At 62.7% G+C, this 54,977-nt stretch carries 57 protein-coding genes and 1 tRNA gene (1 of these 58 only partly in view); 36 read left to right on the top strand and 22 right to left on the bottom strand.

The genetic code is table 11. The features are described from left to right. Positions 1-39: 39 nt before the first annotated feature. Positions 40-753 (bottom strand): helix-turn-helix transcriptional regulator, encoded by a 714-nt coding sequence (locus MKZ91_RS07540; protein ID WP_336169632.1) that lies wholly within the window; start codon positions 751-753, stop codon positions 40-42. A 660-nt stretch (positions 754-1,413) separates the two neighbouring features. Here MKZ91_RS07540 and MKZ91_RS07535 point away from each other — a divergent pair. The 8 genes from MKZ91_RS07535 (at position 1,414) to MKZ91_RS07500 (ending at position 8,977) form a co-directional block, all read left to right on the top strand. Next, a complete protein-coding gene (locus MKZ91_RS07535; protein WP_336169630.1) occupies positions 1,414-3,009 on the top strand; it encodes an ABC transporter substrate-binding protein in 1,596 nt (531 codons plus the stop codon). Between the two features lie 201 nt (positions 3,010-3,210). Beyond that, positions 3,211-4,215, top strand: a complete 1,005-nt coding sequence (locus MKZ91_RS07530) for an ABC transporter permease subunit (protein WP_336169627.1) — start codon at positions 3,211-3,213, stop codon at positions 4,213-4,215. Positions 4,216-4,225: 10 nt separating this feature from the next. Continuing rightward, entirely contained in the window at positions 4,226-5,134 is a 909-nt protein-coding gene (locus MKZ91_RS07525; protein ID WP_336169625.1) for an ABC transporter permease subunit, read from the top strand. 2 nt (positions 5,135-5,136) lie between these two features. Then, positions 5,137-5,979, top strand: a complete 843-nt coding sequence (locus MKZ91_RS07520; RefSeq protein ID WP_336169624.1) for an ABC transporter ATP-binding protein — start codon at positions 5,137-5,139, stop codon at positions 5,977-5,979. Further along, positions 5,976-6,803 carry an ABC transporter ATP-binding protein gene (locus tag MKZ91_RS07515; protein WP_336169622.1) on the top strand — a complete coding sequence of 276 codons (828 nt, stop codon included), beginning with the start codon at positions 5,976-5,978 and terminating at the stop codon, positions 6,801-6,803. Before MKZ91_RS07520 ends, MKZ91_RS07515 begins: the two co-directional genes overlap by 4 nt. 175 nt (positions 6,804-6,978) lie before the next feature. Continuing rightward, positions 6,979-7,326 carry a RidA family protein gene (locus MKZ91_RS07510; RefSeq protein ID WP_060516475.1) on the top strand — a complete coding sequence of 116 codons (348 nt, stop codon included), beginning with the start codon at positions 6,979-6,981 and terminating at the stop codon, positions 7,324-7,326. 209 nt (positions 7,327-7,535) lie between these two features. Further along, on the top strand, positions 7,536-7,700 hold the full coding sequence (locus MKZ91_RS07505; RefSeq protein WP_336169618.1) for a hypothetical protein: 165 nt from the start codon (positions 7,536-7,538) through the stop codon (positions 7,698-7,700). A gap of 146 nt (positions 7,701-7,846) precedes the next feature. Next, positions 7,847-8,977 carry an AI-2E family transporter gene (locus MKZ91_RS07500; RefSeq protein WP_442892218.1) on the top strand — a complete coding sequence of 377 codons (1,131 nt, stop codon included), beginning with the start codon at positions 7,847-7,849 and terminating at the stop codon, positions 8,975-8,977. A 20-nt stretch (positions 8,978-8,997) separates the two neighbouring features. Here MKZ91_RS07500 and MKZ91_RS07495 read toward each other — a convergent pair whose 3' ends face one another. Continuing rightward, positions 8,998-9,795 (bottom strand): response regulator, encoded by a 798-nt coding sequence (locus MKZ91_RS07495; RefSeq protein WP_336169613.1) that lies wholly within the window; start codon positions 9,793-9,795, stop codon positions 8,998-9,000. On the opposite strand from MKZ91_RS07495, the gene MKZ91_RS07490 reads away from it, so the two are divergent. Beyond that, on the top strand, positions 9,768-10,160 hold the full coding sequence (locus MKZ91_RS07490) for a NepR family anti-sigma factor (RefSeq protein WP_336169611.1): 393 nt from the start codon (positions 9,768-9,770) through the stop codon (positions 10,158-10,160). The two genes, MKZ91_RS07495 and MKZ91_RS07490, sit on opposite strands and share 28 nt — an antisense overlap. A 55-nt stretch (positions 10,161-10,215) precedes the next feature. On the opposite strand, the gene MKZ91_RS07485 is transcribed toward MKZ91_RS07490, so the two are convergent. Continuing rightward, the gene (locus MKZ91_RS07485) at positions 10,216-10,464 is read right to left on the bottom strand and encodes a glycine zipper domain-containing protein (RefSeq protein WP_336169610.1); all 249 of its coding nucleotides are present in this window, start codon (positions 10,462-10,464) and stop codon (positions 10,216-10,218) included. Positions 10,465-10,998: 534 nt separating this feature from the next. On the opposite strand from MKZ91_RS07485, the gene MKZ91_RS07480 reads away from it, so the two are divergent. Both MKZ91_RS07480 and MKZ91_RS07475 read left to right on the top strand, forming a co-directional pair. Beyond that, positions 10,999-11,322 (top strand): hypothetical protein, encoded by a 324-nt coding sequence (locus tag MKZ91_RS07480; RefSeq protein WP_336169607.1) that lies wholly within the window; start codon positions 10,999-11,001, stop codon positions 11,320-11,322. Between the two features lie 78 nt (positions 11,323-11,400). Further along, complete coding sequence (locus tag MKZ91_RS07475; RefSeq protein ID WP_336169605.1) at positions 11,401-11,598, top strand: CsbD family protein; 198 nt, start codon at positions 11,401-11,403, stop codon at positions 11,596-11,598. Positions 11,599-11,703: 105 nt separating this feature from the next. On the opposite strand, the gene MKZ91_RS07470 is transcribed toward MKZ91_RS07475, so the two are convergent. Beyond that, positions 11,704-11,892, bottom strand: a complete 189-nt coding sequence (locus MKZ91_RS07470; protein WP_336169603.1) for a hypothetical protein — start codon at positions 11,890-11,892, stop codon at positions 11,704-11,706. A 232-nt stretch (positions 11,893-12,124) separates the two neighbouring features. Here MKZ91_RS07470 and MKZ91_RS07465 point away from each other — a divergent pair, with 232 nt between their 5' ends. The 3 genes from MKZ91_RS07465 (at position 12,125) to MKZ91_RS07455 (ending at position 14,274) form a co-directional block, all read left to right on the top strand. Continuing rightward, positions 12,125-12,289, top strand: a complete 165-nt coding sequence (locus tag MKZ91_RS07465) for a DUF1328 domain-containing protein (RefSeq protein ID WP_034800864.1) — start codon at positions 12,125-12,127, stop codon at positions 12,287-12,289. 170 nt (positions 12,290-12,459) lie between these two features. Then, positions 12,460-12,963, top strand: a complete 504-nt coding sequence (locus MKZ91_RS07460; protein ID WP_336169599.1) for a TIGR00645 family protein — start codon at positions 12,460-12,462, stop codon at positions 12,961-12,963. Positions 12,964-13,020: 57 nt separating this feature from the next. Then, positions 13,021-14,274 carry an NAD(P)/FAD-dependent oxidoreductase gene (locus MKZ91_RS07455; RefSeq protein ID WP_336169597.1) on the top strand — a complete coding sequence of 418 codons (1,254 nt, stop codon included), beginning with the start codon at positions 13,021-13,023 and terminating at the stop codon, positions 14,272-14,274. Between the two features lie 79 nt (positions 14,275-14,353). Here the strand turns inward: MKZ91_RS07455 and MKZ91_RS07450 are convergent, their stop codons facing one another. After that, the gene (locus MKZ91_RS07450) at positions 14,354-14,962 is read right to left on the bottom strand and encodes an SDR family NAD(P)-dependent oxidoreductase (RefSeq protein WP_336169595.1); all 609 of its coding nucleotides are present in this window, start codon (positions 14,960-14,962) and stop codon (positions 14,354-14,356) included. On the opposite strand from MKZ91_RS07450, the gene MKZ91_RS07445 reads away from it, so the two are divergent. Beyond that, positions 14,929-15,204, top strand: coding sequence for a hypothetical protein (locus MKZ91_RS07445; protein WP_336169593.1), 276 nt, complete (start codon positions 14,929-14,931; stop codon positions 15,202-15,204). The two genes, MKZ91_RS07450 and MKZ91_RS07445, sit on opposite strands and share 34 nt — an antisense overlap. Before the next feature lie 140 nt (positions 15,205-15,344). On the opposite strand, the gene MKZ91_RS07440 is transcribed toward MKZ91_RS07445, so the two are convergent. Further along, positions 15,345-15,818: a hypothetical protein gene (locus MKZ91_RS07440; protein ID WP_336169591.1), complete on the bottom strand. Its 474-nt coding sequence runs from the start codon at positions 15,816-15,818 to the stop codon at positions 15,345-15,347. Between the two features lie 256 nt (positions 15,819-16,074). Here MKZ91_RS07440 and MKZ91_RS07435 point away from each other — a divergent pair, with 256 nt between their 5' ends. Then, entirely contained in the window at positions 16,075-17,214 is a 1,140-nt protein-coding gene (locus MKZ91_RS07435; protein WP_336169590.1) for a fumarylacetoacetate hydrolase family protein, read from the top strand. 47 nt (positions 17,215-17,261) lie between these two features. Here MKZ91_RS07435 and MKZ91_RS07430 read toward each other — a convergent pair whose 3' ends face one another. Further along, positions 17,262-17,510 (bottom strand): hypothetical protein, encoded by a 249-nt coding sequence (locus MKZ91_RS07430; RefSeq protein ID WP_336169589.1) that lies wholly within the window; start codon positions 17,508-17,510, stop codon positions 17,262-17,264. A 200-nt stretch (positions 17,511-17,710) separates the two neighbouring features. Here MKZ91_RS07430 and ggt point away from each other — a divergent pair, with 200 nt between their 5' ends. After that, positions 17,711-19,315 carry a gamma-glutamyltransferase gene (ggt, locus tag MKZ91_RS07425; protein WP_336169587.1) on the top strand — a complete coding sequence of 535 codons (1,605 nt, stop codon included), beginning with the start codon at positions 17,711-17,713 and terminating at the stop codon, positions 19,313-19,315. A 77-nt stretch (positions 19,316-19,392) separates the two neighbouring features. Here ggt and MKZ91_RS07420 read toward each other — a convergent pair. Next, positions 19,393-19,466 (bottom strand) — tRNA-Gln (locus MKZ91_RS07420). A 385-nt stretch (positions 19,467-19,851) separates the two neighbouring features. On the opposite strand from MKZ91_RS07420, the gene MKZ91_RS07415 reads away from it, so the two are divergent. From MKZ91_RS07415 to MKZ91_RS07400, 4 genes are all read left to right on the top strand, one after another. Then, positions 19,852-21,438 carry a Ppx/GppA phosphatase family protein gene (locus MKZ91_RS07415; RefSeq protein ID WP_336169585.1) on the top strand — a complete coding sequence of 529 codons (1,587 nt, stop codon included), beginning with the start codon at positions 19,852-19,854 and terminating at the stop codon, positions 21,436-21,438. Continuing rightward, the gene (locus MKZ91_RS07410) at positions 21,435-22,172 is read left to right on the top strand and encodes an RlmE family RNA methyltransferase (RefSeq protein ID WP_336169583.1); all 738 of its coding nucleotides are present in this window, start codon (positions 21,435-21,437) and stop codon (positions 22,170-22,172) included. Before MKZ91_RS07415 ends, MKZ91_RS07410 begins: the two co-directional genes overlap by 4 nt. Before the next feature lies 1 nt (position 22,173). Continuing rightward, the gene (locus tag MKZ91_RS07405; RefSeq protein ID WP_336169581.1) at positions 22,174-22,554 is read left to right on the top strand and encodes a VOC family protein; all 381 of its coding nucleotides are present in this window, start codon (positions 22,174-22,176) and stop codon (positions 22,552-22,554) included. 286 nt (positions 22,555-22,840) lie between these two features. Then, on the top strand, positions 22,841-24,607 hold the full coding sequence (locus MKZ91_RS07400; RefSeq protein WP_336169578.1) for a peptidoglycan D,D-transpeptidase FtsI family protein: 1,767 nt from the start codon (positions 22,841-22,843) through the stop codon (positions 24,605-24,607). A gap of 25 nt (positions 24,608-24,632) precedes the next feature. Here MKZ91_RS07400 and MKZ91_RS07395 read toward each other — a convergent pair whose 3' ends face one another. Continuing rightward, on the bottom strand, positions 24,633-26,042 hold the full coding sequence (locus tag MKZ91_RS07395) for a DHA2 family efflux MFS transporter permease subunit (protein WP_336169576.1): 1,410 nt from the start codon (positions 26,040-26,042) through the stop codon (positions 24,633-24,635). Positions 26,043-26,230: 188 nt separating this feature from the next. On the opposite strand from MKZ91_RS07395, the gene MKZ91_RS07390 reads away from it, so the two are divergent. The 5 genes from MKZ91_RS07390 to MKZ91_RS07370 all read left to right on the top strand — a co-directional run bounded on the left by MKZ91_RS07390 (position 26,231) and on the right by MKZ91_RS07370 (position 31,681). Then, positions 26,231-27,220, top strand: a complete 990-nt coding sequence (locus MKZ91_RS07390; RefSeq protein ID WP_336169574.1) for an MBL fold metallo-hydrolase — start codon at positions 26,231-26,233, stop codon at positions 27,218-27,220. 201 nt (positions 27,221-27,421) lie between these two features. Beyond that, positions 27,422-28,924: an IMP dehydrogenase gene (gene guaB / locus MKZ91_RS07385; RefSeq protein WP_336169572.1), complete on the top strand. Its 1,503-nt coding sequence runs from the start codon at positions 27,422-27,424 to the stop codon at positions 28,922-28,924. Between the two features lie 96 nt (positions 28,925-29,020). Next, positions 29,021-29,437 carry an MAPEG family protein gene (locus tag MKZ91_RS07380; RefSeq protein ID WP_336169570.1) on the top strand — a complete coding sequence of 139 codons (417 nt, stop codon included), beginning with the start codon at positions 29,021-29,023 and terminating at the stop codon, positions 29,435-29,437. Between the two features lie 188 nt (positions 29,438-29,625). Beyond that, positions 29,626-30,654: an alcohol dehydrogenase AdhP gene (adhP, locus tag MKZ91_RS07375; RefSeq protein ID WP_336169568.1), complete on the top strand. Its 1,029-nt coding sequence runs from the start codon at positions 29,626-29,628 to the stop codon at positions 30,652-30,654. Positions 30,655-30,805: 151 nt separating this feature from the next. Continuing rightward, the gene (locus tag MKZ91_RS07370) at positions 30,806-31,681 is read left to right on the top strand and encodes a dienelactone hydrolase family protein (RefSeq protein WP_336169567.1); all 876 of its coding nucleotides are present in this window, start codon (positions 30,806-30,808) and stop codon (positions 31,679-31,681) included. Positions 31,682-31,690: 9 nt separating this feature from the next. Here the strand turns inward: MKZ91_RS07370 and MKZ91_RS07365 are convergent, their stop codons facing one another. Continuing rightward, positions 31,691-32,605 (bottom strand): hydrogen peroxide-inducible genes activator, encoded by a 915-nt coding sequence (locus MKZ91_RS07365; RefSeq protein WP_336169566.1) that lies wholly within the window; start codon positions 32,603-32,605, stop codon positions 31,691-31,693. A 187-nt stretch (positions 32,606-32,792) separates the two neighbouring features. Here MKZ91_RS07365 and katA point away from each other — a divergent pair, with 187 nt between their 5' ends. Then, positions 32,793-34,277, top strand: coding sequence for a catalase KatA (gene katA / locus MKZ91_RS07360; protein WP_336169564.1), 1,485 nt, complete (start codon positions 32,793-32,795; stop codon positions 34,275-34,277). Positions 34,278-34,368: 91 nt separating this feature from the next. On the opposite strand, the gene MKZ91_RS07355 is transcribed toward katA, so the two are convergent. Continuing rightward, on the bottom strand, positions 34,369-35,319 hold the full coding sequence (locus MKZ91_RS07355; RefSeq protein WP_336169562.1) for a LysR substrate-binding domain-containing protein: 951 nt from the start codon (positions 35,317-35,319) through the stop codon (positions 34,369-34,371). A 209-nt stretch (positions 35,320-35,528) separates the two neighbouring features. Here MKZ91_RS07355 and MKZ91_RS07350 point away from each other — a divergent pair, with 209 nt between their 5' ends. Beyond that, positions 35,529-35,825 carry a DUF1127 domain-containing protein gene (locus MKZ91_RS07350; protein WP_336169560.1) on the top strand — a complete coding sequence of 99 codons (297 nt, stop codon included), beginning with the start codon at positions 35,529-35,531 and terminating at the stop codon, positions 35,823-35,825. Positions 35,826-36,112: 287 nt separating this feature from the next. On the opposite strand, the gene MKZ91_RS07345 is transcribed toward MKZ91_RS07350, so the two are convergent. From MKZ91_RS07345 to MKZ91_RS07320, 6 genes are all read right to left on the bottom strand, one after another. Further along, positions 36,113-36,940: a DUF937 domain-containing protein gene (locus tag MKZ91_RS07345; protein ID WP_336169559.1), complete on the bottom strand. Its 828-nt coding sequence runs from the start codon at positions 36,938-36,940 to the stop codon at positions 36,113-36,115. A gap of 125 nt (positions 36,941-37,065) precedes the next feature. Then, the gene (locus tag MKZ91_RS07340) at positions 37,066-38,439 is read right to left on the bottom strand and encodes a glutamate--cysteine ligase (protein ID WP_336169557.1); all 1,374 of its coding nucleotides are present in this window, start codon (positions 38,437-38,439) and stop codon (positions 37,066-37,068) included. Between the two features lie 244 nt (positions 38,440-38,683). Further along, positions 38,684-39,421 carry a 16S rRNA (uracil(1498)-N(3))-methyltransferase gene (locus tag MKZ91_RS07335; RefSeq protein WP_336169555.1) on the bottom strand — a complete coding sequence of 246 codons (738 nt, stop codon included), beginning with the start codon at positions 39,419-39,421 and terminating at the stop codon, positions 38,684-38,686. An 11-nt stretch (positions 39,422-39,432) separates the two neighbouring features. Continuing rightward, positions 39,433-40,938, bottom strand: a complete 1,506-nt coding sequence (locus MKZ91_RS07330; protein WP_336169553.1) for an inorganic phosphate transporter — start codon at positions 40,936-40,938, stop codon at positions 39,433-39,435. A 138-nt stretch (positions 40,939-41,076) separates the two neighbouring features. Beyond that, positions 41,077-41,574, bottom strand: a complete 498-nt coding sequence (locus tag MKZ91_RS07325) for an NUDIX hydrolase (protein ID WP_336169552.1) — start codon at positions 41,572-41,574, stop codon at positions 41,077-41,079. Positions 41,575-41,780: 206 nt separating this feature from the next. Further along, complete coding sequence (locus MKZ91_RS07320; RefSeq protein WP_336169550.1) at positions 41,781-42,569, bottom strand: FadR/GntR family transcriptional regulator; 789 nt, start codon at positions 42,567-42,569, stop codon at positions 41,781-41,783. 276 nt (positions 42,570-42,845) lie between these two features. Between MKZ91_RS07320 and MKZ91_RS07315 the strand changes: the two genes are divergently transcribed. After that, positions 42,846-44,120, top strand: coding sequence for a DUF3422 family protein (locus MKZ91_RS07315; protein WP_336169548.1), 1,275 nt, complete (start codon positions 42,846-42,848; stop codon positions 44,118-44,120). A gap of 40 nt (positions 44,121-44,160) precedes the next feature. On the opposite strand, the gene MKZ91_RS07310 is transcribed toward MKZ91_RS07315, so the two are convergent. After that, positions 44,161-45,057: a LysR family transcriptional regulator gene (locus MKZ91_RS07310; protein ID WP_336169546.1), complete on the bottom strand. Its 897-nt coding sequence runs from the start codon at positions 45,055-45,057 to the stop codon at positions 44,161-44,163. Between the two features lie 106 nt (positions 45,058-45,163). Here MKZ91_RS07310 and MKZ91_RS07305 point away from each other — a divergent pair, with 106 nt between their 5' ends. From MKZ91_RS07305 to glcF, 4 genes are all read left to right on the top strand, one after another. Next, on the top strand, positions 45,164-46,603 hold the full coding sequence (locus MKZ91_RS07305) for an FAD-binding oxidoreductase (protein ID WP_336169544.1): 1,440 nt from the start codon (positions 45,164-45,166) through the stop codon (positions 46,601-46,603). Further along, positions 46,600-47,811: a glycolate oxidase subunit GlcE gene (gene glcE, locus MKZ91_RS07300; RefSeq protein WP_336169542.1), complete on the top strand. Its 1,212-nt coding sequence runs from the start codon at positions 46,600-46,602 to the stop codon at positions 47,809-47,811. The genes MKZ91_RS07305 and glcE overlap by 4 nt, the downstream gene beginning before the upstream one ends. 32 nt (positions 47,812-47,843) lie before the next feature. Next, positions 47,844-48,224, top strand: a complete 381-nt coding sequence (locus tag MKZ91_RS07295) for a DUF4870 family protein (protein ID WP_336169540.1) — start codon at positions 47,844-47,846, stop codon at positions 48,222-48,224. Between the two features lie 119 nt (positions 48,225-48,343). After that, complete coding sequence (gene glcF, locus MKZ91_RS07290; protein ID WP_336169538.1) at positions 48,344-49,639, top strand: glycolate oxidase subunit GlcF; 1,296 nt, start codon at positions 48,344-48,346, stop codon at positions 49,637-49,639. Positions 49,640-49,708: 69 nt separating this feature from the next. On the opposite strand, the gene MKZ91_RS07285 is transcribed toward glcF, so the two are convergent. Both MKZ91_RS07285 and MKZ91_RS07280 read right to left on the bottom strand, forming a co-directional pair. After that, on the bottom strand, positions 49,709-50,404 hold the full coding sequence (locus tag MKZ91_RS07285) for a L,D-transpeptidase (RefSeq protein ID WP_336169536.1): 696 nt from the start codon (positions 50,402-50,404) through the stop codon (positions 49,709-49,711). Between the two features lie 181 nt (positions 50,405-50,585). Then, entirely contained in the window at positions 50,586-51,359 is a 774-nt protein-coding gene (locus tag MKZ91_RS07280; RefSeq protein WP_336169534.1) for a L,D-transpeptidase, read from the bottom strand. Positions 51,360-51,612: 253 nt separating this feature from the next. Here MKZ91_RS07280 and MKZ91_RS07275 point away from each other — a divergent pair, with 253 nt between their 5' ends. Continuing rightward, positions 51,613-52,257: a DNA-3-methyladenine glycosylase I gene (locus MKZ91_RS07275; protein WP_336169532.1), complete on the top strand. Its 645-nt coding sequence runs from the start codon at positions 51,613-51,615 to the stop codon at positions 52,255-52,257. Between the two features lie 52 nt (positions 52,258-52,309). On the opposite strand, the gene copM is transcribed toward MKZ91_RS07275, so the two are convergent. Further along, positions 52,310-52,696, bottom strand: coding sequence for a CopM family metallochaperone (gene copM / locus MKZ91_RS07270; protein ID WP_336169530.1), 387 nt, complete (start codon positions 52,694-52,696; stop codon positions 52,310-52,312). A gap of 99 nt (positions 52,697-52,795) precedes the next feature. After that, positions 52,796-53,224 (bottom strand): hypothetical protein, encoded by a 429-nt coding sequence (locus MKZ91_RS07265; RefSeq protein ID WP_336169528.1) that lies wholly within the window; start codon positions 53,222-53,224, stop codon positions 52,796-52,798. 258 nt (positions 53,225-53,482) lie between these two features. Between MKZ91_RS07265 and MKZ91_RS07260 the strand changes: the two genes are divergently transcribed. Further along, positions 53,483-54,115, top strand: coding sequence for a helix-turn-helix transcriptional regulator (locus MKZ91_RS07260; RefSeq protein ID WP_336169527.1), 633 nt, complete (start codon positions 53,483-53,485; stop codon positions 54,113-54,115). Positions 54,116-54,204: 89 nt separating this feature from the next. Beyond that, positions 54,205-54,977, top strand: partial view of a histidine--tRNA ligase gene (gene hisS / locus MKZ91_RS07255; protein WP_336169524.1) — the 5' portion only. The gene runs 739 nt beyond the window's last position; the window shows 773 of its 1,512 coding nt (coding positions 1-773); it begins with the start codon at positions 54,205-54,207; its stop codon lies beyond the right edge, outside the window.

The raw sequence follows: 54,977 nt of genomic DNA, 5'->3' as shown, positions 1-54,977 counted from the left end.
TGGGCGTGGCGATGGTAAAACGCCGCCACGCATCGGCTGTCACTGGATGATCTGTTCGCGGATCGCCTTCGCCACCATCTGGGTGCGATTGACGACGTCGAGCTTCTTCAAAATCGTTGCCGTGTGCGAATTGACGGTATGCTCCGACACCGAAACGATAAGGGCGATTTCGCTCGCGGTCTTGCCGTGCGAGATCCATTTGAGGATTTCCGTCTCGCGTGGCGTCAGCCCCATTCCGGCCTTGTTGGCAAGAGCGACGCGATAGAAGTAGTCGAAGGCCGAGACCGCGTCATAGGCGAGTTCAAAGTGCTCGGCGCGGCCGATATCATCGCCGTCGCCGAGGAAGAGCACAGCGTAGCGTGCACCGGTCGATGCTGCGTGTACCGGCACGCTGACGAGCAATTCGAAGCCGAGCTGAACGAGCAAGTTCTTGCCGGCATCGCATCCGGTGTCATCGTCTCGCCAGACCGAGGAAATCGCCGAGCGGTGCAGCGTTTTGTAAAACAGGGAGTCGCCGAAGCGATGCCGCTTGTCATACTCCTCGGCAAGACCCGACGGCAGATCATGCAGCACTAGTCGAGTGGACAGCATGCAGGCGTCGTTTTCGTTGCCGAGCTGCAGGATGCCGAAATGGCTGAAGCCGAACCTGAGGGCCATGGTGTGAAAAATGCGGAAGAAATCGACGCGGTTCAGCGCTTTCTCAAGTTCGACACTTAGGTCGTACCGCCTGTGATTTTCAAGCAAAGCCGCCACGAGTTGGCTATCCCCTTGTCGTCGCGCGGCAGTCTATCTGCACTGCTCTGGCGATCAACCGGCAAGGGCCGAAACCGGAATTGCAAACTGCGGACGTCATGACCGTTCCCCGGCGGGTCGGCCGAAAAGCGATGCGTAGCAAGAGGCGGCTGTCTGTCCCTCCCAAGGACGGTCTGGCACGTCGAATGTCTCCCCCGAGATTTGTATACAGTTTATTGCATAATCCCGGTGGTGATTTCTACCGTACTATCTTTGGGATTGACGGAAATCAGGAATGCGCGAATCGCGTCCCCGTGCGGTGGATGATCGCGCGGTGTTGGAAGCTGCGTCACTATTCCATCGGCCGGCCCGTGGCGTTACAATGCAGGCCGTCGCCCGTGGGCTGTGCTATCGTCGAAAAACAGGTCCGCGACAGACCTTCAGAGCAGCCGGGAGCTTGGGTTCGAAGGCGCCGTGCGGGGCTGATTCCTCAGCCGATTCTAAAACAGTGGACAGATTTCCCGGCTCTACCTGCGGACGAATTTTTCGCATAGACAAATTTCTGCGGCGACTTATTGCATTGCGACGCCAAATGTCGTTCCATCCGGCCTTGACCGGGGGGCAACGGCATTCCGCGTCAGGAAAACACGAGAACAAAAACAAATCTGGGAAGCAAAGCTCATGAAAAAGCTCACTACTCTCTTTGCAGCGACGGCGCTTGCCACGCTGATGGCCGGCTCTGCCTGGTCGAAGACGTTCGTCTATTGCTCGGAAGGTTCGCCAGAGGGTTTTGACCCGGGCCTGTACACCGCCGGCACGACCTTCGACGCGGCTGCGCACACGGTCTACAACCGCCTGCTCGAGTTCAAGAAGGGCACGACCGAAGTCGAGCCGGGCCTTGCTGAGAGCTGGACGATTTCCGACGACGGCCTCGTCTACACCTTCAAGCTGCGTCCGGGCGTCAAGTTCCAGACGACCGAGTTCTTCACGCCGACCCGCGAGCTCACCGCAGACGACGTGGTGTTCTCCTACGAGCGCCAGCTGAAGGCTGACAACCCCTGGAACAAGTACATCGCCGGCACGTCGTGGGAATATGCAGCCGGCATGGGCTTCCCGGAAGTCATCAAGTCGGTCGAAAAGGTTGACGACCTGACGGTCAAGTTCACCCTGACGCGCAAGGAAGCTCCGTTCCTCGCCAACATCGCGATGCCGTTCGCTTCGATCCTGTCGAAGGAATACGCCGACAAGCTGCAGGCCGATGGCAAGATGGAACAGATGAACCAGATGCCGCTCGGCACCGGTCCGTTCGCTTTCGTCGCCTACCAGCAGGACGCTGTCATCCGCTACAAGGCAAACCCGGACTATTGGGGTGGCAAGCAGAAGATCGACGACCTCGTATTCGCGATCACTTCCGACGCTTCGGTCCGTTATCAGAAGCTGCAGGCCGGCGAATGCCACCTGATGCCGTTCCCGAACGCTGCCGACGTTGCAAAGATGAAGGCTGATCCGAACCTCAAGGTCATGGAACAGGCCGGCCTCAACGTCTCCTACCTCGCCTACAACACGACCCAGGCTCCGTTCGACAAGCCGGAAGTCCGTAAGGCGCTGAACAAGGCGATCAACAAGCAGGCAATCGTCGACGCCGTCTTCCAGGGCGCTGCCCAGCCGGCTGTCAACCCGATCCCGCCGACGATGTGGTCCTACAACGACAAGCTCGAAGACGACACCTACGAGCCGGAAGTCGCCAAGAAGATGCTTGAAGACGCAGGCGTCAAGGACCTGTCGATGAAGCTCTGGGCGATGCCGGTATCGCGTCCGTACATGCTGAACGCCCGCCGTGCAGCTGAACTGATGCAGTCGGACTTCGCCAAGATCGGCGTCAAGGTCGAGATCGTCTCCTACGAGTGGGCCGAATACCTCGACAAGTCCAAGGCCAAGGACCGTGACGGTGCCGTCATCCTCGGCTGGACCGGCGACAACGGCGACCCGGACAACTTCCTCGACACGCTGCTCGGCTGCAACGCTGTTGGCGGTAACAACCGTGCACAGTGGTGCAACCAGGAATTCGACGCCCTCGTGAAGAAGGCGAAGGAGACCTCTGACGTGGCCGAGCGCACCAAGCTCTACGAAGAAGCCCAGGCTGTCTTCAAGCGCGAAGCGCCGTGGGCCACCATCGACCACTCGCTCTCGGTCGTGCCGATGCGCAAGAATGTCGAAGGCTTCGTTCAGAGCCCGCTCGGTGATTTTGCCTTCGACGGCGTGGACATTACCGAGTAATTTAGTTAACAGAACCTTGAGGGGGCGTTTGCCAAGGGCAAGCGCCCCTCTTTGCATCCACTATAGCGACGCGCGCCTCAACCGGCGCAAAAGGTCGCTGTGGCATTTCGACTTGCTGCATGCTTCTCCGAAAAGTGTGAAGGCATGCAGTGGTGCCAGCGGCGGGATACAATGCCGCGGCAACATGGCGCGGGGTTTAACATGTTCCGATTTCTCTTGGGGCGATTGGCTGTCCTGATTCCGACATTCATCGGGGTCTCCATCATCGCCTTCTCCTTCATTCGCCTGCTTCCGGGCGATCCGGTTGCGCTGCTTTCGGGCGAGCGCGTGATGTCGCCGGAGCGACACGCCGAAATTTCACATGCGCTCGGTTTCGACCGGCCGATCGTGGTCCAGTACCTCGATTATCTCTGGGGCGTGCTCCACGGCGACTTCGGCACCTCGATCGTGACCAAAAAGCCGGTCATCGACCAGTTCTTCGAACTGTTCCCGGCGACCGTGGAGCTTTCGCTCTGCGCGATCCTGTTTGCCGTCATCCTCGGCATTCCGGCTGGCGTGATCGCTGCGATCAAGCGCGGCTCGGCCGTCGACCAGGCGATGATGGGAACCGCCCTTGTCGGCTTCTCCATGCCGATCTTCTGGTGGGGCCTGCTGCTGATCATGCTTGTGTCCGGCATGCTGCAGTGGACGCCAGTTTCTGGCCGCATCTCGCTGATGTACTTCTTCCCGCCGGTCACCGGTTTCATGCTTGTTGACTCGCTGCTGTCGGGTCAGGCCGGTGCGTTCAAGTCGGCGGTCAGCCACCTGATCCTGCCGACGATCGTGCTTGGGACCATTCCGCTTGCGGTCATCGCGCGCCAGACGCGCTCGGCGATGCTCGAGGTTCTCTCCGAAGACTACGTGCGCACGGCGCGCGCCAAGGGCCTTTCGACCTTCCGTGTCGTCGGCGTCCATGCGCTGCGCAATGCGATGATCCCGGTGGTCACGACGATCGGCCTGCAGGTGGGCGTGATGCTCGCCGGCGCGATCCTCACCGAAACGATCTTCTCCTGGCCGGGCATCGGCAAGTGGATGGTGGATTCGGTATCGCGTCGCGACTACGCCGTCATCCAGGGAGGCCTACTCGTCATCGCTGCGGTGATCATGCTGGTCAACCTGATCGTCGACCTGCTCTACGGTCTCATCAATCCGCGCATCCGGCACTAAGGAGGGCGTCATGTCTCAAGCTGCTGCAACAAGCGCCGTTTCGACCGATCCGTCCCGCCGGGCGCGTCTGGCCGAGTTCTGGTATTATTTCTCCGAGAACCGCGGCGCCGTCATCGGCCTCGTGTTCTTCCTGTTCCTCGTTCTGCTCGCGGTCTTCGCGCCGTGGATCGCCCCGCACGACCCGGTGGCGCAGTACCGTGACGCGGTTCTGGTTCCGCCGGTCTGGCAGGAGGGTGGCCGCGCCGGCTTCCTGCTCGGTACCGACGCCGTCGGACGCGACATGCTGTCCCGCCTGATCTACGGCACCCGCTTCTCGCTGTTCGTCGGCGTCATCGTGACGACCCTGTCGCTCGTCGGTGGCATCGCGCTCGGCGTCATCGCCGGCTACTTCCGTGGCTGGGTCGACACCGTCATCATGCGCGTGATGGACATCATCCTTGCCTTCCCGTCGCTGCTGCTCGCCCTCGTGCTGGTCGCGGTTCTCGGCCCGGGCCTGGTCAACGCCATGATCGCGATCGCGCTCGTCTTCCAGCCGCACTTCGTGCGCCTGACGCGCGCTGCCGTCATGAGCGAAAAGACCCGTGACTATGTCGTCGCCGCCAAGGTTGCCGGTGCCGGCCACGGTCGCCTGATGTTCAAGACGATCCTGCCGAACTGCATGGCGCCGCTGATCGTCCAGGCAACGCTGTCCTTCTCGAGTGCGATCCTTGACGCTGCGGCCCTCGGCTTCCTCGGCATGGGCGCCCAGCCGCCGACACCGGAATGGGGCACGATGCTCGCCGAAGCGCGCGAGTTCATCAGCAGCCACTGGTGGGTGGTGACGCTGCCGGGCATCGCGATCCTGATCACGGTGCTGGCGATCAACCTGATGGGTGACGGCCTGCGCGATGCGCTCGACCCCAAGCTGAAGAGGTCCTGATCATGGCGCTTCTCGAAATCGAAAACCTGGTCGTCGAGTTCCAGACGGCCTCCGGCCCCTTCCGCGCCGTCAACGGCGTATCGATGAAGGTACACGAAGGCGAAGTTCTCGCGATCGTCGGCGAAAGCGGCTCGGGCAAGTCCGTGTCGATGCTGGCGGCCATGGGGCTTTTGCCCTGGACCGCGAAGGTCACGGCTGACAAGCTCTCCTACAATGGTCGCGACCTGCTCGGCATGTCGGCGAGCGAACGGCGCAAGATCGTCGGCAAGGACATTGCCATGATCTTCCAGGAGCCGATCGCCAGCCTCAATCCGTGCTTCACCGTCGGCTTCCAGATCGAGGAAGTGCTGCGCGTCCACCTGGGCCTCGACAAGGCCGCGCGCCGCAAGCGCGCGATCGAACTGTTCACCGCGGTTGGTATCCCCGATCCGGCCGAGCGGCTCAATCACTTCCCGCACCAGATGTCGGGCGGCCAGTGCCAGCGCGTGATGATCGCGATCGCGATCGCCTGCAATCCGAAGCTGCTGATCGCCGACGAGCCGACCACCGCGCTCGACGTGACGATCCAGAAGCAGATCCTCGATCTGTTGATGAAGCTTCAGGCCGAGCACAAGATGGGCCTGATCATGATCACCCACAACATGGGCGTGGTTGCCGAAACTGCGGACCGGGTGGTCGTGCAGTACAAGGGCCGCAAGATGGAAGAGGCCGACGTGCTGACGCTCTTTGAAAACCCGAAGAGCAACTACACGCGTGCGCTTCTGGCGGCGCTTCCCGACAACGCAACCGGCGATCGTCTGCCGACGATCTCCGAACTCTTCGTCGATGAAGGAGCGGCCCAATGAGCGTGATCCTCGAAGCGCGCAATCTGGTGCGCGACTACCATATCCCGGGCGGCCTTCTGAAGAAGGCAAAGACGGTTCATGCTCTCAAGGGCGTGAGCTTTTCCGTCGAGCAGGGCAAGACGCTGGCGATTGTCGGTGAAAGCGGCTGCGGCAAGTCGACACTTGGCCGTATTCTCACCCTGATCGACCCGGCGACCTCGGGCGAGCTTCTGATCGAAGGCAAGAAGATCGACATCGCCAAGGGCGACATGACGCCCGAGATGCGCCGCAAGGTCCAGATCGTCTTCCAGAACCCCTATGGTTCGCTCAACCCGCGCCAGAAGATCGGCGATATCCTGATGGAGCCGCTGGTCATCAACACCGACACGCCGGCTGACGAACGTCGCGACCGGGCGATGACGATGCTGAAGAAGGTCGGTCTGACCGAGCTGCACTTCAACCGCTATCCGCACATGTTCTCGGGCGGCCAGCGCCAGCGTATCGCGATTGCGCGCGCGCTGATGCTCAACCCGAAGCTTCTGGTGCTGGACGAGCCGGTCTCGGCGCTCGACCTTTCGGTCCAGGCACAGGTCTTGAACCTGCTTGCCGACCTGCAGGACGAGCTGAAGCTCACCTACGTCTTCATCAGCCACGACCTTTCGGTCGTGCGCTACATCGCTGACGACGTCATGGTGATGTACTTCGGTGAAGCCGTCGAATATGGCAGCCGCGACGAGGTCTTCGCCGATCCGAAGCACAGCTATACCAAGACGCTGTTTGCCGCGACGCCACGGGCTGACGTCGCCAGCATCAAGGCGCGGCTTGCCAAGAAGCAGGCGGCCTGATCCGTCACTGGTCGATCGCGCATGAAACAGGAAGCCGGGACATTGTTCCCGGCTTCTTTGACTTGAGGGCATGATGGTGTAGAGGTGTCGCGCCGCCTTCAACTCTCGCCTTTCGGCGGCGGGCAGCCGCTTTTCGGCCGGACCCACCGTTCGGCCCAACCTCAGGAACACGTCCATGGAAATCAAGCGTTTCGAAACCGGCCCCCGTATGAGCCAGGCCGTCGTCTACAACAACACCGTTTACCTCGCCGGCCAGGTCGGCAACGCCGGTGACGATGTCGTAACGCAGACGAAGCAGGCGCTTGCCGAAGTCGACCGTCTTCTGGCGCTCGCCGGCACCGACAAGACCCGCATCCTCTCGGCCACCATCTGGCTTGCCGACATGGCCGACTTCCCGAAGATGAACTCGGTCTGGGACGCCTGGGCTCCTCAGGGCCATACCCCGGCCCGCGCCACCGGCGAAGCCAAGCTCGCAACGCCGGAATACCTCGTTGAAGTGATCGTCGTCGCCGCCGCCGCTTAAGGCTGCGCCGCCGCGTCGCATCCCTTGGGATGGACGCCGTCTCAGCGGGATTTCCGCTTCTTCTTTCACGCCGCCGGGCCTCGTGTCCGGCGGCGTTTTTTGTTGTGCTCTTGGGGGTGGTGGCAGGGAACCAACCGACCGGCTTGGGCGTTATTAAATCGGTCCAAGAAACAGGCCCGAACGGGCCAAGACGATCGGGAGGACTGTCGATGCTTTACTGGCTGCCACGGGTCTGCGCGCTGCTTGTCGCCGCTATCCTGATCGGTTTTGGCCCGCATACCGCGGCGGGCGTCGCCCACACCTTGCTTGTCATCATTCTGGGGCTCGGGCTGCTGTCCCTGACGCTCCACGTCTTTCCGCCTGAACGACATTGATCGTGCGGGATCCAGGTTCTGATCCACGTGACGTGCCGCAATCCGAAGCGCGGCAGGCGTCGGCAAATACCGATGTTCTGCACGCAAGGCAGGATACTGTTCGTGCGCCTGTGGCTGAGAGAAGGCGCGGCATGATCGTGGAAAAGCTGCGCCGGGTCGGTGCCGCCCGCGAACGCGAGCGCGCAAGGCGCGTTGTCGAAGAGGAGGCGGCCGTCGCCACGGCAGCGCCATCGTCCGCCGCGCGGCGTGACGGCATCGACCTGATGGTTGCCTGGAGCATCATTGGCCTCTTCGTCATTGCCGGCTGCGCAGCGATCTACGCCATGGAGACGATTCTTCTGCCCATTACGCTCGCGATCGTGGTCGGGATCGTCCTCGGGCGCACGGCCGACGCGCTTGCGCGTTTCGGCTTGCCGCCGATCCTTGGAGGGCTGCTCCTGGCGATGATCTTCGTGATCGGCCTGTCCTGGCTGGTCAACGCGCTGCTCGGGCCCTTGACCGTGATTGTTTCCGAAGCGCCAAAGCTTGCCGAAGGTGTGGTGGCGCGTGTCATGCCCTTTATCGAACGGTTCGAGTGGTTGCGGCTGGCTGTCGCCCGCGGCGTGGGCAACGACGCGATCGCCGACACCGTGATGAAGAACGCGGGCCCCATGCTCGCCGCCACGGCGGCCGGACTGACGCCGGCACTGGTGCAGACCTTGGTTTTTCTGGCGGCACTTGGTCTGTTTCTGCTCGGGCGGCTGCAACTGCGCAAGGCCGTCATTCTGGCCTTCGCCAGCCGGGAGCGTCGCCTCAGCGCCATCCGCATCATGAACGGCATCGAAGATGCGCTCGCGCGCTACTTCTCGATCGCCAGCCTGATCTATCTGGCGCTTGGAACCCTGACGATGACGATCGCCTTTGTCGGAGGGCTGGCGATGGCCCCGCTATGGGGCCTGTTCGCGTTCGTCTCAAGCTTCATTCCCTATCTCGGCGTGACGGTCATGACGCTGAGCCTGCTGGCGGCTGGCCTGATGACGCATGAGGTCCTGTGGCTGGCATTGATGCCGGCTACCGCTTTCTTCGTCGTCCATCTCGTCATGGAAAACCTCGTCATTCCGGCGATCCTTGGCAGCGAGCTCGAGGTGAACCCGTTCCTGGTCTTCATCGCGATCGTCTTTTGGACCTGGATGTGGGGAGCGGTCGGCGCAATGCTTGCGCTGCCGCTGTCCCTCATCGTTCTGGCGATTGTCGAAGAGATCCGCGAGCAGCCGCCGGAGCGCCAGTTGCCCGGTTGAACGATACCATCAGAAAAGGCTTAGCGTCGTGCCGAGCGGGCGTGCTCGTCAAAGAACAGCGCCTGGCTGATCAGCGCCTTGACCATGTCCGGATTGAACGGCTTGGTCACCAGGAAGGCCGGCTCCGGGCGCTTGCCGGTCAACAGCCGCTCCGGAAAGGCGGTAATGAAGATCACCGGCACAGTTGCCTGGGTCAGGATCTCGTTGACGGCGTCGATGCCGGAACTGCCGTCGGCAAGCTGGATGTCGGCGAGCACCATCTTCGGGGACGTCTTCTGGTAGAGCTCCAGCGCCTCCTTGTGGGTGCGGGCGATGCCGGTAACCCTATGGCCAAGGCTTGTCACCATGTCCTCGATATCGAGCGCGATCAGCGGCTCGTCTTCAATGATCAGGACGTCGGTTGCGACCTGGCGCGAAATATCCTCCGAGGCCACCGTGAGCAGCTTCGAAAACTCGCCTTGGCTGAAGCCCATGATCTCGGCTGCGTCGGCAATCGAGAACCCTTCGACCGAGACAAGCAGGAAGGCCTGGCGCGCCGCAGGTGCAATCAGCGAAAGATTGGCGGCTGCCTGTTGCTCCCAGGCAAACGGCGATGCGCTTTCCGTCCGGTCGATGGCAATCTTCTCAAACAGCGAGCAGAACAGCTTGTAGATGCTGATTCGGTCGTTCGAAGCGTCCGGGAATAGGCTGATATCCTCGATCAGCGCTTCAAGAACGGCGGCCACGTAACCGTCGCCTGCGGCCTGCGAACCGGTAACGGCGCGGGCATAGCGGCGCAGGAAGGGAAGGTGTGGCGCAATCCGGGTCGAAAGTGACATCAACGACTTTCCTTAAGGGCTATGCGATTCGCGAATTTTCTGAGGATAGGGAACATCCGGCGGAAGAGGTGAATGTTTTGAACACGTTTTTCCGCCTATGGGAAGCTGTGAACAACAGGCGGCGGTGGTTGCAAGGGATGGGCGTTCCGGTTGGAGACGACAAGGCGGCGGCAGCCGCATCGGAAGAGGTTGCCGGCGTATCGGGCCGCAACGAATTGGTCGGCGCCAGGCTGAAGGCGCTCTATCAGGCCGTGGAGAACGAGCCCGTTCCTGCTCTCTTCATCGAACTGTTGGGAAAACTGGAGGCGGCCGAAGCGCTTATCTCAGGCTCCGGCAAGGATACCGCTTCATCTCGCCGTCGCTAGCTCATGCGAGCAGGAGAAACGGGCCGCAGCCCGTTTCTCCGATCGATTTGCCTGATCAGCAGGCCGCTTCGTACCGGCGACCATAGCGGTCGCGATAGATGCAGCGACCAGGCTCGTTGGCATTGCCGATCAACGCGCCGGCCACGCCGCCGATGGCAGCACCAACCGCAGCACCTCGAACGTCGTTCGTCGCCGCGCCGCCGATGATGGCGCCACCGGTTGCGCCGATGGCCGCACCCTTCTCAGTTTGCGTGCAGGCAGCGAGGGGCAAGATCAGGCTTGCAGCGATAAGTATCTTCTTCATGACGCGTTCCTATTCGAGGGTTGCTCTGTTGAAACTAGAATCGAGTTTCTGAAATCGATTTGCCGGGACTGATGACGAACAGATTGACGACAATGAGGCATCTGTCTCACCCGGTGCCGCGTCATTGGTGCCAGCCTTCTTTCATCTTGGCCGGCTCTGACGTGCTCGCAATGGGCGTATCCCCTGTGATGTATGTTTGCCTCCCCAGCATCTCCTCCGTCTCTCAGCCGCAGTCGCAGCACTTGTTATCGTTGCGAAAACGACCATTGCGGCGGTTTTGTTCCATTTGAGCGGTCTGGCCGCCTCTCCGAAACGAAAGGCCGGTGTGCAGGCGACGGGTCGTCAGCCCGCTTCGAGCTTGGCAGTTCAGGTTCGGTGGGTGAGCGATGGGCACCGCCTGGATAGGCACCTAGCGGACCGCGCCACAAACGCGCAGCGCGGGCAAAGGTTCCTGGAATTATTTGTAGCCGGCGGAGGGAACAGGAGGGCGTGCATCGCCGTTTGTCATCGAGTTCTGACGCGAGGAGCATGCGAATGGAACATATCGCTGCCATCATGGTCCTGGTCGGCTGCATGCAGACCACCGATGCGTGCCGCGAAGTGCCGGCACCAACCGTCGCATTTGAAACGGTGGAAGAATGCCGCGAGCTGCTTTCGCCGGCGATCGATGCCACCTCGAAGGTCTTCAAGCGGGCCTATGGCACGTGCGCTGAAGTCGACCCGGCCCTCTTTGTTGAGGACGCAACCGTCGAGTGGCGGGTGACGCCGGCCGGCCGGCTTAAGGTCAGGCTGCAGATCGATGACGGTAGTTACGCCATCGCAGCGCGCGACGTCAGCGCGACCAAGATCCGCAATTGAGCTTACCGGCGTCGCCGCACGGCGACGCCACAACCAGCAGGCCAGCCGACAGGCAGGAGCAAGTGAAAGGCAAGAGGAATGAACTGGGATATCGTTGAAGGCACATGGCATGAACTGAAGGGCAAGGTGCAGGCACAATGGGGCAAACTCACCAATGACGACCTCGACATCATCAATGGTCGCAAGGAAGAGTTGTCCGGGCGCATCCAGGCCCGCTATGGCATCGCCCAGGACGAAGCGGAACGGCAGATCGACGACTGGATGTCCCGGCGCTGACGGCGCCACCAGCGACACGTCGACCAAGCCGCCCGGCCAGAAGCCGCGGCGGCTTTCATATGCGTTCCCGTAAATGGCTCTGCTAAAGCCATGCAGTTCAGGGAATTACTTCTTGGACGGCGTCTCGCGCTTGCGCAATTCTTCGAGAAGATCATCGATCTTCTCGTTCTGCCCTTCTTTACTGGCGAAGTAGAGATCCCGCATCGTCTTGCCGATATGAAGATTGCGGTGGGAAAGTCCGGCTTTTCCGCGAGCCGCCTCAAGCGCTGTTTTCCAGATGTGAGCTGTCGGCATCGTCATTTCTACCCTGCGTATTCCATGGGTGAACAACGTCAGAGTATCAGTAAGGTTCCGGGCGAAACTGGTACAACGCGTCTTGAATCGGGACTCTTTTGTCTATGTTGGTTAACAAGAGTATAATTCAATTCAGATTTCAGCTTTGTTGAAGCTGTAATTTGTTGGCGCATCGGAACAAAAGGATAGTTTCGGCGTTTTTCGGTCAGTGATGCAGGTTAGGAGAACTGCTATGTTATATTATGCGCTTGTCTTTCTTGTCGTGGCGATCATTGCCGGTGTACTTGGTTTCGGTGGCATCGCCGGCACGTCCGCGGGTATCGCGCAGATCCTTTTCTTCCTGTTCCTCGTCTTCCTGGTGATTTCTCTCGTCGCCGGACTGGTGCGGAGAGGCTAGCTGGATCTTCGGCGAACGTGCGTGACTGGCAACGTGCGTGACTGGCCAAGGGCGACGGGATGACCGTCGCCCTTCCTGTATATGTCTGCCGGATGCTGTTGCTTGCCCTTGCCGGCGCGCTTGGCTATTGATGCCGAAACTGCAGATTTGGCCCCGGGGATTGTAACATCATGAAATCGCTGGAACTCATCGTCGAGCGGATCATCCTGTCCAGCCGCTGGCTCCTGGTCATCTTTTATCTTGGCCTTGTCGCGGCGCTGGCGCTCTACGGCGTCTCCTTCATCTACAAGTTCCTGAAGATCGCCAGCATGGTGTTCGTCTATGATGATGCCCAGATGATCCTGTCGATGCTCGGTCTGATCGACGCGGCGCTGGTTGCGAGCCTCATCGTCATGGTGATGATTTCCGGTTACGAGAATTTCGTCAGCCGCTTCGACGAGGCCGACGCCGAGGTATCGTTCCTCGGCAAGCTCGATGCCGGCAGCCTCAAGATCAAGGTCGCCTCTTCGATCGTGGCGATCTCGTCGATCCACCTGCTGCAGATCTTCCTGAACACGCAGCAATACACGAGCGAGCAGTTGATGTGGGCGACGATCATGCATCTTGCCTTCGTCGTCTCGGCCGTGCTGCTCGGCTACCTCGAGCAGATCATGAATGCGCTGAAGAAGAAATGATGTTAGCGCCGCGGCTCGAACTGGCCGCGGCTCGTTTTGGCTGGGGATCTTCCGCAAATGAAGACTGACGTAGTCGTTCTCGGCGCCGGCATTGTCGGCATCTCAACCGCCATTCATCTGGCCCGGCGCGGCAAGGCGGTGCTTCTGCTCGACCGCCGCGGGCCCGGCGAGGAAACCTCCTACGGCAATGCCGGCCTGATCCAGCGCGAGGGCGTCTTTCCCTATGGCTTCCCGCACGACTTCGGTGCGCTCTTCCGTTACGCGCTGAACAACACCATCGACGCCCATTACCACATCCGCGCCTTGCCGGGCCTGGTGCCGTTCCTGGCGCGTTACTGGTGGCATTCCGGGTTTACCCAGCACCAGCGCATCGCCCATCTTTACGCGCCGCTGATCGAGCATTCGATCAGCGAGCATCAGGATCTGATCGCGGCATCCGGTGCCGGCGATCTCATCCGCAAGGACGGCTGGATGAAGGTGTTTCGCACCGAGAAGGAGCGAGATGCCGCCTACAAGGAGGCCGAAAAACTCTCGGCCGGCTTCGGCGTCAACCATCAGAAGCTGTCGACGAGCGACTTGAAGACGATGGAGCCTTCGATCAAGGCAGATCTCGTCGGCGGCCTGCGCTGGAGTGATCCCTGGTCGATCCGCGATCCGCACAGTCTCAACAAGGCTTATCTTTCCTATTTCCAGTCGCTCGGCGGACGGCTCGTCTCCGGCGATGCGGCGACGACCGAGCATGTGCTCGAAGGTCCCGGCTGGCGCGTCGCCACCCCGGAAGGGCCACTTGAGACCCGCGAGGTCGTGGTGGCGCTCGGCCCCTGGGCCGATACGGTCACGCGCAAGCTCGGCTATCACTTTCCCCTGGCGGTCAAGCGCGGCTACCACATGCACTATGGCGTGCAGGACGGCGCTCAGCTCAACAACTGGGTGCTCGATGCCGAGAAGGGCTATTTCCTCGCACCGATGCTGCGTGGCATCCGGCTGACGACCGGCGCCGAATTCGCCTGGCGCGATGCGCCGAAGACCCCGGTGCAGCTTACCCGCGCCGAGCGGGTGGCGCGGGAATTCTTCCCGCTCGCCGAACGCCGCGACGAGGAGCCGTGGATGGGCGCTCGCCCCTGCACCCCGGACATGATGCCGCTGATCGGCAAGGCGCCGCGCCACGAGGGCCTGTGGTTTGCCTTCGGGCATGCCCATCACGGCATGACGCTCGGACCCGTGACTGGCCGGGCGCTTGCCGAGGCCATGACCGGTGAAAAGACGGTCATCGACCTCGCGCCCTATCGCCCGGCGCGGTTCCTCGCCTAAGGCGGCCCTGTCAAACTGAAATGACACTGAAAGAACCGGCAGCCTTGCTCCCGGTTCCCTTGGTTTGGCCGAGCAGAACTCAGGCGTTGGTGCCGCCATCGATGGTGAACTCGGCGCCGGTGACGCTGCGGCTGTCGGGGCCGGCAAGCCAGGCGACGAGACCCGCCACGTCGCTCGTCTCGTTGAAACGGGGGATGGCCATCAGGCCGCGCTGTGGGCCGGCATGGTCGCCGTCGGCCGGGTTCATGTCGGTATCGGTCGAGCCGGGGTGAACGATGTTGACGGTGATGCCTTTCGGACCCAGGTCGCGCGCCACCGCCTTGGTAAAGCCGATAAGCGCACTCTTGCTCAGCACATAGAGGCTCATGCCGGGCGAGGGCACGCGGCCGGCGAGATTGCTGCCGATCGAAATGACGCGACCGCCCTCCGGCATGTGAGCCGCTGCAACACGCGTCGCGAAAAACACTGCCTTCACATTGACGTCGATCGTCCGGTCGAAATCATCGCTCGATACCTCCGTCACCGTACCGGCGTCGAAAACGCCGGCATTGTTGACGAGGATGTCGATGCGGCCGTGGGTCTCGGCAACCGTCTTGACCGCCGCTTCGACCGCGCTGGGGTCGCGGCTGCATGGTCGTGCTCTCGGCGCCGCAGATGGCAGGCGGGGATGCGGAGGTCTGCGATGCACTCAAGATCCGTCGCCTCGACAAGCAGGCGGCGCTGGAGCGACGCCTGGAACGCGCCGTGCGGGAGGGCGACTTGCCGGCCGGCACGGATTGCGCAGCAGTTGCCGCCTACGTCGCCTCGCTTCAGCACGGAATGTCGATCGAGGCACGCGACGGTGCCACGCGGGAGACCTTGCTGGCGATCGCACAGTGTGCCGTTGCCGGTTGGGACGCGATGATTGCCGCCAGCGTCAAGCCGGGCTGACGACGCGCTTCAATCGGTATTGAGCGTAAAGGGATGGGAGCGGGCTGCTCCCTCGAAACCGAAGCGATGGTGCCTGCGCGATGACGCCTGTCCGGCCGGAGAAGAGATCTCCGGCCGTGATCGTTCCAGTCTTGCCACCTTTACTGTGCAGGCTGCGTCATGCTGGGCGTCGTGCCCGGAGTAGACCCTTGCGTGGAACCAGTAGACCCTTGCGTGGAACCCTGTGTTTCAGGCGTTGCCGTACCCTGCTGCGGTGTTGCCTCGGGTGCCGGCTGGGTGGTCGTGCCGCCGGAAGGTGCCGTGCTCGTATCGGCTGGCGGGGTTGCCTGACCCGTCGTGCCCTGGTCGGTCGTAGATTGCCCGGTTGCCGGTTGATCGGTGGTCGCCGGTGGGGTGGTGGTTTCAGCCGCGTCGCGGCTGAGTTCCGCTGGCAGCCAGGCGATCAGCGCCAGCACCAGGCCAGCGAGCAGGATGATGATGATGGGCCAGTTGCTGCGCCCAGAACGGGCTGGCGGCGTATCACTTGCATGCGGCGTGAGCGGCTGACTGGGGAGCGGCTGCCCGGTGACCGGATCGATCACCGGCTTTTCCTTGAACTCTTCGTGCTGGTTCATAACACATCCTTTCTACGCATCTTGCGAGCCTCGGCCAGCCGCATCCATTCCTTCCCGAGCGGCCGCAGGCGCCGGATTTCGCGCATCGCATATTCAGCGGCGCGAGCGCCCCTTGAAGGCACATGGCCGAGGTTAAACGCGTGAAAATTTGCAATGTTCCGTCCGCTACAACCCATGGGACGTTCGCGCGCCGCTGTCGGCTTTACAGCCCCCGCTTCCGCTGCAAGAAATAGACCGGAGCAGGAGGAGGGGCGGTATGACGGATCCAGCGTTTCGCAATGGCACCTTTGTCGGTCGCGCCTGGCGGCCCGATGTCGGCGGGCCGTCGCTTGTCGCGCTGCGCGACGGCGCGACCTACGACATCACCTCGAAGGTGGCACCGACCATGCGCGACCTTCTGGAACTCGCCGATCCGGTTGCCTACGTGCGGTCCGCATCCGGACACCGTCTCGGGTCGCTTGAGGACTGTCTCGGGGCTGCGAACGATCCCTCTGGTCTCCACCTCCTGGCGCCTGCCGATCTGCAGGCGATCAAGGCCTGTGGTGTCACCTTCGCGCGCTCGATGATCGAGCGGGTCATCGAGGAGCGGGCGGCCGGCGATGCGTCGCGCGCCGAGGCGATACGCCGTCGCGTCACCGCCGTCATCGGCGACAGCCTCAGAAACCTGAAGCCCGGATCGCCGGAGGCGGCCCGCGTCAAGGCGGCGCTCATCGAGGAGGGTATATGGTCGCAGTATCTGGAGGTTGGTATCGGCCCGGATGCTGAGGTCTTTACCAAGGCGTCGGTGCTCTCGTCGGTCGGTCCAGGTGCCGACGTCGGGTTGCATCCGGCCTCGCACTGGAACAATCCGGAACCCGAGATCGTGCTCGCGGTCTCATCTTCAGGACAGGTGCGGGGGGCGACGCTCGGCAACGACGTCAATCTGCGCGATATCGAGGGGCGCTCGGCGCTGCTGCTCGGCAAGGCCAAGGATAACAACGCCTCCTGCGCCATCGGTCCCTTCATCCGCCTCTTCGACGAGACCTATACGATCGACGATGTTCGCAGGGCAGAGCTCACGCTGCTTGTCGAGGGCACTGATGGCTACCGGCTCACCGGCCGAAGCTCGATGGCGGAGATCAGCCGCGATCCGCTTGACCTTGTGGCCCAGACGATCGGCCCGCACCACCAATACCCTGACGGGCTGATGCTGTTCATGGGCACGCTCTTTGCCCCGGTGGAGGACCGTGACCAGCCTGGCCAGGGCTTCACCCACAAGCTCGGGGATGTGGTGACGATCGCCAATGCCGAACTGGGCCGGCTGACCAACACCGTGCGGCTCTCGACGGAATGCGCCCCTTGGAGCTTCGGCGCCGCTGCGTTGATGCGCAATCTCGCCGGGCGTGGGCTGCTTTAGACTAGCCTCTCTTCGCTGCCGGTGCCCGGCGTTTTCGCCGCTGCCACCTATGTCATCTTCCGCATCACCCACAGGGCCCGGCCGGCATGGGCAATGTCAGGCACGGACTGGAGGCGGGCGTCCTCCTTCAACCGTTCTGCCTCGCGCACATCCAGAAGCAGGATCTCGTGATCGGTTTCGTTGGCGTTCGGCGTAATCCACCAGCGCTGATCCTCGCAGCAAAGGCCGGCATCCGGATTTTCCTGGATATATTCGATGGCATATTCCGCGTCCGTCATTGTGCCGGGAACCAACATGGGCCGTCCTCCACCTGATCGCTTGGAAACCGGAGGGGAGTATGCGCCTCTTGCTGCGTTTTGGGGACCCCGTGAAATGCCACCCGTCTTGCTAGACCTGCCGCCGGTTCTCGGCGCTGCAGACGAGCCTTTCCAATCGGTTGGCGGGCGCATAGGCTTCCGGGTCTGATGTCGTCCCTGTTCCGCGGAGTTCCTGACCCATGCGTGACCTGCATTTGCCCGGCCGTTCCGTCGTCATGGGCCGACATGGCGCGGCCGCCACCTCGCATGGCCTTGCCAGTCTTGCCGCCATCGAGATCCTGCGCCGCGGCGGCAACGCCGCCGATGCCGCAATCGCCGCCTGCGCCGTGCAATGCGTCGTCGAGCCGGGCTCGACCGGCATCGGCGGCGACAACTTCGTTCTCTTTGCTCCGGCCGGGACCAACATTGCCAGGGGCGCTAAGGTCTATGGCCTGAACGGCTCGGGCCGCGCGCCCGCGGAACTTACGGTCGAACATCTGAAAAAGCAGGGGCTGGCGGAGATTCCGCTGACATCGGTCCATGCCGTCACCGTTCCCGGCGCCGTCGACGCTTGGAACAAGCTGAATGCGCGCTTCGGCTCCATGCCTCTCGGCGACTTGTTGCAACCGGCCATCCGCCATGCAGAGGAGGGGTTTGCGGTGACCGAACGCGTTGCGACCGACTGGGCGCGCAACGAAGACAAGCTCAGGGCGGACGCCAACTCTGCGCGCCTGTGGCTGAGGGATGGCCGCGCCCCGAGGGCCGGCGAGGTCTTTCGCCAGCCTGAACATGCGAAAGTATTGCGCGAGATCGCTGCCAGGGGCCGTGATGGCTTCTATTCGGGCTGGGTTGCCGAGGACATGGTCGGTTATTTGCGCAGTCTCGGCGGCGTGCACACGCTCGAGGATTTCGCCACGCAGGAGGCCTTTTGGGTCGAACCGATTTCGACGAGATATCGTGGCATTGAGCTTCTGGAAATCCCGCCAAGCGGTGTCGGCATCACCACCTTGCTGATGCTCAATATCCTGAGCGGCTTCGACTTGAGCCGGTACGATCCGGTTGGTGTCGAGCGTTTCCACATAGAAGCGGAGGCCACGCGGCTGGCCTTTCAGGTGCGCGATCAGTATGTCGCCGATCCCGAATTTGCCGCCGTGCCGGTGGAAAAGCTGCTTTCGGCCGCCTTTGCCGACGAGCTGCGCGACCGAATCGACCTGAAGAAGGCCATGCCGGTGCTCGGCCCCGCCGGCGCCACCACCTATCGCGACACGGTCTACATCAGCGTCGTCGACGAGAAGGGCAATGCCTGCTCCTTCATCAACTCGCTGTTCTGGTCCTATGGCACCGGCCTCAGCAGCCCGAAGACCGGCGTCCTGCTGCAGAACCGCGGCGTCGGCTTCCGCCTCGATCCGGCACACCCAAACTGCGTCGGCCCGCGGAAACGGCCGCTGCACACGATCATCCCGGCGATGGCGATGAAGGACGGCATGCCCTGGCTATCCTTCGGCGTGATGGGCGGCGGCTTCCAGCCGGTCGGCCAGAGCCACGTGCTGACCAACATCGTCGACTTCGGCATGAATGTGCAGGAGGCGATCGACTGTGCCCGCGGCTTCCACCAGATGGGCTGCTTCGAGGCCGAGCGCGGCATTTGCGAGAACGTGCTGAAGGGCCTGTCGTCGCTCGGCCACGAGATCAAGATGGCCGAGATGCCGCATGGCGGCGGCCAGGCGATCCTGATCGACGCGGAAAACGGCGTGCTGCAAGCGGGCTCGGACCCGCGCAAGGACGGTTGCGCGCTGGCTTTCTAGCGTTTGCGGAAGCGCTCACGCGACGCGGACCGGTGTCGCCTGCGACGATGAAGTACGTTTATTATCTGCGAGAAGATTGGCTGGGGAACCTGGATTCGAACCAGGACTAACGGAGTCAGAGTCCGCTGGTCTACCGTTAACCTATTCCCCAAGGTCGCTTTCGGGCGCTGCCCGTTGCGTCGGTGTGGCGGGCTTATAAACAAATCAGCGGCCGATGCAAATACCTTTTGGCAAAAAAATGTAGATCGCGATCGCACGGGCTCGGTTTGGTGCCGGTTCATGCTGTGGACAGTCCTGCAGTCGCAGGGCTTGCATAGGCGAATGCCGGCCTTGCGATGCCGACGTGGTTGGGGGAGGGCTTCTGTCGAGGCCTCCTTGATCGGCGCTGCGTGCGCAATCGTCGGTCTCAGCCCATTGCGCTGCGGTCAAAAACAGTTTGGCGAATGGGGCTTGCGCTGGTACAGTCGCGCCAACGAAAAATCGAGAGAGCGTCTTGAGCGGCCTTCAGGGCTTGCGCGGCGCCATGGTTGAGACAAGTGAAAGACCCCGATCACGGCGAAAAGCCGTCTGAATCCGGGGCGTCGGCAGCAGGCCGCAGCGATGGATCGAGGACCGGTCCGCGCAACGGGAAGGGTAAGCGCAAGCGACGCAAGTCGTCTGCCTCGCCGTCTGCAATTGCCAGCCAGTCCGGTGCACCGGGCACGGCAGGGCGTCCCGCAGGAGAGAACGATGCGGATCCGGCGCGCAAGCGCAAACGGCGTCGTCGTTCGAAATCCGCGAAACAACAGGCTGCGGCCGCATCCGCGCAACAAGGCGGCGGCGTACAACTCGTCGAGCCTTCGCTCGGCGACCGAAAGGGCCACAAGCGCAGCAAGAAGGCGCGGCATCGCCGGGGGCTTCAGGGCCGTCCGCTGACAACAAGCGAACGTCAGCCCTTGCAGCAGAAGGCGGCTGACGGCGGCAATCCGCGATCGGCATCGCCTGCTTCCAACGGCCAATCGGCCGGGCATCAGCGACAGGGCCAGCGCGCCGAGCAGCCGCGCGCGCCTTTCGTTGCAACCGGTGAGCCGCCTGCGCCGCTTTATGCGGCTCTCGACCTCGGCACCAACAATTGCCGGCTGTTGATTGCGCAGCCGACACGTCCCGGTCAGTTCCGGGTGGTCGATGCCTTCTCGCGCATCGTCCGTCTCGGCGAGGGGCTCGGCGCCAGCGGTCGGCTTTCGGATGAAGCGATGGAGCGCGCCGTCGAAGCGCTGAAAATCTGCGCTTCGAAGCTCGGCGCCCGTTCTATCCGTCGTAGTCGGCTGATTGCGACGGAAGCGGCGCGCGCCGCCGAAAACGGCGAGAGTTTTCTCGAACGGGTGGCCAGCGAAACCGGGCTCGAACTGGAGATCATCAACCGCGAGACCGAGGCACGGCTTGCCGTCTCCGGCTGCTCGTCGCTTGTCGATCGCGAGACGCGCTCGGTGGTGCTCTTCGACATCGGTGGCGGCTCCTCCGAGATCGCGGTCATCCGCATTGGCGACAACCGTTCCAACCGGCTCGCCAACCACATCACCCATTGGACGTCGCTGCCCGTCGGTGTCGTGACCCTTTCGGAGCGCCACGGCGGCCAGCATGTGACGCCCGTGAGTTTCGAAGCGATGGTCAACGAGGTCGAGGGCATGCTTGCCCGCTTCGACAGCCCGCCGGTCGAAGCACTGGCGACCGGCGCGACCGGTAGCGGTTTTCATCTGATCGGGACCTCGGGCACTGTCACCACCCTTGCCGGCGTGCATCTGGACCTGCCGCGCTACGACCGCCGTCGCGTCGACGGCCTCTGGCTCTCCGACGACGAGGTTTCGGCCATGCAGGCGCGGCTGCTCTCCTGGGATTTCGACGCACGGGCCGCCAATCCCTGCATCGGGCCGGATCGTGCTGACCTGGTGCTTGCCGGCTGCGCGATCCTCGAGGCAATCCGCCGCCGCTGGCCCTCGACGCGCATGCGGGTTGCAGACCGCGGCCTGCGCGAAGGCTTGCTGACCGATATGATGGCGGACGACGGCGCCTGGCGCCGCTCGCGGCCGCGCCGTCACCAGCGCGGCTCCAATGCCTCCGGCAGCCAGGAAGGAAACAAGGCATGACGAAACCCCCTGTTGGCGGCAACCGCAGTGGCCGCAAGCTTGGCCAGAAGGTCAAGAAGGGCAAGCTCAAGGCATCCTCCCGCCGCTGGCTGGAGCGCCACATCAACGATCCCTATGTGCAGCGCGCCCAGCTCGAGGGGTATCGCGCCCGCGCGGCCTTCAAGCTCCTGGAGATCGACGAGAAGCACAAGATCCTGAACGGCGCCCGCCGCATCATCGACTTGGGTGCCGCTCCGGGAAGCTGGTCGCAGATTGCCGCCAAGGTCACCAACTCCACCGATACCGACCCGCGCGTCGCGGCAATCGATTTCCTCGAGATGGATCCGATCCCGGGTGTGCGTATCCTGCAGATGGACTTCCTCGATCCGGAAGCGCCGCAGAAGCTGAAGGACGCGATCGGCGGGACGCCGGATCTCGTTATCTCCGACATGGCCGCGCCGACGACCGGCCATCGCCAGACCGATCATCTGCGCACCATGCACCTGTGCGAAGTTGCCGCCTATTTTGCCGTCGACGTTTTGGCCGAAGGCGGGCATTTCCTCGCCAAGACCTTCCAGGGCGGCACCGAGCGCGAGCTGCTCAACATGCTGAAACAGAACTTCCGCCAGGTCATCCATGTGAAGCCGGCCTCGTCGCGCGCCGAATCGGTCGAGATGTTCCTGCTCGCCAAGGGCTTCAAGGGGCGCCAGAAGGGCGAAACGGCGAACGAAGCCGAGGAAGAGGCGGCCGAATAGCATGCTGCTCTACGTGACCGTTGGCACCAATGATCTCGAGCGTGCCGGCCAGTTCTACGACGCGGTGCTTCCGACGCTCGGTTATCACCGGCAGCGGGAGGATGAGACCGAGATCGGCTATGGCACCGAGGGCGACCGCATCCGCTTCTGGGTGGTCACGCCCTTCAACCGTGAAGCGGCGACCTTCGGCAACGGCGTGAGTATCGCGCTTACGGCGCCGACGCGCGCTGCCGTCGATGCGTTTCATGCCGCGGCACTCGCCAATGGCGGCACCGACGAAGGCGCGCCCGGACTGCGTCCTTTCCACGCAAACTTCTACGGCACCTGGGTCCGCGATCTCGACGGCAACAAGCTTGCAGCCGTCTGCGAACGACCGGAGTAACGCCGGCTCGCGGTGCCGGTTTCCGTTTTTTCCATGATCTAGTCGACATGCCCCGCGCTGCTTTCGCATTGTCTGTCGGCATTCCAAACCCCATGCGGACGGCCGCCCACCCGCAAGGCGGTACTTGATGGTTAATCCGTCGTTAAGCAATTGAGTGCAACTCTAGCTGTACTCTGAGGTCCATTAGGACCCTCTAAGGTTTATACCCCGCCGAATGCTGGCTGCCGGTTCACGACTGGCGGACGGATAGTTTGCGCTCGGCTGGCTTGCATGTGGAATGTTCCGGATGACGATGACCTCGCTTGCCGTTCGGCTTAGGAGCCGCGCGCATTTTTCCTTCAAGAGGAATGCCGGCGGCAAGACTGGCACCATCATGGGCACGAGTGCGGGCCGCAGGAGCCAGGCTCGGCAGCGGGTTGGCATCCTGATCGCCGGATTTGCCGTCGTGTTCCTGGTCGTTGGCGGACGTCTCGTCCAATACGGTATGACATCACCGGCCGACACGGCCTCGATTGGCGGCGGCGCCCACGTCATTGCTTCCCGCCCCGATATCATCGACCGCAACGGCCATCTGCTGGCGACCGATCTCAACACGATGTCGCTCTATGCCGAGCCGCGAAAGATCGTCGATGCCGACGAAGTGATCGAGAAGCTCGCGACCGTCATGCCGAACCTCGACTGGCGCGACACCCACAGAAAACTCAAGTCCGGCTCCGCCTTCCAGTGGCTCAGGCGTCAGCTCACGCCACGGCAGCAGGCAGACATTCTGGCGCTCGGCATTCCCGGCATCGGCTTCAGGCCCGAGAAGCGTCGCTTCTACCCCGGCGGGGTCACGGCCGCGCATATCCTTGGTCACGTCAATGTCGATAACCAGGGCCTGGCGGGCATAGAACGCTACCTGGACCAGCAGGGCTTTGCCGATCTTCGCGCCGTGGGCCTGACCAGCAATGCGTCGCTCGAACCTGTGCGGCTTTCGATCGATCTGCGCGTGCAGAACATCGTGCGCGAAGTCGTGGCAAACGCGATGACGACCTATGAGGCCGAGGCGGCTGGCGCGGTCGTACTCGACGCCGAAACCGGCGAAGTCCTCGCCATGGCATCGGTGCCTGACTACGACCCGAACGAGCCCTCCCGGACGTTGGCTGATGGCAGCATCGACAAGGAGTACGAAAAGGGCTGGTTCAACCGGATGAGCAACGCCACCTTCGAGATGGGCTCGACGTTCAAGAGCTTCACTTTGGCGATGGGGCTGGACGAGGGCAAGGTCAACCTGAACTCCGTCGTCGATGCCTCTCGCCCGATCCGCATGGGCGGCTTCACCATCAAGGATTTCAAGGGCAAGAACCGCCCGCTGTCGATCCCGGAAGTGTTCCAGTATTCGTCGAATATCGGCACTGCGGCGGTCGCGGATATGGTGGGTATCGAAGGCCACCAGCAGTTCCTGACGAGGCTCGGACTTCTGTCCAGGATGGAAACCGAGATGCCTGGCGTGGCAACGCCGACCCAGCCGCGCACCTGGAAGAAGATCAATTCGGTGACGATTTCCTTCGGCCACGGCGTTGCGACCACCCCGCTGCAGACCGCCGTTGCCGCCGCAGCGCTCATGAACGGCGGCCATCTCATTCCCCCGACATTCCTGCCGCGCTCGCTTGAGGATTCGAAACTGGTTTCGCAGCGGGTGATCAAGGAAACGACCAGCGCCGATATGCGCTACCTCTACAATTGGAACGGAGTGAAGGGTTCCGGCCGGCGGGCGCAGGTGGAAGGGTTCCACGTTGGCGGCAAGACCGGGACTGCCGACAAGGTCATCAACGGCCGCTATGCCAAGGACATCAACTTCAATGCCTTCCTGGCAGCCTTCCCGATGGACAAGCCGAAATACATCGTGCTTTCGATCATCGACGCGCCGCGAACCGGTGAAAATGGCGGCCGGACCGCAGCCTCGAATGCCGCCCCGATCGTCAAGGCGATCATCGGTCGCTCCGCGCCGTTGCTTGGGGTGAAGCCGCGTTTCGGCGACGTGGGCGCCGAACACATCCTGGCGGACTACTAAGGCTGCGCCCGCGCCCCGGGGCGCTTTACTTCCCAGCCGCCGTCTCGATCTCGCGCGCCGGCAGCCTGTGCCCCGACACCGATGCGCCGGCGTTCTTGGCCATGGTGAGGAACGGGATCGCCGCGATCAGGTTGGCCGCAGCGATGATCATGAACGCCGTGTGGAAATCGTCGAGCTGGAGCGGACCGCCGCTGAGCTTGGTTTCGATCTCGAGGATCGCACCGGCGACGGCAACGCCGAGCGCCAGGCTGATCTGCTGCAGCACCGCGCTCATCGACGTCGCCTTGCTGGCATCCGCGTCATCGATATCGGCGAAGGAAAGCGCGTTGACGCTGGTGAAGAAGAACGAGCGGGCAAAACCGGCGATCAGCAGAATGGTGATCAGGACCAGATAGGGTGTCTCCGGCGTGAAGAAGCCGTTGGCAAAGGTGGTAATGGCGGCAATGATCGCCGCGATGATCAGCGTGGTGCGGAAGCCGGCAAAGGCAAGCACGCGTCGCGCGTAGAACTTGGTGGTGATCGCGCCGACGGCACCGATGAAGGTGATGAGGCCGGACTGGAACGGGTTGAGCCCGAAGCCGACCTGCAGCATCAGCGGCATCAGGAAGGGCACGGCACCGACCGAGATGCGAAAGATCGTGCCGCCAATCGAGGCGGCGCGAAAGGCGCTGTCCTTGAAAAGGTTGAGATCGAGAACCGGCGCCGGATGACGTCGGGCGTGACGGATGTAGAGCAGGGCGGCAACGAGGCCCACGACGACGGAAGCGATACCGACCACGGGCGGCAGAGCGGGCAGGCTGATCACCGACAGGCCGAAGACGATGCCCGAGGCGGCAATACCGCCGAGCACGAACCCCAGCACATCGACCGGCGGCGGGTCGAGCGGTTCCATGTGTGGCAGATAGATGCCCGACAGGATATAGCCGGCAATGCCGACCGGCACGTTGATCAGGAAGATCCAGTGCCAGGAGAAGTAGGTGGTGATGAAACCGCCCAGTGGTGGGCCGGCCAGCGGTCCGACGAGGGCCGGGATCGTCAGAAGCGCCATCGCCGAGACGAGTTCACTGCGCGGCGTACCGCGCACCAGCACAAGGCGGGCAACTGGCGTCATCATCGCCCCGCCCATGCCCTGCAGGAAGCGCGAGAACACGAAGGCGACAAGGCTGTTGGACATGGCGCAGAGCACGGAGCCGGCGATAAACACCAGGATCGCTGCCCGAAAGATCTTCTTGGCGCCGAAGCGATCGGCCATCCAGCCGCTCAAGGGGATGAAGATCGCCAGCGCCACCATATAGGCCGTCAGCGCCAGCTTCAGCGTGATCGGTCCGACACCGATATCGCGGGCGATGGCTGGCAAGGACGTGGAAATGACGGTTGAGTCCATCTGCTCCATGAAGAGAGCGACGGCGAGGATCATCGGGACGATACGGTTCATGGAGCGGGTGCTTCGGACAGGTCTGCGATAAAACGACGCTAATGCTGGTAATGGATTTTGTCGGGGCGAAACCGGCGATTGCGGATCAAAAGCCTGTGATCCCGGCTGGCCTTTGCTGTCAAGACGCTAGTTCTGGCCCAGTTGCCTGTCGGCAACGCGAGCGAACCGGAAACGAGGCGGAACGGACCATGAGTGAAATATCGATGAGGCGCAGGACCTTGATGGGGGCTGGAACACTTGGTGTTCTCGCAGTGCCCTCGCTGATGACGGGCATTGCGGTGGCCGAGGAAAAGTCGGAAAAGGCTGAAGTGATTACAACCCACCCTCCCATACGATCGCTCAAGCTCGGTGGCTTCAAGGTCGTCGTCGTCAATGACGGCACGCGCGTCTCGGACAAGCCGCATGAGACCTATGGCACTAACCAGCCGCAAGAGGCGGTTGCCGACCTGCTGCAGCAGAACTTCTTGCCGACCGACGCCCTGCTCAACAGCTACTCGCCGGCGCTTGTCGATACCGGGTCGGATGTCGTGCTCTTCGACACTGGCATGGGCGAGGGCGGCCGCGAAGCCGGCGCCGGCCGTCTTCTCGATGGTATCCGCGCCGCCGGCTATCAGCCGGAACAGGTCTCCGTCGTCGTCTTGACGCACATGCATGGCGACCATATCGGCGGGCTGATGGAGGGCGGCAAACCTGCTTTCGCCAACGCCCGCTATGTCATGGGCGAAACCGAATATGCCTTCTGGAAGGATCCGGCACGCGTCGGCACGCCGGCGGAGAACGGCCATAAGGGCGTGCTGGGGAAGGTGGTGCCGCTTGCCGAGAAGACGACGTTCATTGGAGATGGCGCCGAGGTCGTGCCGGGGATTTCGGCGATTGCAGCCTTCGGTCACTCGCCGGGACATATGGTGTTTCGCGTCGATTCCGAAGGCAAGGGGCTGATACTGACCGCCGACACCGCCAACCACTATGTGCTGTCGCTTCAGCGACCCGATTGGGAGGTGCGCTTCGACATGAACAAGGCGAAGGCGGCGGAGACGCGCCGAAGGGTCTTCGACATGATCGCCAGCGAACGGTTGCCTTTCATCGGTTACCACATGCCATTTCCGGCCGTCGGCTTCGTCGAGAAACAGGGCGAGGGCTATCGTTTCGTCCCCGCCAGCTACCAGCTCGATATCTGATCGCCGCTGGACCGCGGCTGAAAATTGCTGCTCTGCAACAAATATCGGCCAAAGCCGGGACATTTCCCGGCTTTGGCTATTTTCATCCTGACATATCCGTGTTACGAGCCCTCGCCAACTTCCAAGACACGCTTTGAAGTCGCCCGGTGGACCAATCGCAGCCCGTCCCCGGGGGTTTTCGTTTATTGAAGGGAATTGGCCATGGCGCGCATCATCGAAACGGCAACTGGTCTGGAGGCTTTGACCTTCGACGACGTTCTGCTCCTGCCCGGACATTCCGAAGTCATGCCGGGTCAGACCAACATCGCCACCACCATTGCGCAGGACATCGACCTCAACCTGCCGATCCTGTCTTCGGCGATGGACACGGTCACCGAAGGGCGCCTCGCAATCGCCATGGCCCAGGCCGGCGGCATCGGCGTCATCCACCGCAACCTGACGCCGGCCGAGCAGGCCGAAGAGGTTCGCCAGGTCAAGAAGTTCGAAAGCGGCATGGTCGTCAATCCGGTGACGATCGGCCCGGACGCCAAGCTCGCCGACGCGCTGGGCCTGATGAAGCAGCACGGCATCTCCGGCATTCCGGTCGTTGAAAACGGCGGCGCCGGTGGCCAGAAGCAGGGTCGTCTCGTCGGCATCCTCACCAACCGCGATGTTCGCTTCGCTTCGGATCCGAACCAGAAGATCCATGAGCTGATGACCCACGAGAACCTCGTCACGGTCAAGGAAAGCGTCGACCAGCAGGAAGCCAAGCGCCTCCTGCACGCGCACCGCATCGAAAAGCTGCTCGTCGTCGATGGCGACGGCCGTTGTGTCGGTCTCATCACCGTGAAGGACATCGAAAAGGCCCAGCTCAACCCGAACGCCTCCAAGGATGCGCAAGGCCGCCTTCGCGCCGCTGCCGCCATCTCGGTTGGCGATGACGGCTTCGAGCGCGCCGAGCGCTTGATCGACGCCGGCGTCGACCTGATCGTCGTCGATACCGCGCATGGCCATTCGCAGCGCGTGCTCGATGCAGTGGCGCGCGTGAAGAAGCTGTCGAACTCCGTTCGCATCATGGCCGGCAACGTCGCCACGGCCGCCGGTACGAAGGCGCTGATCGATGCAGGTGCCGATGCGGTCAAGGTCGGCATCGGCCCGGGCTCGATCTGCACCACGCGCATCGTCGCCGGTGTCGGTGTGCCACAGCTGGCCGCGATCATGAGCGCCGTTGAGGCAGCCCAGGCTGCCGGCATTCCTGTTATCGCCGACGGCGGCATCAAGTTCTCCGGCGACCTCGCCAAGGCGATCGCTGCCGGCGCTTCCGCCGTCATGATCGGCTCGCTGCTTGCCGGCACCGACGAAAGCCCGGGCGAAGTGTTCCTCTACCAGGGCCGCTCCTTCAAGGCCTATCGCGGCATGGGCTCCGTCGGCGCCATGGCCCGCGGCTCGGCAGACCGCTACTTCCAGGCGGAAGTGCGCGACACGCTGAAACTGGTTCCGGAAGGCATCGAAGGCCAGGTTCCCTACAAGGGCCCGGTTGCAGGCGTGCTGCACCAGCTCGCCGGCGGTCTCAAGGCTTCCATGGGCTATGTCGGCGGCCCGACCATCAAGGAATACCAGGAGCGCGCCCAGTTCGTGCGCATCTCCGGCGCCGGCCTTCGCGAAAGCCACGCGCACGACGTGACGATCACCCGCGAAAGCCCGAACTATCCGGGCGCGCACTGATCGCAAGCATTTCGAGGGCGCCGCGGATCACGCGGCGCCCTCCGTCTTTTTCAGAGCAAGTATTTTCAGACTGAGCGTATTTCAGGAGTAAGCGTCATGACGGGTTTCGAGATCTTCTGGCCGATCGTGGCCCACGTCTTTCTCGTCTTCTGCCTTTACGCTCTCCTGTCCTTCCGGCGCATGCGGCTGGTCAGTGCCGGCAAGGTCCATGCGGCCCAGTTTCGCGAGAACCGTGACGAGCCAGGCGAAAGCCTGGTGGTCAAGAACAGCATCGCCAACCAGTTCGAGCTGCCTGTCCTCTTTTACGTCTGCTGCGTGCTGCTCTATATCACCGAGGCCGACAACATCGTCTCCCTCGCTCTTGCCTGGCTCTTCGTGGCTCTGCGCTACACGCACGCCTTCGTGCACGTCACCAGCAACCGCATCCGCTACCGCCGGCCCTTGTTCATCGGCGGGGTCGCGACGCTGCTTGCCATGTGGGTGTGGCTCGCCGTCTGGATGGCGATGAGCTGATTTCCGCGCGCCACCGCCAATCTGCCGCAAATCTGAAACAGTTCGGGGCGGCGCTCTTCGCGCCTTGATGTGCATCAAGTCCCTGATGCCGCTCTTGCGGGTACTCTGCCTCCGCTGGCGTGAGCGTGCCTCTAGAGAGAGGTGGCGATCTTGCGTCGACCGTAGACGACAACGCATCGGAGGACGAGATGACCGCAACGATGAAAGCCGCGCTGGTACGCGATTTCGGCAAGCCGCTGGTAATCGAGGACATGCCGATCCCGGAGCCGGGCCCCGGCCAGGTGCTGATCAAGTACGAAGCGACGGGCGTCTGCCATACCGACCTGCACGCCGCCAATGGCGATTGGCCGGTCAAGCCGAAGCCACCGTTCATTCCGGGCCACGAAGGTGTGGGCTACGTCGCCAAATTGGGCGCCGGCGTCAAGCGGCTGAAGGAAGGCGACCGTGTCGGGGTTCCTTGGCTGCACACCGCTTGCGGCGGCTGCACGCCCTGCCGCACCGGCTGGGAAACGCTCTGCGGCAGCCAGCAGAACACCGGTTATTCCGTCAACGGCACCTTCGCCCAATATGGCCTTGCCGATCCGGATTTCGTTGGCCGCCTGCCGGAAAAGCTCGAATTTGGACCCGCTGCTCCCATCCTCTGTGCCGGCGTCACTGTCTACAAGGGGTTGAAGGAAACCGAGGTGCGTCCCGGCGAGTGGGCTCTGATCTCCGGCATCGGCGGCCTTGGCCACATGGCGGTGCAATATGCCAAGGCGATGGGCATGCATGTCGCCGCCATCGATATCTTCCCGGACAAGCTGGCGCTGGCGACAAGACTCGGCGCCGACCTCGTCATCGATGCCCGTGACAAGGATGCGGTTGACCAGGTGCAGAGGGCGACCGGTGGCGTGCACGGCGCGCTGGTGACGGCGGTGGCACCGAAGGCAATGGAGCAGGCGTTCAACATGCTGCGTTCCAAGGGGACCATGGCGCTGGTCGGCCTGCCGCCCGGGCAGATGTGCGTACCGATCTTCGACACGGTGCTGAAGCGCATCACCATTCGCGGCTCGATAGTCGGCACCCGCCAGGATCTGGAGGAATCGCTGGAGTTTGCCGGCGAAGGCAAGGTCGCCTCGCATTTTACCTGGGACAGAATTGAGAACATCAACGCCATCTTCAAGCGCATGGAGGAGGGCAAGATCGATGGTCGCATCGTGCTCGACCTCAACGGCTGAACCACTCGCGCCGAGGCTTCCGCCTTCGCCCGATGCACGCGCCGGTAACGCGAGGTAACGCAAGTTTGTATGTCCGCTGCCGCCCGCCGACTTATTCTGTCGCGGGCGGTTTCTGTCTGCCGCCGCGGGAGACAAACCGAAGGAGGCTGACATGCAGGGACCGAAGATTACCCAGGCGATGATCGACGCCTATGACGAATACACGCACCTGACCCTCGATCGCAGGCGTTTCATGGAAAAGCTCACCGGGCTGGCCGGATCTGCCGCTGCGGCAGCGGCGATCGCACCGCTCTTGGCTGCCAATGGCGCCAAGGCCGAGATTGTTGCGGCCACCGACAACCGCATCACCGGCGAGGACATTTCCTATCCCGGCGCCGCAGGCGAGATGAAAGGCTATCTCGTGCGCCCCGCCGATACGACCGGCAAACTGCCGGCCGTCATCGTCATTCACGAAAACCGCGGGCTCAACCCGCATATCCGTGATGTGGCCCGGCGGATGGCGCTTGAAGGCTTCCTCGCGCTTGCGCCCGATTTTCTCTCGCCCGCCGGCGGCACGCCCACCGACGAAGATAAGGCGCGCGAGATGATCGGCGCGCTCGACGCTGCGGCAACGACGGCGAATGCCGCTGCCACCGTCGTCTTTTTGGAGGGACACCAGCAGTCGAACGGCAAGGTCGGCGCCATCGGCTTCTGCTGGGGTGGCGGGCTCGTCAATCGGCTCGCCGTCGGCTCACCCGATCTGAAGGCCGGCGTGGCCTATTACGGCGCCCAGCCCAAGGCGGAGGATGTACCGAAGATCAAGGCGGCGCTCTTGCTGCACTATGCCGGGCTCGACGAGCGCATCAATGCCGGCATCGAAGCCTACCAGAAGGCACTGAAGGACGACGGCAAGGACGCGACGATCTACATCTATGACGGCGTCAACCATGCCTTCAACAACGACACGTCGGCTGCGCGCTACGACAAGGCTGCCGCCGATCTTGCCTGGGGCCGGACGGTCGAGTTCCTGAAGGCCAAGCTCGCCTGAGCGCTCCGCTCAGGCCGCCACGGCGGCGCGGAAGATATCATCGGCGCAGCCGCTGATGGCGGCGGCGAGCGCTTCCATGTCGCGCTCGCGCGGGCTGCTGCGCCGCCAGACAAGGCCGATCTCACGCGCCGGCTCTGGTGCCGCGAAGGGCACGATCCGGATCGCGTTGCGCGAGGCCTCGGTGGCGATCGCGATCTCCGGGATGAGCGTCATGCCCATGCCGTTGGCGACCATCTGCAACAGCGTCGTCATCGAGGTGGCGCCGAACGACACAAGGCGCCGCTTGCCCGCCGTGCTGCAGACGGCCAGCGCCTGATCGCGCAGGCAATGGCCCTCCTCGAGCAAAAGCAGCTGTTCGACATCCACCTGGTCCTCGGTCAAGGGCGACATCAGGATGTTTCGCTCATCGTCCGCCATTGCCATGTAGAAGCGGTCGGAAAAGAGTGGCTTCGACGAAAGCCCGTCGACTTCGATCGGCAATGCCGCGACCACGGCATCGAGCAGGCCTTCGCCGAGATCGGCGACGAGCCTCGATGTCACCGATTCCTTCAGCTCGATCTCGATGGCCGGATAGACGCGGCGCAGATGCGGCACCAGCCGTGGCACGAGATAAGGTGCAAGTGTCGGGATGACGCCGATGCGTATGCGACCCTCGAGCGTGCCGGCGGTCGCGCGGGCGCTCTGTTCCAGTTGGTCCACCTCGGCAAGGATCGCGCGCGTGCGGCTCAGCACTTCTTCGCCCTTGTGGGTGAGCAAGACACCGGTGCGGCTGCGCTCCACGAGCTTCACGCCCAGGTGGCTCTCCATTTCCATGATCTGCGCCGAAAGCGCCGGTTGGCTGACATGGACCAGATCGGCGGCCTTGCCGAAGTGTCGAGTGGAGGCAAGCGCCTCGAAATAGCGCATCTGTCTGAGTGTAAGCATGATAGGAAAATCTTATCGAAATTTAATTTTTATGCAATTGGAGATTATCGATCCGCTGTGGGAAAACCGCCTTGCCAAAGCGACCGGGCTTTGAGCGCCGCGGACTTCGCGGCTGGCAGCCCCCTCAGCTGCAGTCGGGCAACCCTGCCTGACCGCCCGGGCGCGAACCCTTTAACAGGAGGACGCGATGTCAGATCGACCCATATTGACGACGACGGCCGGAGCTCCGGTGCCGGACAACCAGAATTCCCTGACCGCCGGTCCGCGCGGCGGCGTGATGATGCAGGACTACCAGCTTATCGAAAAGCTGTCGCATCAAAACCGCGAGCGCATCCCCGAGCGCGCCGTGCACGCCAAGGGCTGGGGCGCCTATGGCACGCTCAGGATCACCGGTGACATTTCCAGATACACCAAGGCCAAGGTTTTGCATCCAGGCGCCGAAACGCCGATGCTGGCGCGCTTTTCCACCGTTGCTGGAGAGCAGGGGGCTGCCGATGCCGAACGCGACGTGCGCGGCTTCGCCTTGAAGTTCTACACCCCCGAAGGCAACTGGGACCTCGTCGGCAACAACACCCCGATTTTCTTCGTGCGCGACCCCTACAAGTTTCCGGATTTCATTCACACCCAGAAGCGCCACCCGAAGACCAATCTGCGCTCGGCAACCGCCATGTGGGACTTCTGGTCGCTGTCGCCGGAAAGCCTGCACCAGGTGACGATCCTGATGTCCGACCGCGGGTGTCCGGTCTCCCCGCTGCATATGAACGGCTATGGCTCGCACACGTTCTCGTTCTGGAACGATGCCGGCGAGCGCTACTGGGTGAAGTTCCATTTCAAGACCCAGCACGGCCACAAGCATTACACCAATGCCGAAGCCGCTGAGGTGATCGGCCGGACGCGCGAGAGCTACCAGGAAGCGCTCTACGGCGCGATCGAGGACGGCAACTATCCGCGCTGGACGGTTCAGGTGCAGATCATGCCGGAACTCGATGCGGACACGACGCCCTACAACCCGTTCGACCTGACCAAGGTCTGGCCGCATGCCGATTATCCGCCCATCGAGATCGGCGTGCTGGAACTCAACCGCAATCCGGAAAACTACTTCGCCGAGGTCGAGAACGCCGCCTTCTCGCCGTCCAACATCGTGCCGGGCATCGGTTTCTCGCCCGACAAGATGCTGCAGGCGCGGCTCTTTTCCTATGCCGATGCCCACCGTTACCGTCTCGGCACCCACTACGAGCACATTCCGGTCAACCAGCCGAAGTGCCCTGTTCATCACTACCACCGCGACGGCCAGATGAACACGTTCGGCGGCATCAGGACCGGCAACCCGGACGCCTATTACGAGCCGAACTCGTTCAACGGTCCGGTGGAACAGCCGTCCGCCAAGGAGCCGCCGCTGCGCATCGATGGCGACATGGCGCGTTACGACCATCGTGAGGGCAACGACGACCACAGCCAGCCGCGGGCGCTGTTCAACCTGTTCGATGCCGGTGAGAAGGCGCGCCTGTTTTCCAACATTGCGGCGGCAATGGGCGGGGTTCCCGGCCTGATCGTCGAGCGCCAGCTCGCCCATTTCAAGCGCGTTCATCCGGACTATGAGGCCGGTGTGCGAGCGGCGCTGCGTGCAGCCCACGGCTACAAGGCTGACCCGGAAAGCGTTGCGGCGGAATAAAGCGCAAGCGCTGGACGTGCGCCCACTTGCGCACAAACGAAAAGGGCCACGCATTGGATGATGCGTGGCCCTTCTTGCTTCTCTATCGTTCTTACCAGCCCGGCAGCATGTGGCTCTGCCTGAGGCGCGGATAGCGCGGGAAACCCTTGATATCGGCGTCGATGTCATCGTTGGCGCTGATCGGCGTGATGTTGTCGAGGCAGGCGGTAATGTGGTTGCTGATCGCGTTCGAGAGCGAAGGCGAAAGGCCCGGTCGCTTCATGATGCCGATCTGCACCGGCGCCAGCGCCGGGAAACCGTCGGCGAGCGTCAGCACCTTCATGCCCGGGCGCAGCGCCGATTCCGGCAACACCGACACCGCCATGCCAGCAAGAACGGCGGCAGCGACGACCGTCGACGACCAGCTGGTGAACAGGATCTGGTACTCCCGACCGGTGGCATCGAGGGCCGCGCAGGCAGCCTGGCGCCACAGACAGTCGCGTCGACCGACCGCGAGCGGTATCGGCGCGTTCTCCGGCAGTGGATGGTTGATCGAGCTCACCCAGCAAAGCGGCTCCGTGCGCACAACATCGGAGGCGCGGGCGCGCGGGTTATGGGTGACGAGCGCAATGTCGAGGTCGCCCTTGGCCATCTTCTCGGCAAGATCGACCGACGGCTCGCAGACGATATTGAGCTCGACATTCGGGTGCGTCTTGGCGAAGCGCATGATGATCTCGGGCATGTAGCGGTCGGCATAGTCGTCGGGCGTGCCGATCCTGAGCGTGCCCTCCAGCCGATTGTCGTCGAAGGAGGCGATCGCCTCGTTGTTGAGGCGGATCATCCGGCGGGCGAAGTTGAGCAGCCGGTCGCCCTCGACCGTCAGCCGGTTGCCGCGGCCATCTTTCATGAACAGCGCCTTGCCGATGCGCTCCTCCAGGCGCCGCATCTGCATCGAAACGGCGGATTGTGTCTTGAAGACCCGGTCAGCGGCCTTGGTGAAGCTGCCTGTGTCGGCGATGGCGACAAAGGTCTGGAGCTGGTCGATATCAAGCGGTGCGGACATGGCCGTGATACATCCATAAGATTGTTTGATGAATATCATTAAAAACATTCGTTGGACTGATCAATAAGGATTTGCGATCTATCAGGGGCAAATTCATCGATCCCTGGCCGGCATCAACGCCGGTTTATCCAAAATTCTTTGGCCCGCCCCTGCGTTTGACCTCCCCGCAGGGGATGGGCCTCTTCGTGCCGAATAGAAGGAGTACCATCATGCGCACGACACAGCACGTCCTCGATCTCGACCTCGTTGCAGGAAAGCAGTCCCATGCCTCCCGCGCCGTCGGCGTGACGGGCATGCTGACAGGTGCATGGCGCCAACTCCTGAACCGCTATCAGATCGGCCGCCTGAACGACCTGGATGACCGCCAGCTCCTCGACATGGGGCTGAAGCGCGAAGATGTGCACGAGGCGATTACCTCGCCCTTCTTCGACAATCCAGCAAGCTATCTGACGCGCGCGTCGCGAAATCGGGCGAGCCTTTTTTACAAGGGGATTCGTCACGACTGATCCCTGATCGGTCACGGTGTTTTGGGGCCGTCTCGAAACCACGACGTGATCGGTCTTAAGAGTTATGGCGCATCCCGCCGCTTAGGGTGTGCCAGTCGAGCATGATCCGCGAAAGCTGCCGCCAATGCGGGTCATGCTCAGAAATTCGGCGCAGCGGACCGTCGACGGTCGCGCGCCCAAACCTTCCCCGCAGGGTGGAGCCAATAGCCCTGCCGCTTGGCCCGGTGCATGACCAAGACATGTACCGGGCCTTTTTCTTTTAGCAATGTGCGAGGATCAAGGACCGCTCAGCCCTTGCTGCCGGGGCCGGTCTTGTAGATGTCGAACAGCGCCTCGATGTTCTTCTGATATTCCTTTTGCATCTCCAGGCCGCTGTCGAACATGGTGTTCATCACCTGGGAGAATTGCGCGAGCGCAGGATTATCGGGCGCCGGCTTCTGCGCGCCGGAAGCGCCAGCCTGCATCATGTCCTGAAACGCCTTGATGAAGGGGTTGTCGGCAAAGACATCCGCAGCCTTTGGCTTTTCTTCCTGCTTGCCCATGCCGAAGAAGCCCTGCATCGCCTGGGTGAAGGGATTGTCGAAGGGGTTCGGCTGCGGCTCCGGCTTCTTGGCGAAGCCGGCGGCCTCCATCCATTGGCGCATGGCCGTGGCCATCGGGTTGTTGGCGAATGCGTCAGTTGCCGCCGCAAACTGTCCGGTCGTTTGCTTGAACAATCCGCCCATCAGCGTGTCGGCCATGACCGGCAGCATCTGCTTGTAGATCTCCTGGCTGACGCCGGTGACCTGGGCAGCTTGCGCGGCGATCGCGCGCGACATTTCTTTCGAGCCGAACAATTGCCCGAGAACGCCGTTGCCGTCGGCCATGCCTTGCGGCGTGAAGGCCTGGCTGACGTCTTCGAAATACTTGGCATAGTTGCCGCTGCCAAGCGCGGTCAAGAGCGCACCGAAGTCATAGGGATTGCCGGTGTTGCGCTTGAAGGCAGCAGAAAAGGCCGGCAGCAGCGCCGCGGTCGCCTTGGTCATTTGCTCCTGGGCGATGCCGAATTGCTGGGCCATCAGCTCGATGGCTTTGCCGTTCTGAGCCTGCGCGAACATGTCAAAAAGCGGTGCCATCCCAGTTCCCCTTCGGCATAGATGCGCGCCGCCCAAGCGACGCATATCCTTGCACTATAACGGGAAATCGGGGGCTGGAAACCGCTTTTTGAGAGCGACCGGCAAGGCGCCGCGATACGAGCGCCTCAATACTGGTATTCGGTAAAGACGGGCTCGACGGAGCCGTTCCAACGGCCGTTGTAGAGCGACAGCAGGTCTTCCGCGAGTGTCGCCTTCTTGGCCAGAACCTCGTCGAGTGGCGCCAGGAACTGGCTCTCGTCGACGCCGTCGCCGTTGAGGCGATTGCGGCGCTTCAGGCCGCCGCGCGAAATCGACAACACTTCGCGGGCGACATCGTAGAGGCTGCCGCTGCGGAACTTGGTGGCAAGCGCCTGAACCGGAACGGCATCGCGCATGGCGCTGACCTCCTCGAAGGTCCAGTCGCGTGTCAGCGTCTCGGCCGCGTCCAGAGCCTCACGGTCGTAGAGCAGGCCAACCCAGAAGGCCGGCAGCGCACAGATCCGCCGCCACGGGCCACCGTCGGCGCCGCGCATCTCGAGGAAGCGCTTCAGTCGCACATCCGGGAACAACGTCGAGAGGTGGTTGGTCCAGTCGCCCATGTTCGGCTGCCAGTCGGCGATCTCGCCCTTGAGCGCGCCGCCCATGAACTGGCGGAAGGTGACATGGGTACAGTCGTGATAATGGCCGTCGCGCACGACGAAATACATAGGCACGTCAAGCGCCCATTCGACATAGTCGGCAAAACCGAAATCCGGGCGGAAAGCCGAAGGCAAGAGGCCGGCGCGCTGGTTGTCGGTATCACGCCAGATATCACCGCGCCAGGACAAGAGCCCGTTCGGCTCGCCATCGGTAAAGGGGGAACTCGCAAACAGCGCCGTTGAGAGCGGCTGCAGCTTCAAGGAGACCTGCATCTTGCGGCGCATGTCTTCTTCCGACGAGAAGTCGAGGTTCACCTGGATCGTGCAGGTGCGATACATCATGTCGAGGCCCTTGGTGCCGACCTTGGGCATGTAGCGGCTCATGATGCCATAGCGCGACTTCGGCATGCGCGGGGTTTCGTCGAAGGTCCACTTGGGACTGCCGCCGATGCCGAGAAAGCGGATGCCGAGCGGTTCGGCGACTTCGCGCAGCACGGCGAGATGCTGGTTCGATTCCTTGCAGGTCTGGTGCAGGTTTTCGAGCGGCGCGCCAGAAAGCTCGAACTGGCCGCCGGGCTCAAGCGAGATCGCTCCATTGCCGGATTGTTCGGCAAGCCCGATGATGTTGCCTTCGTCGACGATCGGCTCCCAGCCGCTCTTTGCGGCCATGCCGTTGAGAAGCGCCTGGATGCTGGCCTCGCCAAAATAGGGAACCGGGCTGTTGTCCGCCTTAAAGAAGGCGAACTTTTCGTGCTCCGTGCCGATCCGGAACCGCTCCTCCGGTTTCGAGCCCGCTGCCAGATAGGCGGTCAGGTCAGCGACAGAGGTTACCGGCGTCTGGTCGGTGGTATCTCGGGCCATGGGCGTCTTCTTTTGTTTGGGCGGCTCCTGCAGGATAGCAGGAGTTGATGCAGGCTGCTTGAACCGTAATCAGGTGCGGTGCAAGTCAATTTCTTTCAAGGTCTCATCAAAAAAGTAGGACGATTGCTTGCGTTGGTGCAAGTTCCGTGGCGCGGCGACATCCTTTGCCCAACCACTCCTTGTGGCAGGCATTCCCTCTTCCATAAATGAGTTGTGTGTGGGCGGAATGTCCCTTGGCGACCGGCTATCGCCAGTCGCCAACGGTTGCCTGAATGACCGCCATCGCCGCCACCGCCGCCGTGTCGGCCCGCAGGATGCGGGGCCCGAGCGGAATGGCGCTGACGAAGTCGAGGCTGCGCAGAAGCGATCGCTCGGCTTCGGAAAACCCGCCCTCCGGCCCGATCAACAGGGCGAGCTTCTGCTCCTTGATGGCGGACAGAACGGGCAACGGGTTCTGGCTGTCGCTGCCTTCGTCGCAGAAGATGATGCGCCGCTCGGCCGGCCATGAGGCAAGCACGTCCTCGAGCCGCCGCGGTTCCTCGACACCCGGAATGCCGAGAACGCCGCACTGTTCGGCCGCCTCGATGACGTTGGCGCGCACCCGCTCGATGCTGCCGAGCTTGCCCTGCACATGCTGGGTCATGACGGGTTGCAGCACGCCTGCGCCCATCTCGACGGCCTTCTGGACCAGATAGTCGAGCCGGCCCACTTTCAGCGGCGCGAAGAGATAGACCAGATCGCAAGGGGCGGGCTGCGGTCGCGTCTGCTCGACCGCGGTCAGCACCAGCTTCTTCTTGGCTGCGAAGGAAAGCTCCGCCCGCCATTCGCCGTCGCGCCCGTTGAAGACGAGGATCGAGGAGCCTTCGTCGTAGCGCAGCACGTTGACCAGGTAATTGAACTGCTCCTTCGTCGCCTCCTGGGCGGAACCGGCGTTAAGAGCGTGCGCGACGAACAGTCGCTGCATGCGAAAATTGGCGCGCATCGGAAATGCCTTCACATGAATAGCTTGGAGAGAATGACGTAGAGGACGGCTGAAAGCGCCGCCGAAGCAGGAACGGTGATGACCCAAGCACCGACGATCGTCAGGAAATGCGAGCGGCGCACAAGCCGTCGACGCCGGACCTCGGCAAAGTTCGTTTCCGTCGATTCCATGAAATCAGCATGGCCCGTCTTCTGGCGGACATATTGCAGGCGCCGCTTGGAATTGCGGATGTACCATTCGCGGAAGAAGCCGACACCGAAGACTGCGCCGACGGCCGTGTGCGTCGAACTGATCGGCAGGCCGAGCGCCGATGCCAAGAGCACGGTGACTGCGGTCGCGAGTGCGACACAGAAAGCGCGCATCGGATTGAGCTTGGTGATCTCCTGGCCGACGACTCGGATGAGCTTCGGACCATAGAGCAGCAGACCGATTGAGATGCCGAGCGCGCCGATCGCGAGTTCCCAGAGGGGTGCCGGCGACTTCTGCGTCGTGATGACCCCATCCAATGCCGAAACGATGGCCGAAAGCGGCCCGATCGCGTTCGAGACGTCGTTGGCGCCGTGGGCGAAGGAGAGCAGGGCAGCAGCCACGATCAACGGCAGCTGGAACAGCTTGCGAAGAGACTGGTTGCGGTTGTCGAGACCTTCCGATTGCCGGTAGATCCACGGTTTGGCCTGCAGATAGACCGCGACGCCGGCCACCAAGCCGGCAGCCAAGCCTGTCGGCAGGTTGATGGCGGCCACTTGAACCAAGGCGATAACGGCGAGATAGGCGGTGAAGCAGCCTGCGGTGATCCCGAGGATAACCGGCATCCAGCGTCTCGCAGCAGCGATCTTGTCCCCGCGATAGATGATGAATTCCTTGAGGAAGGCAAGGAAGGCGGCAGCGATCGCGCCGCCAAGCAGCGGCGAGACAGTCCAGCTCAAGGTGATGCCGGCGAGCGACCACCATTGCACGCTGGAAAAGCCGGCCGCGGCGATGCCAGCACCGACGATGCCGCCGATGATCGAATGGGTGGTCGAAACCGGAGCTCCGGAATAAGTAGCGATGTTGATCCAGGCGGCCGATGAGGCGAGCGCCGCCATCATGATGCAGACGATCGCCTGCGCGCCGAGAACGTCTTCGCCATAGACGATACCCGCCTCGATCGTCAGCGAGACCTCGCGACCGGCAAGCATCGCGCCCGCGATCTCGAACACGGCGGCGATCGCAAGTGCGGTCGCCATCGACATCGCCTTGGCGCCAACAGCCGCGCCGACGTTGTTTGTCACGTCGTTGGCGCCGATGTTCATGGCCATGTAGCCAGCGATGGCGGCAGCCGCGATGATGATCGGCGCACTGGCGGAACTGGTCACGAAGCTTGCGGCAAAGGCCATGCTCAGAAGCAGGAACAGACCGGCGAGTGCCGGCGCCGCAAGGCTGCGGCGAACATGCTGTGACGCTTCCTCGGCAAGGCTGAGCTTGTCGAGGTCTTTGTCGAGCGTCTGCTTTGCAAGGCGTGTTCGCGGCCTAGCCACTGACTGGTACTCCATTGTCACCACGGCCAGTAAGGCCACAGCAACACGCATTCAAGTGGATTTGATGGACATCCGTGCTTGACGCGCCAGGGACCCGCGTTCAGGGCATCGCATGCATGGGAAAGATCGTCTGGAATTCTAGCCGTTGGCAGTCTTGGGCATTGGCGCATCCATGCGCTCGCCGAAGGCCAGGATGAGGTCCTTCAGGGACGGCTCGGCCACGCGCGAAGCCGCCTCCTTGTAGTCGACCCATTCGAGTTGCCGCCGACCTTCCTCGGGGAAGTGCTTGCACAGGTCGTCGACTTCCAGAGCGTGGACTTGCACCTTGACCGAGATCTTGAGCCCGTGATCCATGCGCTTTTGGTAGAGATAGGAGCCGACCGTTGCCTTCTGCACTCGGCCTTTGACGCCGGCCTCTTCATAAGCCTCGCGTTCGGCCACTTCATGAGCGCGCTTGCCCTGCATCGGCCAGCCTTTCGGGATGACCCAGCGACCGGTGTCGCGGCTGGTGATCAGGAGAATTTCGAGAGCCTTGGACTTCTTGCGGATGCGATAGCACAGAGCGGCATATTGCATGCGCGCCGGGCGACGCAGCATCAGTTGGACATCGGATGCGAGCCTGTTCAGGAAGTTCAAGGTCGTCTGCGCTCCTCTCGGCGAATCAGTGGTCCCATTTGTTGTTGAAGGCAGTATGGCAGCGTCCTGTTGCGTGTAAATGTCGCGGCCATCCGCCAGCCGGATATGCAGCCAGCTTTCGCGCAGACTGTGGTCCAGATGCGACAGGATATGGTGTTTTCGCGTCGCTATTGCAAAGGCGCGGCAACCGGGCGTTGGTCCGAGGCCTAAGTGGCCCGGTCGCGCTGCTGTAGTCGCAGCCGTGCGACCCGGTTCCATTCGCCGGTGCGTTCAGCTTCGCGGGTCGCCGCGGCAATGAAGTCGATGTGGCTCTGGGCGGCCGCCTTCGCCGCCGGCGGGTCTTTCGCGATGATGGCGCCGTAAATCGCCTCGTGCTGGGCAAGCAGCCGGTCGCGGGCGCCGGGCGCGTCGAAGACCGAATTCCGATGGAAGAAGATGCCCTGCTGCAGCAGCCGGTAGCAGGCGCGCAGCGTGTGCATCAGGATGATGTTGTGGGCGCTTTCGCCGATCGCCTGGTGCAGTTCGATATCGGCTTCGAGTTCGGCGTCGAAGTCGCCGGCGACATGGGCCGCACGCATGCGTTCGATGATCCTCGTCAGGATATCCCGGTCGAAGTCCGTGGCCCGGCTCGCCGCCAGTTCCGCTGTCAGGCCTTCGAGTTCGCGCCGATACTCAAGATAATCCTGCGTCGCCTTGTGATGGCGGGCGATGAGATCGATCAACGGCTTGGAAAAGATCTGCCCGACGACATCGGCAACGAAGGTACCGCCGCCATGGCGGCTTTCGACCAGGCCGCGCAGCTCGAGCTCCTTCAGCGCTTCGCGCAGGATCGGACGTGACACGTCGAAGCGCTTGGAAAGGTCCCTTTCGCCCGGTAGCCGCTCGCCGTCACGCAACACGCCTTCGAGGATCAGGAGCTCGATCTGCTGCACGACTTCGTCCGCCGTACGGCTGTGGCTGATGCGGGCGAAGAGGTCGATCTCGTCGTCGGTCACTGGGGGTCTCCGGGATCACGATGCTGTCGGGGCGGTTAGACCCAGGGCCATGAGGTGATCGATTTTCGTAGATGAGGGCGCGTCGGGACGGAAACCGCGCACGCATCTCCTCGTGCAATTCCAGTCGCAATCTAGGCAGCCACGGCCAAGTGGTCAATTTGCTTGTCCACTTTCGCAGGCTGACAAAAATCAAACTGCGGCAATGCGTCCTTTTTCTTTTGCTCGCGTGATTGATAAGAAAGTCGTGATGAACGCGTGAGGGGGACAGAACGCTTCATGGCAAAAGGCAGTTTTGCATTTCCGGTGGCGCCGATGCGGGCGCTCGCCTTGGGCGAGGTTCATTCGCGCCCCTACGCGCTGGTGACAACGCCGCGGGTGATCTTTCAGCTCGCCTTCCTGACGGATGGTGGCTCGATCGTCGATCACGCCGTGCTTTCGGAGCTGTCACGCGCCCGCGGCATCACGCCGCCGGGTCGCGACGCCAACCACCATGCCATGAGCTGGGGGCAGGGCACGCTGCGTTGGGAGCGCCATACCGAATTCTCGACCTATTTCTGGGACGCGCCGCCGCCGGAGCAGTTTGGCGGCGAGGTGCCGATCCATCCTTTCGGCGACGGCTTTTCGCCGCCGGGATCGTTGATTTCCGGTATCCGCCTGGAGATCCGGCCCGACACGCCGGAAACGCGCGAAGCGATCAAACTCTTCGATCCGACCAGTCTCTGTTACAGCGAAACCAAGAATGGCCAGGCGGTGATCGTCACCGACTTTCGCCAGAATGGCGATGGCTTGACGCAGATCCTGGTGATCGACCGCGGCATGACCGAGGCTGGTACCGGCGCGCTCGTACAGCGCCTGCTCGATATCGAGACCTATCGAACGCTGGCGATGTTGGGGCTGCCGCTTGCCCAGTCGCTGTCGCCGGAAATCCGCCGCACCGAGGACGGGCTGACCGGTGTCACGCAGCGCATGAAGGAAAACGTGCGCGAGGAAGCCGACGACATGCTGGCCGAGATCACCCGGCTTGCCGCCGATCTCGAAGCGGGGGCCGCGCTCAGCCTTTATCGTTTCGGCGCCAGCCGCGCCTATTACGGTATCGTCCAGGAGCGTATCCGCACGCTCGCCGAAACGCCGGTGCCCGGCTACGAGACCATCGGCACCTTTCTCGAGCGGCGACTGGCTCCGGCCATGCGCACCTGCCAGTCGGTCGAGGAGCGCCAGGCGAACCTGTCGCGCAAGCTCGCCCGCGCAACGGCACTCCTCAGAAGCTGGGTCGATGTCGAGCTCGAGCGGCAGAACAGTGCGCTCCTGAACTCGATGGACCGGCGCGCCAAGTTGCAGTTGCGGCTGCAGCAGACGGTCGAAGGCCTCTCGGTCGCCGCCATTTCCTACTACGTCGTCGGGCTCTTCGGTTATCTCGCCAAGGCGGTCAGCCATGAACTGCCGATCGATCCAGGGCTCTTGACCGGCCTTGCGGTTCCCTTTGCCGTTGCCGGCGTGTGGCTGATCGTGCGCCGCATCCGCCGTCATCACGAGGATGGCGAGCACAAGTAATCGGAGCGGCTCCTCGCATGTTCGACGGGATCCGGATCTCCTATTGCTCCCAATAGGGGATTGGGCCGTAGAGTTCTGCCAGATAGTCGATGAAGAGCCGCACCTTGGCCGGCAGGAACTGGCGGCTCGGATAGACGGCCGAAAGCGTCAGCTGCTTGGAGCCTTCCCATTGCGGCAGCACCTGCACCAATTGGCCGCTGCGCAGTTCCGGGCCGATGTCCCAGGTGGAGCGTAGCGCAATGCCGGCGCCGGCGATGACGGCGGCGCGCACGATCTCGGAGGAGTTGGTAACGAGTGGTCCTTCCGGGTGCCAGACCAGCGCGCCCTCCGGCCCCTCGAGCTTCCAGTTGTCGTTGTTGTGGGCGGGCAGGCAGAGATGGTCGGCGAGATCGCCGATCTCCTTCGGCGCGCCGTTTCGGGCGATGTATTCCGGCGAGGCGCAAAGCAGGCGGCGGACGGGCGCAAGCTTGCGTGCTACCAGCGACGAGTCCACCAGTTCGCCGATGCGGACGGCCATGTCGAAGCCCTCGGCGACGATGTCTGTGAAATCGTCGGTGAGCACGATATGCAGCTTGAGGTCCGGATGGTCCTTCATGAACTTCGTCAGGTGCGGCGCGATGTGCATCCGGCCGAAGGAGGTGGGTGCCGAGATCCGGAGCACACCAAGCGCGTGCGACGAGCGGCCGGAGGCGTAGGCCTCTGCCTCTTCGATGCCGGTAAGGATGCCAAGCACCCGATCGTAAAAGCCCTGGCCGGCTTCGGTCAGCGAGATCTGCCGCGTTGTGCGCTGCAAAAGCCGTGTGCCAAGACGGTCTTCCAGCCGCTTGATCCGCTTCGAGATCACGGCGGGCGAGAAGCCGAGCACGCGGCCGGCAGCCGACATGCTGCCTGTGGAAACGACCCGTGCAAAAATCTCAAGATCGCCTAAATTCGTCATCAATCGTTGCCATTGTTTCCAAAACGGAAAAGCTCAATAGCATTTGCGAGGCCTTCGTCCTAGTGGTAAAGAAAATGAACCAATTGACCTGCGACGGGAGGGCCTGATGGCGGAGACGATCGGGTTTCTACAGCCGAAACAGTCGGTTATCGCTCGGCGCCGCGAGATCGTTGCTGATCTCGCCGATCTCTTGCCCGCGGGCTGTCTGATCAGCGACGAGCGCGGGCTGAAGCCGTTCGAGACCGACGCCTTCATCGCCTATCGTCGCATGCCGCTCGCCGTCGCCCTGCCGGAGACGACCGAACAGGTGTCGGCCCTGCTCAAATATTGCAGCCGCTACGGCGTTCCGGTGGTGCCGCGCGGCGCCGGCACATCGCTTTCGGGCGGCGCCATCCCGCAGGAGGATGCGGTCGTCATCGGCCTGTCGAAGATGTCGCGCATTCTCGACATCGACCTCTTCAACCGCACGGCAATCGTTCAGGCCGGTGTCACCAATCTCAATATTTCCGAGGCGGTTTCGGCCGACGGGTTCTTCTACGCGCCCGACCCGAGCTCGCAGCTTGCCTGCACGATCGGCGGCAATATCGGCATGAATTCCGGCGGCGCCCACTGCCTGAAATACGGGGTCACCACCAACAACCTGCTTGGCGTGAAAATGGTGCTCTACGACGGCACGGTCATCGAACTCGGCGGCAAGGCGCTGGATGCAGCCGGTTACGACCTGCTCGGCCTCGTCTGCGGTTCGGAAGGCCAGCTCGGCATCGTCACCGAGGCGACGGTGCGGTTGATTGCCAAGCCCGAGGGCGCTCGCCCTGTGCTCTTCGGCTTTGCCTCGTCTGAAGCGGCCGGCGCCTGTGTCGCCGATGTCATCGGCTCCGGCATCATCCCCGTGGCGATCGAGTTCATGGACAAGCCGGCGATCGAGATCTGCGAGGCCTTCGCCCATGCCGGTTATCCGCTCGACGTCGAGGCGCTGCTGATCGTCGAGGTCGAGGGCTCCGAGCCGGAAATGGATGCGATGCTTGCCAGCATCGTCGCGGTCGCACGCCGTCATGGGGTGGCGACGATCAAGGAATGCCAGACCGCGATGGAAGCGGCAGCGATCTGGAAGGGCCGCAAGTCCGCCTTCGGCGCCACCGGTCGGATCGCCGACTACATCTGCATGGACGGCACCGTGCCGCTCAGCCAGCTCTCGCACGTGCTTGCCCGCACTGGCGAAATCGTCGCGAGCTACGGCCTGCGCGTTGCCAACGTCTTCCATGCCGGCGACGGCAACATGCATCCGCTGATCCTCTACAACATCAACGATGAAGAGGATGCGGCGCGCGCCGAAGCCGCCGGCAACGACATCCTCAAGCTCTGCGTCGATGCCGGCGGTTGCCTGACGGGCGAACACGGCGTCGGCATCGAGAAGCGGGACCTGATGCTGCACCAGTACAACCGGGCGGATCTCGACCAGCAGATGGCGGCGCGCGCCGCCTTCGACCCGCAATGGATCCTCAACCCATCGAAAGTCTTCCCGCTCGAAGGGCGGCCGGCCGCATGATCGTGCATTTCGAACCGGCAAGCGAGGAGGGGATTGCGACCGTCGTTCGGGCGATGGCCGCCGACAAGGCGTCGCTGGCGGTGATCGGCGGCAACACCCGTTCGGGCCTCGGCAATCCGGTGCGGGCTGACCGGGTGCTGTCGACCCGCCGCCTTTCCGGCATCGTCAGCTACAATCCGGCCGAAATGACGGTCACGGCACTGGCGGGCACGCCGATGCGCGAGATCGAGAATGCGCTTGCCGAAAACCGGCAGATGCTTTCCTTCGAACCGATGGATCATCGAGCGCTGTTCGCCTCGTCGGGGGAGCCGACGATTGGCGGGGTTTTTGCCGCCAACGTCTCCGGCCCGCGGCGATACGTCGCCGGCGCCGCCCGTGACAGTCTTCTCGGCATCCGCTTCGTCAACGGGCATGGCGAGGCGATCAAGGCCGGCGGCCGGGTGATGAAGAATGTCACCGGCCTCGATCTGGTAAAGCTGCTCGCCGGGTCTTATGGCACGCTCGGCATTCTGACCGAAGTCACCTTCCGCGTCCTGCCATTGCCGCCAGCTGCGCAAACCGTTGTCGTCTCCGGCCTCAATGATGCCGAGGCGGCAGCGGTCATGGCCGAGGCGATGGCGCAAACAACCGAAGTCTCCGGCGCCGCGCATTTGCCGGAGAGCGTGCGCGGGCGATTTCTCGATGGCGGGCTCCCGGAAGGTGCCGCGACCGTGCTGCGGCTTGAGGGGCTGGAGGCCTCCGTTGACCTTCGCGCCGACAAGCTCGAAAAAGCGCTTGTGCGTTTCGGTGCGGTGGCGCGTCTTGATGCGATCAAGACATCAAAACTCTGGACGGAAATCCGCAACGTCATACCCTATGCCGACGGCACGAAGCGGCCACTTTGGCGCGTCTCCGTCGCACCGTCGCTCGGCCATCAGCTGGTGGCGGCGCTGCGGCTGCAAACCGGTGTCGACGCCTTCTATGACTGGCAGGGCGGTCTCGTCTGGCTGCGCATGGAAGCCGATCCGGACGCTGAGCTGCTTCGCAGGTATGTCAAGGTTCTCGGCGGCGGTCACGCCGCGCTGGTTCGGGCCGAAGAAGCCTATCGCGCAGCCATTCCGGCGTTTGAACCACAACCTCAGCCTGTGGCACTATTGAGCGAGCGCGTGCGCGCCAAGTTCGATCCGCACCGGATTTTCAATCCCGGCCGCATGGCCGCGGTCTCCTGAGGCGCGACGCTGCTGGAACAAGGGAGGTACTGATGAGCGACAATGGTCCGCAGACGCCGTTTTCCCGGGAGACCGATCGTTGGCTGGAACCGGGCAAGATCAATGTCCAGGTGATTTATGTTCTCTATCTCGTGGGCTTCGCGGTGGGGATCACTGCGCTCATCGGCGTCGTGATCGCCTATCTCAACCGTGGTAAGGGCCCGCCCTGGGTCCAGACCCACTATATCTGGGCGATCAGGACCTTCTGGATCGCACTGTTGTTCGGCGTGATCTCCATGCTTTTGACGGTGCTGTTGATCGGCATCCTTGGCTTCATTGCCACCGCCGTCTGGATCGTCGTGCGCTGCGTTGTCGGCCTGCAACGAGCCGCCCGACAGGAGCCGATCACCAACCCGGAAAGCTGGATGGTATAGGACGCAGAGCGTAGCCGCAGGCCGGTATCGGTCGACGGATGCTAAAATCAGAAAGTTACGGCAACCGCTGCGCGCTCCCTGGCGCTTGGTTGCTTCGATCCGGAGACTGGAGTTCGCGTTTGCAGACCAATTTTACCCCCGCACAGCTTGCCGACCCGCAGGTGGCTGAATCCGAAGCCATCCTGCGCAAATGCGTGCATTGCGGCTTTTGCACCGCGACCTGTCCGACCTATGTCACGCTCGGCGACGAACTCGACAGCCCGCGCGGGCGCATCTATCTCATCAAGGACATGTTGGAGAACGGCCGCGCGGCGGACAAGGAAACCGTCACCCACATCGACCGCTGTCTGTCCTGTCTCGCCTGCACCACCACCTGTCCCTCCGGCGTCGACTACATGCATCTCGTTGACCACGCACGCACCCATATCGAGAACACCTACCGGCGCCCGTTCAAAGACCGGTTGGTGCGTGCCGTGCTTGCGGCGGTGCTGCCTTACCCGTCCCGCTTTCGCCTGTCGCTGAAGGCGGCCGGCCTTGCCCGCCCGTTTGCGGGGCTGATGAAGAGCATGCCCTTGTTGAAGACCTTCGGCGTGATGCTCGATCTGGCGCCGAAAACTGTCCCTCAGCCCTCGGCCTCCGCCATGCCCGGTGTCCATGCGGCCAAGGACAAGCGCGTCGGCCGCGTGGCGCTGCTCTCCGGCTGCGCCCAGCCGGTGCTGAGGCCGGAAATCAACGAAGCGACGATAAGGCTCCTGACGCGTCTGGGAGTGGAGGTGGTGGTCTCAGCCGGCGAAGGCTGTTGCGGGGCGCTGGTGCACCACATGGGGCGCGAAAACCAGGCGCTCGAGGCGGCACGCCGCAACGTCGATGCCTGGCTCAAGGTCGCAGGCGAGGGCGGGCTCGACGCCATCGTCATCACCGCATCGGGTTGCGGCACGACGATCAAGGACTACGGCCACATGCTGCGGCTCGATCCCGCCTATGCGGAAAAGGCGGCGCGCGTGTCGGCGCTGGCGAAAGACATTACGGAGTATCTCGCCACCCTCGACCTGCCTGAACGGGAATCGCGCGGCATGACGCTTGCCTACCATTCCGCCTGTTCGATGCAGCACGGCCAGAAGATCACGACGGTGCCGAAGCAGCTCCTCAAGCGCGCCGGCTTCGTCGTTCGCGATCCGGCCGAGGGGCACCTGTGTTGCGGGTCGGCCGGCACCTACAACATCCTCCAGCCGGAGATCTCGGCGAAGCTGAAGGCGCGCAAGGTCAAGAACATCGAAGCAACGAGGCCGGATGCGATCGCCACCGGCAACATCGGCTGCATCACGCAGATCGCCAGCGGCACGAAGGTGCCGATCCTGCATACGGTCGAACTCCTCGACTGGGCCTATGGCGGTGCGAAGCCCCAGGGTCTGTGAGGCGCAAAGAAAAGGCCGGCTCCGCTTATGCGTGAAGCCGGCCTGTGTCAGTGTGCGATCCTGGAGCGATCAGCCGCCGAAAATCTGGCGGAAGATGTCGACGCCGCGATCGTCGAAATAGGTGTCGCCTGGCTTGCTGCCGGGGCCGATGACGATGACCTTGGTGCCGATATCGGCGCGGTCATAGAGGTGTTCCACGTCCTCGTTCATCATGCGGATGCAGCCGGAAGACATGTTCTGGCCGATCGTCCACGGCTGGTTGGTGCCGTGAATGCGGAAGATCGTGTCGCGGCCGCCCTTGTAGAGATACATCGCGCGGGCGCCGAGCGGGTTGTCGATGCCACCTTCCTGGGTGATCGGCAGGATCCGGCCCTTGGCCGCCTCACGGACGCGCATCTCCTGCGGCGGCGTCCAGGTCGGCCATTCGGCCTTGCGGCCGACCTTCACGACACCCGACCAGCCGAACCCGTCGCGGCCGACGCCGATGCCGTAGCGCGTCGCGCGGTTCGGCCCATCGATGTAGTAGAGAAACTTGTTGTTGGTATCGACGATGATCGTGCCAGGGGCTTCATCGGTGCGGAAACGGACCTTGGTGCGCCAGTATTGTTTTGCCGGCCTTTTCGGCGTGGCCACGAGTACAACGTCGGATGACTTGACCTTGGGACCTGTGGCCGGCGTCGGCGTGAAAGCCGAGGCGCTGGCGGCGGCAAGAATTGTGCTGGTCGCGATGGCGATCGCGACCGCTTTGCTGGCATAACGCTTCATATACGATTCCCTCTGAACCCTCGTTGCAGGCAGGCTATGCAAAATGTGGCGAAGTTCAAGCCTGTGACAAAGCCGGCGGACCGCCGAACTTGTATCTGTTGACGCTGCTGTTGCCTGAAAATCACGCATAGGCAATAGCAACACGTGCGAGGGGGGAGAAATATTCTATGCTATGCTCCAGCTATATGACGATAACCTTCGTGCCGATGTTCACGCGCTCATAAAGGTCGACGACATCCTCGTTACGCATGCGGATGCAGCCGGACGAGACGGCATAGCCGATCGTCCAGGGCGCGTTGGTGCCGTGGATACGGTAGAGCGTCGAGCCAAGATACATGGCACGGGCACCAAGCGGGTTCTCCGGACCGCCGTCCATGCGCGCCGGCAGGTAGTGGCCCTTGGCGGCTTCGCGGCTGATCATCTCCTGCGGCGGCGTCCAGCTCGGCCACTCGGCCTTGCGGGTGATCTTGTGGGCGCCCGCCCATTCAAAGCCGGGCTTGCCGACCCCGACGCCGTAGCGGCGCGCCTCACCATTGCCGGTCACCAGGTAGAGGAAGCGGTTGTTGGTATCGATGATGATCGTGCCCGGTCTTTCCTTGCTTTCATAGGCAACCGTCTGCGGCAGGAACTGTGGGTCGAACTTCGACTTCACCGGGCGCTGGGCGCGCATCGCGTTGGCCGGCTGGATCAGCGGATTGACCACGCGGCGCTTGACCTGTGGCCGGGCAACCTGTCCCTGCTGGTAGTACTGTTTTCGGGTGGCACCCGGAATCTGCTGCCGGTAGATCACCGGCCGCGTTCGCGTCTGCTGTCCGCCAAGCTGCATCACCCAGGGGGCGGTGAGGTCGGGGCTGACGACGACGGGGGGGCGGTTCTGATACCGGTCCTGCGCCCCGGCCGGGGCGGCGACGAGGCTCAGGAGAGAGGCGGCTACAAGAAGGGATTTTTTCAACATCGGACGGACTCGCTACCTTTCGCCGAAATTTATCAATCAGGCGCAGGCGCCCGAAGAACCGGACGTTCGTTCGGGAAGCACGCGCCCTGGCAATGGCGCGATCGTGTCACCGGGGGGCCACGGAATGGTAAACAGCGCTTCATTAAAAGGCGAAGGCGCCGATAAAGCTTTGGGTAGGGTTATCCGCCGCTTTAGGAATCTGGTTTGCAAATGGTAAAGCCAAGGAAATGAACGGGATGGAGCAAGAAAAGCGATGACGGAAAAGGGCATAGTTGCGGGCGACGACGGGCTTCTGCGCTGCGCCTGGCAGGGCAATCTCGACGACTATCGTCGCTATCATGACGAGGAATGGGGGCGGCCTGTCACCGACGATCGCCGGCTGTTCGAAAAGATCTGTCTCGAAGGATTCCAGTCCGGCCTGTCCTGGCTCACGATCCTGCGCAAGCGAGAGGCCTTTCGCGCCGCCTTCGCCGGCTTCGATTTCGATCAGGTCGCCGAGTTCGGCGAAGCCGATGTCGACCGCTGCCTCGCCGACACCGGCATCGTGCGCCATCGCGGCAAGATCGTCTCGACGATCAACAATGCACGACGCGCCAAGGAACTGAGGCAGGAGTTCGGTTCACTCGCAAGCTACTTCTGGTCATACGAACCTGGAGCCGCGGAGCGCCCGACCCGCGTGACCTACGAGGCAATCGTCGCCAATCCGACGACACCCACCTCGACCCGCATTTCCAAGGACCTGAAGAAGCGGGGATGGACCTTCGTAGGTCCGACGACGATCTACGCCTTCATGCAGGCCATGGGCCTGGTCAACGATCACATCGAGGGCTGCCATTGCCGCGTCCTCGTCGAGGAGATGCGCGGCAGGCTCACACGGCCAGTCGTCAAGGTGGCCTGACCGGAGCGGGCTTGCCCCATTCCGCCGGGGACAGATCAGGGGGCGTTGCCGGTCAGCCGCCGTTCCTGGCGAGCCATTCCCTCATCATCTTGATCTCGGCCTCCTGCGCCCTGATGATGTCGTCCGCAAGCTTGCGGATGGTTTCATCCTTGCCATGCTCGAGTTCGATCTTCGCCATGTCGATGGCGCCCTGGTGATGGGCGATCATGCCGCGGACGAAGTCGACGTCAGCATTGCCGGTGAAACGAATGTCCATGCCTTCGTGCATGCGCGCATTGGCCTTGGCAAAGGCCTTGCTGGAGGGCGAGTTGTCGCCTGCGGGGTTTGCCGCTCCCGGCGAGCCATGGTGCATGCTGCCATGCCCCGTGCCTTCGGCGAGGGCGGGAAGGGCAAGACAGGCGGCGAGTGTGAAAGCCGCCGCCAGCGTCGTCAATGACATGGTGTTTCCTTTCTGTCGCGGCCTTCGACCGCGAGCTATGGTCGCGCCCGTGCGGGGCACGTTCAACTTGTCGCCGTTTTCGGAAGTTTCAAGCGACCGTCAGGCGCACAGGATGACGCGTTCGCGCGGGAAGGCGAAAATGCCTTGCAGCGCGCCACTTCCGTCCGGCGCATCGAGCAGCGACCGGCCGACGCAAAACAGCTGCGATATTTCGCCGGCGGGCCGCGAAATCTTCGTCTTGAAGCAGAAGGACGAAGGGGAAGCCGTCGCCTGCTCAAGGATGTTCAGCACGGTCGTGCGATCGCTTTGATCATAGGCGCGCATCAGATCGACAATGCCGCAGCGATGGGTCGGCGCGCCGAGCAGCATTGCCGTCTGGTTGCCGAGATGAAAGACGCCGCTGGCGAGATCGCAACGCCAAGCCTCGACGAGATAGTCTTCGGTGTTGAGGTCGCGCATCCAGGTTTCATAGGCGCCAAGCTGCCCGGGCCGAACGGCGCCGCAACCAGGAGTCATGAATTTCAACATGATGCCTCTTCCTTATCGTTGCGCCTGTCCAGGCCAATCCCACCAAAACGGCCATTCCGGCTGAATGGTTCGACGCGACATCTTTACCTTCGGAGTGTTTCGCCCGATGCTGTCATTGCATCCGGGGCTGCCCGGCGAGAATAACTTCCACCGGCCGCGAGAATAACCGATCAGTGGCGCAACCGGAACGTTGCCAATTGATCATTAGATCAACTTTTAGTGAAGTTTGCACAATTATGCGTCTTACGGTTGAATTTGATGCCCTCTAACCTCGCGCCGACCACGGAGTTGATCCGGCAGCTGAAAGCCTATCGGCTCAAGGTCGGACTGACGCAAAGCGATCTCGCATGGAAGCTCGGTTTTTCCCTGCCGACGGTTTCGAGATGGGAGCGCGGCATCTGCACTCCGGATCTCAGGGCAATCGGCGCGATCGTCGATTTCCTGCGTCGCGCCGACGCGCACAGCGAGAAGGCGTTGATCCGCTCCATTTTGACGGCAAAGGACAGCCGCAATCTCTGGGAAGGGGAGGATGTGCGCTATCTCGCCGGCTCCGAAAGGGAGTTCGTTGAAAGCCCCGAGATGCGCAGCCGGGTCGGAACCAGTATCCGCGCCTATTTGATCGGCCTTTATGGCGACTTCATCGAGGATCGATCCGTCATCGCCAGCCTCAAGAAGCAGGAACTCGCCAGCATCGAGTTCTATGGCGGCGCGGCGCTGTCCTTCACCAGCATCCCCACAGGCTTCGTTCAACTGAAGCGCTTCACCTTTCAGACGGAGATCCTCGGGCACATCAGAAGCGATACCCATTCCATACTGATCCCGGAGGATGAGGCCGTCGTGCGCCAGGGAGCGGTCGTGCACAGCTGGGACGATCTGCTGCGGCCTACCTGACACGCGCTTTGCTCCGCGCAAACCCTTGCCGCACCTTAACTGATCCGATAGGGAAAGCAGCCAACACGCTGACAGTCCGGAATGCTCCCATGACCGAGAAACAGAAGAAACCGCAGAAGCTGAAGGCGCGCCTGCCGCGCGGCTTCGTCGATCGCTCTGCCGATGACATTCGCGCCACCGACGAGATGATCGGCAAGATCCGCGAAGTCTATGAGCGTTATGGTTTCGATCCGGTCGAAACGCCGTTGTTTGAATACACCGATGCGCTCGGCAAGTTCCTGCCCGACAGCGACCGGCCGAATGAGGGCGTCTTCTCGCTGACGGACGACGACGACCAGTGGATGTCGCTACGCTACGACCTGACGGCGCCGCTCGCCCGCCACGTCGCCGAGAACTTCAACGAGATCCAGCTGCCGTTCCGCACCTATCGCGCCGGTTACGTCTTCCGCAACGAGAAGCCAGGCCCCGGCCGCTTCCGCCAGTTCATGCAGTTCGACGCCGATACCGTCGGTGCCGCCGGTGTCCAGGCGGATGCCGAAATGTGCATGATGATGGCCGACACCATGGAAGCGCTCGGCATCAAGCGCGGCGACTATGTGATCCGCGTCAACAACCGCAAGGTGCTCGATGGCGTCATGGAAGCGATCGGCCTTGGCGGCGACGACAAGGCAAACGCACGCCTGACGGTGCTGCGTGCCATCGACAAGCTCGACAAGTTCGGACCCGAAGGCGTTAGGCTCTTGCTCGGCGAAGGCCGCAAGGATGAAAGCGGCGACTTCACCAAGGGCGCTGGCCTCAATGCCGAGCAGATCGACAAGGTCCTCTTCTTCGTCGGCATCCAGAACTACGCCGAAAGTGCCGA

Source organism: Ensifer sp. MJa1, assembly GCF_037026475.1.
Taxonomy (GTDB): Bacteria; Pseudomonadota; Alphaproteobacteria; order Rhizobiales; family Rhizobiaceae; genus Ensifer.
This window is presented reverse-complemented; position numbering and strand designations above follow the sequence as displayed.

Bases quoted from the DNA above. Each gene is read 5' to 3' on its own strand.
- MKZ91_RS07305 (WP_336169544.1), top strand. From the start codon at position 45,164: ATGGCGGAGACGATCGGGTTTCTACAGCCGAAACAGTCGGTTATCGCT.
- MKZ91_RS07410 (WP_336169583.1), top strand. From the start codon at position 21,435: ATGACGAAACCCCCTGTTGGCGGCAACCGCAGTGGCCGCAAGCTTGGC.
- MKZ91_RS07470 (WP_336169603.1), bottom strand. From the start codon at position 11,892: ATGCCGACAGCTCACATCTGGAAAACAGCGCTTGAGGCGGCTCGCGGA.
- MKZ91_RS07525 (WP_336169625.1), top strand. From the start codon at position 4,226: ATGTCTCAAGCTGCTGCAACAAGCGCCGTTTCGACCGATCCGTCCCGC.
- MKZ91_RS07285 (WP_336169536.1), bottom strand. From the start codon at position 50,404: ATGAAGCGTTATGCCAGCAAAGCGGTCGCGATCGCCATCGCGACCAGC.
- MKZ91_RS07395 (WP_336169576.1), bottom strand. From the start codon at position 26,042: ATGAACCGTATCGTCCCGATGATCCTCGCCGTCGCTCTCTTCATGGAG.
- MKZ91_RS07355 (WP_336169562.1), bottom strand. From the start codon at position 35,319: ATGTCCGCACCGCTTGATATCGACCAGCTCCAGACCTTTGTCGCCATC.
- MKZ91_RS07515 (WP_336169622.1), top strand. From the start codon at position 5,976: ATGAGCGTGATCCTCGAAGCGCGCAATCTGGTGCGCGACTACCATATC.
- copM (WP_336169530.1), bottom strand. From the start codon at position 52,696: ATGTCATTGACGACGCTGGCGGCGGCTTTCACACTCGCCGCCTGTCTT.
- MKZ91_RS07380 (WP_336169570.1), top strand. From the start codon at position 29,021: ATGACGGGTTTCGAGATCTTCTGGCCGATCGTGGCCCACGTCTTTCTC.
- MKZ91_RS07310 (WP_336169546.1), bottom strand. From the start codon at position 45,057: ATGACGAATTTAGGCGATCTTGAGATTTTTGCACGGGTCGTTTCCACA.
- MKZ91_RS07260 (WP_336169527.1), top strand. From the start codon at position 53,483: ATGCCCTCTAACCTCGCGCCGACCACGGAGTTGATCCGGCAGCTGAAA.
- MKZ91_RS07435 (WP_336169590.1), top strand. From the start codon at position 16,075: ATGACGGATCCAGCGTTTCGCAATGGCACCTTTGTCGGTCGCGCCTGG.
- MKZ91_RS07335 (WP_336169555.1), bottom strand. From the start codon at position 39,421: ATGCGCGCCAATTTTCGCATGCAGCGACTGTTCGTCGCGCACGCTCTT.
- MKZ91_RS07280 (WP_336169534.1), bottom strand. From the start codon at position 51,359: ATGTTGAAAAAATCCCTTCTTGTAGCCGCCTCTCTCCTGAGCCTCGTC.
- MKZ91_RS07440 (WP_336169591.1), bottom strand. From the start codon at position 15,818: ATGAACCAGCACGAAGAGTTCAAGGAAAAGCCGGTGATCGATCCGGTC.
- MKZ91_RS07445 (WP_336169593.1), top strand. From the start codon at position 14,929: ATGGCAGGCGGGGATGCGGAGGTCTGCGATGCACTCAAGATCCGTCGC.
- ggt (WP_336169587.1), top strand. From the start codon at position 17,711: ATGCGTGACCTGCATTTGCCCGGCCGTTCCGTCGTCATGGGCCGACAT.
- MKZ91_RS07495 (WP_336169613.1), bottom strand. From the start codon at position 9,795: ATGTCACTTTCGACCCGGATTGCGCCACACCTTCCCTTCCTGCGCCGC.
- MKZ91_RS07460 (WP_336169599.1), top strand. From the start codon at position 12,460: ATGAAATCGCTGGAACTCATCGTCGAGCGGATCATCCTGTCCAGCCGC.
- MKZ91_RS07315 (WP_336169548.1), top strand. From the start codon at position 42,846: ATGGCAAAAGGCAGTTTTGCATTTCCGGTGGCGCCGATGCGGGCGCTC.
- MKZ91_RS07350 (WP_336169560.1), top strand. From the start codon at position 35,529: ATGCGCACGACACAGCACGTCCTCGATCTCGACCTCGTTGCAGGAAAG.
- MKZ91_RS07530 (WP_336169627.1), top strand. From the start codon at position 3,211: ATGTTCCGATTTCTCTTGGGGCGATTGGCTGTCCTGATTCCGACATTC.
- MKZ91_RS07465 (WP_034800864.1), top strand. From the start codon at position 12,125: ATGTTATATTATGCGCTTGTCTTTCTTGTCGTGGCGATCATTGCCGGT.
- MKZ91_RS07535 (WP_336169630.1), top strand. From the start codon at position 1,414: ATGAAAAAGCTCACTACTCTCTTTGCAGCGACGGCGCTTGCCACGCTG.
- MKZ91_RS07340 (WP_336169557.1), bottom strand. From the start codon at position 38,439: ATGGCCCGAGATACCACCGACCAGACGCCGGTAACCTCTGTCGCTGAC.
- MKZ91_RS07400 (WP_336169578.1), top strand. From the start codon at position 22,841: ATGACGATGACCTCGCTTGCCGTTCGGCTTAGGAGCCGCGCGCATTTT.
- MKZ91_RS07430 (WP_336169589.1), bottom strand. From the start codon at position 17,510: ATGTTGGTTCCCGGCACAATGACGGACGCGGAATATGCCATCGAATAT.
- glcE (WP_336169542.1), top strand. From the start codon at position 46,600: ATGATCGTGCATTTCGAACCGGCAAGCGAGGAGGGGATTGCGACCGTC.
- MKZ91_RS07485 (WP_336169610.1), bottom strand. From the start codon at position 10,464: ATGAAGAAGATACTTATCGCTGCAAGCCTGATCTTGCCCCTCGCTGCC.
- MKZ91_RS07345 (WP_336169559.1), bottom strand. From the start codon at position 36,940: ATGGCACCGCTTTTTGACATGTTCGCGCAGGCTCAGAACGGCAAAGCC.
- MKZ91_RS07510 (WP_060516475.1), top strand. From the start codon at position 6,979: ATGGAAATCAAGCGTTTCGAAACCGGCCCCCGTATGAGCCAGGCCGTC.
- MKZ91_RS07370 (WP_336169567.1), top strand. From the start codon at position 30,806: ATGCAGGGACCGAAGATTACCCAGGCGATGATCGACGCCTATGACGAA.
- MKZ91_RS07365 (WP_336169566.1), bottom strand. From the start codon at position 32,605: ATGCTTACACTCAGACAGATGCGCTATTTCGAGGCGCTTGCCTCCACT.
- MKZ91_RS07475 (WP_336169605.1), top strand. From the start codon at position 11,401: ATGAACTGGGATATCGTTGAAGGCACATGGCATGAACTGAAGGGCAAG.
- guaB (WP_336169572.1), top strand. From the start codon at position 27,422: ATGGCGCGCATCATCGAAACGGCAACTGGTCTGGAGGCTTTGACCTTC.
- MKZ91_RS07455 (WP_336169597.1), top strand. From the start codon at position 13,021: ATGAAGACTGACGTAGTCGTTCTCGGCGCCGGCATTGTCGGCATCTCA.
- katA (WP_336169564.1), top strand. From the start codon at position 32,793: ATGTCAGATCGACCCATATTGACGACGACGGCCGGAGCTCCGGTGCCG.
- MKZ91_RS07505 (WP_336169618.1), top strand. From the start codon at position 7,536: ATGCTTTACTGGCTGCCACGGGTCTGCGCGCTGCTTGTCGCCGCTATC.
- MKZ91_RS07295 (WP_336169540.1), top strand. From the start codon at position 47,844: ATGAGCGACAATGGTCCGCAGACGCCGTTTTCCCGGGAGACCGATCGT.
- MKZ91_RS07405 (WP_336169581.1), top strand. From the start codon at position 22,174: ATGCTGCTCTACGTGACCGTTGGCACCAATGATCTCGAGCGTGCCGGC.
- MKZ91_RS07520 (WP_336169624.1), top strand. From the start codon at position 5,137: ATGGCGCTTCTCGAAATCGAAAACCTGGTCGTCGAGTTCCAGACGGCC.
- MKZ91_RS07480 (WP_336169607.1), top strand. From the start codon at position 10,999: ATGGAACATATCGCTGCCATCATGGTCCTGGTCGGCTGCATGCAGACC.
- MKZ91_RS07390 (WP_336169574.1), top strand. From the start codon at position 26,231: ATGAGTGAAATATCGATGAGGCGCAGGACCTTGATGGGGGCTGGAACA.
- MKZ91_RS07265 (WP_336169528.1), bottom strand. From the start codon at position 53,224: ATGTTGAAATTCATGACTCCTGGTTGCGGCGCCGTTCGGCCCGGGCAG.
- adhP (WP_336169568.1), top strand. From the start codon at position 29,626: ATGACCGCAACGATGAAAGCCGCGCTGGTACGCGATTTCGGCAAGCCG.
- MKZ91_RS07275 (WP_336169532.1), top strand. From the start codon at position 51,613: ATGACGGAAAAGGGCATAGTTGCGGGCGACGACGGGCTTCTGCGCTGC.